The 57,671-nt window shown below is 70.3% G+C and carries 53 protein-coding genes and 2 tRNA genes (1 of these 55 running past the window's edge); 26 read left to right on the top strand and 29 right to left on the bottom strand.

Annotated features, from left to right (window positions below):
* The 3 genes from E1202_RS02790 to E1202_RS02780 all read right to left on the bottom strand — a co-directional run.
* A protein-coding gene (locus E1202_RS02790; protein WP_132680729.1) for a TIGR03960 family B12-binding radical SAM protein crosses the window boundary here: on the bottom strand, positions 1–1,072 show its 5' portion. Its footprint begins 893 nt before the window's first position; 1,072 of the gene's 1,965 nt are visible here — the first part of the coding sequence; its start codon is at positions 1,070–1,072; its stop codon lies beyond the left edge, outside the window.
* Between the two features lie 273 nt (positions 1,073–1,345).
* Positions 1,346–1,756: a nucleoside-diphosphate kinase gene (gene ndk / locus E1202_RS02785; RefSeq protein ID WP_132621025.1), complete on the bottom strand. Its 411-nt coding sequence runs from the start codon at positions 1,754–1,756 to the stop codon at positions 1,346–1,348.
* Positions 1,757–1,941: 185 nt separating this feature from the next.
* Complete coding sequence (locus E1202_RS02780; protein ID WP_132680727.1) at positions 1,942–3,474, bottom strand: alkaline phosphatase D family protein; 1,533 nt, start codon at positions 3,472–3,474, stop codon at positions 1,942–1,944.
* A 165-nt stretch (positions 3,475–3,639) separates the two neighbouring features.
* Here E1202_RS02780 and E1202_RS02775 point away from each other — a divergent pair, with 165 nt between their 5' ends.
* Entirely contained in the window at positions 3,640–4,740 is a 1,101-nt protein-coding gene (locus E1202_RS02775; RefSeq protein ID WP_132680725.1) for a zinc-binding dehydrogenase, read from the top strand.
* 100 nt (positions 4,741–4,840) lie between these two features.
* Here the strand turns inward: E1202_RS02775 and E1202_RS02770 are convergent, their stop codons facing one another.
* The 5 genes from E1202_RS02770 to E1202_RS02755 form a co-directional block, all read right to left on the bottom strand.
* On the bottom strand, positions 4,841–5,305 hold the full coding sequence (locus E1202_RS02770) for a DUF4233 domain-containing protein (RefSeq protein WP_235877602.1): 465 nt from the start codon (positions 5,303–5,305) through the stop codon (positions 4,841–4,843).
* Positions 5,302–6,660 carry a bifunctional tetrahydrofolate synthase/dihydrofolate synthase gene (gene folC, locus E1202_RS02765; protein ID WP_132680992.1) on the bottom strand — a complete coding sequence of 453 codons (1,359 nt, stop codon included), beginning with the start codon at positions 6,658–6,660 and terminating at the stop codon, positions 5,302–5,304. The genes E1202_RS02770 and folC overlap by 4 nt, the downstream gene beginning before the upstream one ends.
* 136 nt (positions 6,661–6,796) lie before the next feature.
* Positions 6,797–9,445 (bottom strand): valine--tRNA ligase, encoded by a 2,649-nt coding sequence (locus E1202_RS02760; protein WP_132680723.1) that lies wholly within the window; start codon positions 9,443–9,445, stop codon positions 6,797–6,799.
* A 141-nt stretch (positions 9,446–9,586) separates the two neighbouring features.
* A complete protein-coding gene (locus E1202_RS33095) occupies positions 9,587–9,703 on the bottom strand; it encodes an MFS transporter small subunit (protein WP_456238804.1) in 117 nt (38 codons plus the stop codon).
* Positions 9,700–11,037, bottom strand: coding sequence for an L-lactate MFS transporter (locus E1202_RS02755; protein WP_132680721.1), 1,338 nt, complete (start codon positions 11,035–11,037; stop codon positions 9,700–9,702). Before E1202_RS02755 ends, E1202_RS33095 begins: the two co-directional genes overlap by 4 nt.
* A 106-nt stretch (positions 11,038–11,143) precedes the next feature.
* On the opposite strand from E1202_RS02755, the gene fdhD reads away from it, so the two are divergent.
* Together fdhD and E1202_RS02745 are read left to right on the top strand one after the other, a co-directional pair.
* Positions 11,144–11,980: a formate dehydrogenase accessory sulfurtransferase FdhD gene (gene fdhD, locus E1202_RS02750; protein WP_132680719.1), complete on the top strand. Its 837-nt coding sequence runs from the start codon at positions 11,144–11,146 to the stop codon at positions 11,978–11,980.
* A 53-nt stretch (positions 11,981–12,033) separates the two neighbouring features.
* Complete coding sequence (locus E1202_RS02745; protein WP_235877600.1) at positions 12,034–12,888, top strand: alpha/beta hydrolase; 855 nt, start codon at positions 12,034–12,036, stop codon at positions 12,886–12,888.
* A gap of 173 nt (positions 12,889–13,061) precedes the next feature.
* Here the strand turns inward: E1202_RS02745 and E1202_RS02740 are convergent, their stop codons facing one another.
* From E1202_RS02740 to E1202_RS02710, 7 genes are all read right to left on the bottom strand, one after another.
* Complete coding sequence (locus E1202_RS02740) at positions 13,062–13,700, bottom strand: RBBP9/YdeN family alpha/beta hydrolase (RefSeq protein WP_132680717.1); 639 nt, start codon at positions 13,698–13,700, stop codon at positions 13,062–13,064.
* A gap of 173 nt (positions 13,701–13,873) precedes the next feature.
* Entirely contained in the window at positions 13,874–15,154 is a 1,281-nt protein-coding gene (gene clpX, locus E1202_RS02735) for an ATP-dependent Clp protease ATP-binding subunit ClpX (RefSeq protein WP_132621009.1), read from the bottom strand.
* A 261-nt stretch (positions 15,155–15,415) separates the two neighbouring features.
* Positions 15,416–16,048, bottom strand: a complete 633-nt coding sequence (locus E1202_RS02730) for an ATP-dependent Clp protease proteolytic subunit (RefSeq protein WP_132680715.1) — start codon at positions 16,046–16,048, stop codon at positions 15,416–15,418.
* 44 nt (positions 16,049–16,092) lie between these two features.
* Entirely contained in the window at positions 16,093–16,719 is a 627-nt protein-coding gene (locus E1202_RS02725; protein WP_132680714.1) for a ClpP family protease, read from the bottom strand.
* 252 nt (positions 16,720–16,971) lie between these two features.
* Positions 16,972–18,378 (bottom strand): trigger factor, encoded by a 1,407-nt coding sequence (gene tig, locus E1202_RS02720; RefSeq protein ID WP_132680712.1) that lies wholly within the window; start codon positions 18,376–18,378, stop codon positions 16,972–16,974.
* Between the two features lie 160 nt (positions 18,379–18,538).
* A complete protein-coding gene (locus tag E1202_RS02715; protein WP_132621001.1) occupies positions 18,539–18,739 on the bottom strand; it encodes a hypothetical protein in 201 nt (66 codons plus the stop codon).
* Positions 18,740–18,874: 135 nt separating this feature from the next.
* Positions 18,875–18,948: transfer RNA gene (locus tag E1202_RS02710), tRNA-Pro, on the bottom strand.
* Between the two features lie 127 nt (positions 18,949–19,075).
* Here E1202_RS02710 and E1202_RS02705 point away from each other — a divergent pair.
* The 5 genes from E1202_RS02705 to E1202_RS02685 all read left to right on the top strand — a co-directional run bounded on the left by E1202_RS02705 (position 19,076) and on the right by E1202_RS02685 (position 23,492).
* A tRNA-Gly gene (locus E1202_RS02705) sits at positions 19,076–19,146 on the top strand.
* A gap of 181 nt (positions 19,147–19,327) precedes the next feature.
* Entirely contained in the window at positions 19,328–20,791 is a 1,464-nt protein-coding gene (locus E1202_RS02700) for an MDR family MFS transporter (RefSeq protein WP_132680710.1), read from the top strand.
* 60 nt (positions 20,792–20,851) lie between these two features.
* Complete coding sequence (locus E1202_RS02695; protein WP_132680708.1) at positions 20,852–21,478, top strand: 2'-5' RNA ligase family protein; 627 nt, start codon at positions 20,852–20,854, stop codon at positions 21,476–21,478.
* A 42-nt stretch (positions 21,479–21,520) separates the two neighbouring features.
* Positions 21,521–22,699 carry a GNAT family N-acetyltransferase gene (locus E1202_RS02690; RefSeq protein WP_132680706.1) on the top strand — a complete coding sequence of 393 codons (1,179 nt, stop codon included), beginning with the start codon at positions 21,521–21,523 and terminating at the stop codon, positions 22,697–22,699.
* Between the two features lie 52 nt (positions 22,700–22,751).
* Positions 22,752–23,492, top strand: coding sequence for a hypothetical protein (locus tag E1202_RS02685; protein WP_132680705.1), 741 nt, complete (start codon positions 22,752–22,754; stop codon positions 23,490–23,492).
* 5 nt (positions 23,493–23,497) lie between these two features.
* On the opposite strand, the gene E1202_RS02680 is transcribed toward E1202_RS02685, so the two are convergent.
* The 4 genes from E1202_RS02680 to E1202_RS02665 all read right to left on the bottom strand — a co-directional run bounded on the left by E1202_RS02680 (position 23,498) and on the right by E1202_RS02665 (position 25,736).
* The gene (locus tag E1202_RS02680; protein ID WP_132680703.1) at positions 23,498–23,767 is read right to left on the bottom strand and encodes a hypothetical protein; all 270 of its coding nucleotides are present in this window, start codon (positions 23,765–23,767) and stop codon (positions 23,498–23,500) included.
* A gap of 80 nt (positions 23,768–23,847) precedes the next feature.
* Positions 23,848–24,450, bottom strand: a complete 603-nt coding sequence (locus E1202_RS31670; protein ID WP_207918433.1) for a helix-turn-helix domain-containing protein — start codon at positions 24,448–24,450, stop codon at positions 23,848–23,850.
* Positions 24,451–24,544: 94 nt separating this feature from the next.
* Complete coding sequence (locus E1202_RS02670; protein ID WP_132680701.1) at positions 24,545–25,354, bottom strand: Fpg/Nei family DNA glycosylase; 810 nt, start codon at positions 25,352–25,354, stop codon at positions 24,545–24,547.
* A gap of 76 nt (positions 25,355–25,430) precedes the next feature.
* Positions 25,431–25,736 (bottom strand): hypothetical protein, encoded by a 306-nt coding sequence (locus E1202_RS02665; RefSeq protein ID WP_132680700.1) that lies wholly within the window; start codon positions 25,734–25,736, stop codon positions 25,431–25,433.
* Between the two features lie 49 nt (positions 25,737–25,785).
* On the opposite strand from E1202_RS02665, the gene E1202_RS02660 reads away from it, so the two are divergent.
* The 6 genes from E1202_RS02660 to E1202_RS02635 all read left to right on the top strand — a co-directional run bounded on the left by E1202_RS02660 (position 25,786) and on the right by E1202_RS02635 (position 32,565).
* A complete protein-coding gene (locus tag E1202_RS02660; protein ID WP_132680698.1) occupies positions 25,786–26,562 on the top strand; it encodes an MBL fold metallo-hydrolase in 777 nt (258 codons plus the stop codon).
* A 120-nt stretch (positions 26,563–26,682) separates the two neighbouring features.
* On the top strand, positions 26,683–27,243 hold the full coding sequence (locus tag E1202_RS02655) for a YbaB/EbfC family nucleoid-associated protein (protein ID WP_132680696.1): 561 nt from the start codon (positions 26,683–26,685) through the stop codon (positions 27,241–27,243).
* Positions 27,240–27,569, top strand: a complete 330-nt coding sequence (locus E1202_RS02650) for a WXG100 family type VII secretion target (RefSeq protein ID WP_235877597.1) — start codon at positions 27,240–27,242, stop codon at positions 27,567–27,569. Before E1202_RS02655 ends, E1202_RS02650 begins: the two co-directional genes overlap by 4 nt.
* Positions 27,570–27,583: 14 nt before the next feature.
* Positions 27,584–31,546, top strand: a complete 3,963-nt coding sequence (locus tag E1202_RS02645) for a WXG100-like domain-containing protein (RefSeq protein ID WP_132680695.1) — start codon at positions 27,584–27,586, stop codon at positions 31,544–31,546.
* Positions 31,547–31,600: 54 nt separating this feature from the next.
* The gene (locus E1202_RS02640; protein WP_132680693.1) at positions 31,601–32,065 is read left to right on the top strand and encodes a hypothetical protein; all 465 of its coding nucleotides are present in this window, start codon (positions 31,601–31,603) and stop codon (positions 32,063–32,065) included.
* Positions 32,066–32,088: 23 nt separating this feature from the next.
* Positions 32,089–32,565, top strand: coding sequence for a toxin-antitoxin system YwqK family antitoxin (locus E1202_RS02635; RefSeq protein ID WP_132680691.1), 477 nt, complete (start codon positions 32,089–32,091; stop codon positions 32,563–32,565).
* Positions 32,566–32,888: 323 nt separating this feature from the next.
* Here the strand turns inward: E1202_RS02635 and E1202_RS02630 are convergent, their stop codons facing one another.
* Genes E1202_RS02630 through E1202_RS02605 form a run of 6 tightly spaced genes read right to left on the bottom strand, consistent with a single transcriptional unit; the run spans position 32,889 to position 39,796 of the window.
* Entirely contained in the window at positions 32,889–33,551 is a 663-nt protein-coding gene (locus tag E1202_RS02630; RefSeq protein WP_207918440.1) for an endonuclease V, read from the bottom strand.
* A gap of 38 nt (positions 33,552–33,589) precedes the next feature.
* On the bottom strand, positions 33,590–34,225 hold the full coding sequence (locus E1202_RS02625) for an aspartate/glutamate racemase family protein (protein ID WP_132680687.1): 636 nt from the start codon (positions 34,223–34,225) through the stop codon (positions 33,590–33,592).
* Between the two features lie 11 nt (positions 34,226–34,236).
* On the bottom strand, positions 34,237–35,601 hold the full coding sequence (locus E1202_RS02620) for an MmgE/PrpD family protein (protein ID WP_235877595.1): 1,365 nt from the start codon (positions 35,599–35,601) through the stop codon (positions 34,237–34,239).
* Positions 35,598–36,878 (bottom strand): MFS transporter, encoded by a 1,281-nt coding sequence (locus E1202_RS02615; protein ID WP_132680686.1) that lies wholly within the window; start codon positions 36,876–36,878, stop codon positions 35,598–35,600. The genes E1202_RS02620 and E1202_RS02615 overlap by 4 nt, the downstream gene beginning before the upstream one ends.
* A 60-nt stretch (positions 36,879–36,938) precedes the next feature.
* Positions 36,939–38,405, bottom strand: a complete 1,467-nt coding sequence (locus E1202_RS02610; protein ID WP_132680684.1) for a dihydroorotase — start codon at positions 38,403–38,405, stop codon at positions 36,939–36,941.
* A complete protein-coding gene (locus E1202_RS02605; RefSeq protein WP_207918432.1) occupies positions 38,402–39,796 on the bottom strand; it encodes an FAD-dependent oxidoreductase in 1,395 nt (464 codons plus the stop codon). The genes E1202_RS02610 and E1202_RS02605 overlap by 4 nt, the downstream gene beginning before the upstream one ends.
* 192 nt (positions 39,797–39,988) lie before the next feature.
* Here E1202_RS02605 and E1202_RS02600 point away from each other — a divergent pair, with 192 nt between their 5' ends.
* The 5 genes from E1202_RS02600 (at position 39,989) to E1202_RS02580 (ending at position 45,215) form a co-directional block, all read left to right on the top strand.
* On the top strand, positions 39,989–40,792 hold the full coding sequence (locus E1202_RS02600) for an IclR family transcriptional regulator (RefSeq protein WP_132680682.1): 804 nt from the start codon (positions 39,989–39,991) through the stop codon (positions 40,790–40,792).
* Complete coding sequence (locus E1202_RS02595) at positions 40,789–41,985, top strand: CaiB/BaiF CoA transferase family protein (RefSeq protein ID WP_132680680.1); 1,197 nt, start codon at positions 40,789–40,791, stop codon at positions 41,983–41,985. The genes E1202_RS02600 and E1202_RS02595 overlap by 4 nt, the downstream gene beginning before the upstream one ends.
* Positions 41,986–42,112: 127 nt before the next feature.
* Positions 42,113–42,991 (top strand): HpcH/HpaI aldolase/citrate lyase family protein, encoded by an 879-nt coding sequence (locus tag E1202_RS02590; protein ID WP_235877593.1) that lies wholly within the window; start codon positions 42,113–42,115, stop codon positions 42,989–42,991.
* Entirely contained in the window at positions 42,988–43,815 is an 828-nt protein-coding gene (locus E1202_RS02585; RefSeq protein WP_235877591.1) for a cyclase family protein, read from the top strand. Before E1202_RS02590 ends, E1202_RS02585 begins: the two co-directional genes overlap by 4 nt.
* Positions 43,812–45,215 (top strand): MmgE/PrpD family protein, encoded by a 1,404-nt coding sequence (locus E1202_RS02580; RefSeq protein WP_132680676.1) that lies wholly within the window; start codon positions 43,812–43,814, stop codon positions 45,213–45,215. Before E1202_RS02585 ends, E1202_RS02580 begins: the two co-directional genes overlap by 4 nt.
* Positions 45,216–45,376: 161 nt before the next feature.
* Here E1202_RS02580 and E1202_RS02575 read toward each other — a convergent pair whose 3' ends face one another.
* Positions 45,377–45,994, bottom strand: a complete 618-nt coding sequence (locus E1202_RS02575) for a mycothiol-dependent nitroreductase Rv2466c family protein (protein ID WP_132680675.1) — start codon at positions 45,992–45,994, stop codon at positions 45,377–45,379.
* Between the two features lie 219 nt (positions 45,995–46,213).
* Here E1202_RS02575 and pepN point away from each other — a divergent pair, with 219 nt between their 5' ends.
* Positions 46,214–48,787, top strand: coding sequence for an aminopeptidase N (gene pepN / locus E1202_RS02570; RefSeq protein ID WP_132680673.1), 2,574 nt, complete (start codon positions 46,214–46,216; stop codon positions 48,785–48,787).
* A gap of 257 nt (positions 48,788–49,044) precedes the next feature.
* Here pepN and E1202_RS02565 read toward each other — a convergent pair whose 3' ends face one another.
* Positions 49,045–49,545 carry a DUF5130 family protein gene (locus E1202_RS02565; RefSeq protein WP_132680671.1) on the bottom strand — a complete coding sequence of 167 codons (501 nt, stop codon included), beginning with the start codon at positions 49,543–49,545 and terminating at the stop codon, positions 49,045–49,047.
* A complete protein-coding gene (gene ctaJ / locus E1202_RS02560) occupies positions 49,532–49,789 on the bottom strand; it encodes an aa3-type cytochrome oxidase subunit CtaJ (RefSeq protein ID WP_132680670.1) in 258 nt (85 codons plus the stop codon). The genes E1202_RS02565 and ctaJ overlap by 14 nt, the downstream gene beginning before the upstream one ends.
* 398 nt (positions 49,790–50,187) lie before the next feature.
* On the opposite strand from ctaJ, the gene E1202_RS02555 reads away from it, so the two are divergent.
* Positions 50,188–50,499: a hypothetical protein gene (locus E1202_RS02555; RefSeq protein WP_132680668.1), complete on the top strand. Its 312-nt coding sequence runs from the start codon at positions 50,188–50,190 to the stop codon at positions 50,497–50,499.
* Positions 50,500–50,532: 33 nt separating this feature from the next.
* Here E1202_RS02555 and E1202_RS02550 read toward each other — a convergent pair whose 3' ends face one another.
* Positions 50,533–51,180: an HNH endonuclease gene (locus E1202_RS02550; RefSeq protein ID WP_235877590.1), complete on the bottom strand. Its 648-nt coding sequence runs from the start codon at positions 51,178–51,180 to the stop codon at positions 50,533–50,535.
* 278 nt (positions 51,181–51,458) lie between these two features.
* On the opposite strand from E1202_RS02550, the gene E1202_RS02545 reads away from it, so the two are divergent.
* The 5 genes from E1202_RS02545 to E1202_RS02525 all read left to right on the top strand — a co-directional run.
* Positions 51,459–53,567, top strand: a complete 2,109-nt coding sequence (locus E1202_RS02545; protein WP_132680666.1) for a prolyl oligopeptidase family serine peptidase — start codon at positions 51,459–51,461, stop codon at positions 53,565–53,567.
* 137 nt (positions 53,568–53,704) lie between these two features.
* Complete coding sequence (locus E1202_RS02540; RefSeq protein ID WP_132680664.1) at positions 53,705–54,688, top strand: mechanosensitive ion channel family protein; 984 nt, start codon at positions 53,705–53,707, stop codon at positions 54,686–54,688.
* Positions 54,689–54,829: 141 nt separating this feature from the next.
* Positions 54,830–55,213, top strand: a complete 384-nt coding sequence (locus E1202_RS02535; RefSeq protein ID WP_132680663.1) for a globin — start codon at positions 54,830–54,832, stop codon at positions 55,211–55,213.
* Positions 55,214–55,248: 35 nt separating this feature from the next.
* Positions 55,249–56,310, top strand: a complete 1,062-nt coding sequence (locus tag E1202_RS02530; RefSeq protein WP_132680661.1) for an alpha-amylase family glycosyl hydrolase — start codon at positions 55,249–55,251, stop codon at positions 56,308–56,310.
* A gap of 125 nt (positions 56,311–56,435) precedes the next feature.
* On the top strand, positions 56,436–57,671 hold a 1,236-nt coding region (locus E1202_RS02525), incomplete at its 3' end, for a heparan-alpha-glucosaminide N-acetyltransferase domain-containing protein (protein ID WP_235877588.1).

Genomic DNA, 57,671 nt, shown 5'->3' with positions numbered 1-57,671 from the left:
CGATGTTGAACGCGTCGACCCGGGTCGACGGCAGCGACAGACCGGTGTTGGTGCCCTCGTAGCGGTCGGCCAGGCCCTTGGTGACCTCGGCGATCTCGGAGTGGTCGGCCGAGGACAACGACAGCAGGCCGACCTCCTCGAACCCGGTGTTCTCCAGGCCGCGCTGCACCATCTCGCCGATGCCCTCGATCGAGCGCTCGCGCACCGGACGGGTGATCATCCCGGCCTGGCAGAAGCGGCAGCCCCGGGTGCAGCCGCGGAAGATCTCCACGCTCATCCGCTCGTGGACGCTCTCCGCGAGCGGGACCAGCGGCTGCTTCGGGTACGGCCAGTCGTCGAGCTCCATCGTGGTGCGCTTGAACACCCGGTAGGGCGCGCGCTCCTGGTTGGGCACGACCTCGGCGATCGCGCCGTCCTCGCCGTAGGAGACGTCGTAGAACTTCGGGACGTAGACGCCGCCGGACTCGGCCAGCCGCAGCAGCAGCTCGTCGCGTCCACCCGGGCGGCCCTCGCCCTTCCAGCGCCGGACGGCCTCGGTGATCTCCAGGACGGCTTCCTCGCCGTCACCCAGCACCGCCGCGTCGACGAAGTCGGCGATCGGCTCCGGGTTGAACGCGGCGTGACCACCTGCCAGCACGATCGGGTGGTCGTCGGTGCGGTCCACCGCGTGCAACGGGATTCCGGCCAGGTCGAGCGCACCGAGGAGGTTCGTGTAGCCGAGCTCGGTGGCGAAGCTGACGCCGAAGACGTCGAACTCGCCCACCGGGCGGTGCGCGTCCACGGTGAACTGCGGGATCTCGTGCTCGCGCATGAGCTCTTCGAGGTCCGGCCACACCGCGTAGGTGCGCTCGGCGAGCACGTCAGGCTGCTCGTTGAGGACCTCGTAGAGGATCTGAACACCCTGGTTGGGCAACCCGACCTCGTAGGCGTCGGGGTACATCAGGCACCACCGAACGGTGGCGTCCTCCCACGCCTTCACGGTCGAGTTGAGCTCGCCGCCCACGTACTGCACGGGCTTGGAAACCCGCGGCAGCAAGGGTTCCAACCTGTCGAAAACGGACTCCACAGCCACGCGACCAGGGTAGAGGTCCCTCGACCGAGCGCCGAGCGGGGGCGTTTCAGCCGAGCGAGGCCCGGCTGAAACCACCCCACAGCCATCTCAAGTCGCCGGTCGGAGCGAGTGCGAGCGGCGCAGCCGCGAGGCGTGGGAACCACCCTCGCGACCTGCACCGCCGCGGGTTCTGACACGTCTCCTGGCGAGTACGCCGTGGCGCACGGAGTCCAGGAGACCTGTCAGGTTCCGCTACCCGCACCACAACGCACAACGCACAACGACCACCGATGATCAAAGCTCGGGGAACCAGAGCTTGAGCTCGCGGGCTGCGGACTCGGTGGAGTCCGAGCCGTGGACCAGGTTGTACTGGACCTCGAGGCCGAAGTCGCCGCGGATGGAACCCGGGGCGGCCTTGTCGACCGGGTCGGTGCCGCCGGCCAGCTGGCGGAAGGCCGCGATGGCCTTCGGGCCCTCGACGCAGGCCGCCACGACCGGGCCACCGGTGATGAACTCGATCAGGCTCTCGAAGAACGGCTTGCCGTCGTGCTCGGCGTAGTGCTGCTCGGCGAGCTGGCGGTCGACGTTCTTGAGCTCCAGCGCGACCAGCTTCAGGCCCTTGCGCTCGATCCGGCTGATCACCTCGCCGACGAGGCCACGCTCGACGCCGTCGGGCTTGACCAGCACCAGAGTGCGCTCGCTCACGTTCTCTCTCCTCACATCACGGTTGCGCCAGGCGCGACATCCCAGCGCCCGATTTGACCGTCAGCGTATCGACGCAGGTGAACCCACCTCTCCCGGGGCCCGAAACGATCACACCTCCGGAGGTGGACCCCCGATTTCAGTGGAATGCAGGTCCCGACTTCCGCTGAAATCCGGGTTGGGTCGCCTCAGCGCCGGGGGTCGAGGGTTTTGGTCCAGAGGGCTTTGCCCTGCTGGTCGCGGATGTCGACGGTGAGCCGGCCGGTCTCGCCGTCGATGTTGACCTCGCCGAAGTGCTGGAAGCCCTCCATCGGGGACGCGCCCTGGCGGGAGGGGGCGCTGACGAAGGCGACCTCCGGGCCGAAGGTCGGGTCCATGTCGCTGGGGCCGAAGGCGCCCGCGTTGAGCGGTCCCGCGACGAACTCCCAGAACTCGTCGAAGCCGTCGAACGCCGCGCGCTCCGGCGAGTAGTTGATCGCCGCCGAGTAGTGCACGTCAGCGGTCAGCCAGACGACGTTGCGCACCTCGCGGCGGCTGATCTCCTGCAGCACCCGCGCCAGCTCGGCCTCGCGGCCGTTGGGGGCTCCCGGCAGTCCGTTGGCGACGCCCTCGATCTTGTCGCCATCGGGGACGATGATGCCGATCGGCATGTCCGAGGCGATGACCTTCCAGGTCGCGCGCGATTTCGTCAGCTCGCGGACGAGCCAGCGGGCCTGCTCCTCGCCGAGGATGCTCTCCGGCTCGGTTCCGGTGGAGTTCGCGTCGCGATACGTGCGCATGTCCAGCACGAACACGTCCAGCAGCGGGCCGTGCGAGACCTTCCGGTACACGCGGCCGTCGACGGCGTCCTGCCTGCGGATCGGCTGCCACTCGTGGAACGCCTGGAACGCGCGCTGGGCCAGCACGTCCACGCGCTTCTCGGTGTAGGCGTCGTTGTCCAGGATCTCGCCCGGGTACCAGTTGTTGGTGACCTCGTGGTCGTCCCACTGGATCAGCTGCGGGACGTCGGCGGCGAACGCGCGCACGTTCTCGTCGAGCAGGTTGTAGGCGAACTGGCCCCGGTACTCGGCGAGGGTTTCGGCGACCTTCGACTTCTCCGGGGTGACGACGTTGCGCCAGACCCGGCCGTCGGGCAGCGTCACCGACTCCTCCACCGGCCCGTCGGCGTAGACCGTGTCACCGCTGTGCAGGAAGAAGTCGGGGCGGCGGTCGGCCATCGCGCGGTAGATCGTCATGCCGCCGATGTCGGGGTTGATGCCCCAGCCCTGACCCACCACGTCACCCGACCACAGGAACCGCACGTCGCTGCGGTCCTGCGGCACCGTGCGGAAGGTGCCGGTCAGGCCCTCACTGGCCACCCGGCCGTCGAGGTCCTCGGCGGTGACCCGGTAGTGCACCTCGCGGCCCGCCGGGATTCCGGTGAGCCGCAGCTCACCAGTGCCGTCGGTGTCGGGTGTCAGGTCCGGTCCGGGGACGCGCAGCGCGTCGCGGAAGTCCTCGCGCGCGGAGATCTCGACGAACATGCGGGACGGGCGGTCGGCCCGGGTCCACACCACGGCGCCGTCCGGGCGCGGGTCGCCGAGCTGCACGCCGTGGGTCAGCACCGGACGGCCGGACCGCGCGAAGGCGGCGCCCGGGAGCAGCGCGCCGGCCGCGAGCAGACCGGCACCGGTGGCACCGCGGCGCAGCAGCTCGCGGCGAGTCAGGTTCTCGGGGGTCATGGTCCCGGTTCTAATCCGGCGAAGCCGCGCCCCGATCACCACAGGTGAACGGGCAGGTGAAACTTCGGTGTTCAATCGCCGCACCGCGCGGACCCTGGTGCGAGACCGGTCGGACCGCTAGCTTCACGGCCGAACCGACTGGCCGCTGGAGACGAGGAGGTCCCGATGCGCGCCGCCGTGCACACCGCCGCCAACGAGCCGCTGCGGATCGAGCAGCTGGACGATCCGACGCCGAGGGCCGGTGAGGTCGCCATCGACGTGCGTTCCTGCGGTGCCTGCCACAGCGACCTGCACGTGATCAAGGGCGAGCTGCCGTTCCCCACCCCCGCCGTGCTCGGCCACGAGGTGGCCGGTGTGGTCTCCGAACTCGGTTCCGGCGTCAGCGGGCTGTCGGTGGGCGACCCGGTCGTGACCAGCTTCATCATGCCGTGCGGGCAGTGCGGGCAGTGCTCGCGCGGCAACGAGGAGATCTGCGAGCGGTTCTTCCGGTTCAACCGGGGCCAGGGCAAGCTCTACGACGACGACACCCGGCTGCACCGTCCCGGCGGCGAGCCCGTCTGGATGTACTCCCAGGGCGGGATGGCCGAGCGCTGCGTGACCCCGGCGACCTCGGTGTACCGGGTTCCGGACGGGGTCGAGCTGTCGGACGTGGCCTCGGTCGGGTGCTCGACGATGACGGCCTACGGGGCGCTGCGGCACGCAGCGAACGTGCAGGTCGGCGACACCGTGGCGGTGGTCGCGGCGGGCGGGGTCGGCTCGGCGCTGATCCAGCTGGCCTCGATCTTCGGCGCGTCGACGATCATCGCGGTCGACATCAACGAGGACAAGCTCGAAGGCTCTCGCCGGCTGGGCGCCACGCACACGGTGAACTCGTCCGAGGTGGACGCTCCCGCGGTGATCCGCGAGCTGACCGGTGGGCGCGGTGTGGACGTGGCCTTCGAAGCGCTGGGCGCGGTCCCGACGTTCAACGTCGCCAGGGACTCGGTCGTCGAAGGCGGCCAGGTCGTGGTCGTCGGCATCGCCGCCCGGGGCACGACCGGTGAGTTCGACCTCGCCACGATCGCCCGGCGCAAGCTCCAGATCAAGGGCTCCTACGGCGCCAAGCCCCGCCGGGACATGCCGGTCCTGCTCGACCTGGTGGCCCGGGGCCAGCTCCGCCCGCAGGACGCCATCAGCCGCCGCTACCCCTTCGAGAAGGTCCAGGACGCCTTCGACGCCCTCAACCGCGGCGAGATCCTGGGCCGAGCCGTCGTCGACCTCGCCTGACCGAGGGAAGAATTCGAATCTCGCGCGAAGTTCGAGTGCGGAAGTCTCGGCTCAAACTTCGCGCGAATTTCGAATGGTCCCGGATTTCCGCAGGTGAGGGCTAGTCGGTGCCTTCGGGGTGGCCCGGAGGGTGGCCGAGCTGGTCGTAGAGCTGGCCTTCGCGCATGCGCTTGGCGATGTCCTTGCGCAGGTGCAGGATGTAAGCCCAGATCAGGGCGAAGATCGCGCCCATGATGCCGATCGACGGGTGGATGAAGGCGCACAGGACCATCGCGGCCTGAAGCGCCAGCGCGAATCCCAGGCCCCACGGGCGGCGCTGCACGAAGGCGGCCACCAGCATCAGCACCGACAGCACGATGACGATCACGAAGCCGGCGCTGGAGACCCCACCGCCGAACTTCCACACCACCGGCAGCGCCAGCAGGAACGTGATGAACTCCAGCGCCAGCGTGGCCGCCATGATGCCGCGCAGACCCTTCCACGGGTCGCGCACGCCTTCCGGCGGCTCCGGCAAGCCCTTCTCGGGCTGGGACTCCTCGGCCACGACCGCTCCCGTCTCGCTCACGCGGGCTCCTTGCCGAACAGGGCGCGGGCCTCTCCCGCGGTCACCACGGACCCGGTGATCACCACACCGCCGCCGGACACCGACTCACCGGGATCGTCGGTCTCCTCGGCCAGCTGGATCGCCTGCTCGACCGCGTTGTCCAACCGGGGCTCGACCATGATCCGGTCCTGCCCGAAGATGTCCAGCGCGATCCCGGCCAGCTCGTCCGGGTCCAGCGAGCGCGGCGAGGAGTTGCGGGTCAGCACCAGCTCCTCCACCACCGGCTCCAGCTCGGCCAGGATGCCGCGCGCGTCCTTGTCGCCCAGCACGCCCACCACCGCGACCAGCTTGCGGAAGGAGAACTCCGAGCTCAGCGCGTCGGCCAGGGCGCGGGTGCCGTGCGGGTTGTGGGCGGCGTCGACCAGCACCGTCGGTGCGGCGCGCACGCGCTCCAGCCTGCCGGGCACGATGACGGAGGCGAACGCCGAGCGGATCCGCTCCACGTCCAGCTGCCGTTCCGCGCCCGCGCCGAAGAACGCCTCGACGGCCGCCAGCGCCAGCGCCGCGTTGCGGGCCTGGTGCTCGCCGTGCAGCGGCAGGAAGATCTCGTCGTAGACGCCGCCGAGGCCCTGCAGCTTCAGCAGCTGGCCGCCGACCGCGACGGTCCGCTCCAGCACGCCGAACTCCTGGCCTTCGCGCGCCACGGTCGCGTCCACCTCGGCGATGCGGTTCATGATCTCCTGCTGCGCCTCGGCGGGCTGGGAGGCCATGACCACGATGGAGTCGGGCTTGATGATCCCGGCCTTCTCGCGGGCGATCCCGGCGAGGTCGGTGCCGAGGTACTCGGCGTGGTCCAGCGCGACGGGGCAGATCACCGCGACCTTGGCGTCGGCGACGTTGGTGGCGTCCCAGCTGCCGCCGAGCCCGACCTCGACGACCCCGGCGTCGACCGGGGCGTCGGCGAACGCGGCGAACGCCATGCCGGTGAGCACCTCGAACTTGCTCATCTTGACGTCGCTTTGGGAGTCCACGATGGACACGTACGGCGCCACGTCGCGGTAGGCCTCGACGTAGCCGGCCGGGCTGATCGGAGCGCCGTCGACGCCGATGCGCTCGGTGGCCAGCTGCAGGTGCGGGCTCGTGTAGCGGCCGGTGCGCAGTTCGAGCCCGGTCAGCAGGGCGTCGACGATGCGCGTCGTGGACGACTTGCCGTTGGTGCCCGCGATGTGCACGACCGGATAGCTGCGCTGCGGCTCGGCGAGCAGATCGGTGAGCGCGCGGATGCGATCCAGCGACGGCTCGATCTTGGTCTCCGGCCAGCGTTCGTTGAGCTCGGCCTCCACCACGCGCAGCTCGTGCAACGCGGCAGGATCCATGCCGGTCAAGTGCCCACTCCCCTACCAACGACGAAAATGCCGAGGTTGAAGTCTACGTCTTCCCTGGTGGACGCCCGCCCAGGCCCGCTGGACGCGAAAAGGGGCCCTCACCAGGAGGGCCCCTTCCCGATGCGCGTCAGCCCTGCGGGAGGGCTTCCAGGCGAGCGGTGATGCGGGCGATGTCGCCTTCGGCGACCTCGCGGCGGGCCTTGATCTTGTCGACCACCTCGGCCGGGGCCTTGTCCAGGAACGCCTGGTTGCCGAGCTTCTTGTCTGCTCCGGACAGCTCCTTCTCGGCGGCGGCGAGGTCCTTGGCCAGGCGCTTGCGCTCGGCCTCGACGTCGATCGCCCCGGAGAGGTCCAGCTCGACGTCGACGTTGCCGCCGGCCAGGCCGACCTCGATGGAGGCCGACGAGGTGAAGCCGTCCTCCGGCTCGGTGACCTTGGCCAGCGAGCGCACCGCGGGCACGTGCTCGGCCAGCCCCAGCTCCTCGACCCCGCTGAGCCGCGCCGCGACCTTCTGACCGGGTTTGAGGCCCTGGTCGGAGCGGAACCGGCGGATCTCGGTGATCAGCTTCTGGGTCGCTGCGATCCGGTCGGCCGCACCGCTGTCGGCCTCGGCGCCGGTGGCCTTCGGCCAGTCGGCGATCACCACGGACTCGCGGCCGGTCAGCGCCGTCCACAGGGTCTCGGTGAGGAACGGGATCGTCGGGTGCAGCAGCCGCAGCAGCGTGTCGAGCACCTGGCCCAGCACCTGCCGGGTCAGCTCGGCGCGCTCCTCGGTGCCGTCGAACTGGACCTTGGACAGCTCCAGGTACCAGTCGCAGAACTCGTCCCACGTGAAGTGGTAGAGCGCCTCGGTGGCCTTGGCGAACTGGAAGTCCTCCATCATCTCGTCCACGTAGGACACCAGCGCGTCGGCGCGGTCGAGGATCCAGCGGTCGGCGTCGGTCAGCGATTCCCGCGCCAGCGGCTCCGACGGCACGCGGGCGCCGTTCATCAGCGCGAACTTGGTGGCGTTGAACAGCTTCGTGCCGAAGCTGCGCGACGCCGAGACCCACTCCTCGCTGATCGGCGAGTCGGTGCCCGGGTTCGCGCCGCGCGCCAGGGTGAACCGCAGCGCGTCGGTGCCGTAGGTGTCCATCCACTCCAGCGGATCGACGGTGTTGCCCGCGGACTTCGACATCTTCTTGCCGTGCGCGTCGCGGACCATGCCGTGCAGCGCGATGGTCTTGAACGGGATGGCCTCGGCCGGGTCCCGGTCCTTCATCGCGTACAGGCCCATCATCATCATCCGGACGACCCAGAAGAAGAGGATGTCGTAGCCGGTGACGAGCACGGACGTCGGGTAGAACTTCTCCAGCTCCGGCGTCTGCTCCGGCCAGCCCATCGTCGAGAACGGCCAGAGGCCGGAGGAGAACCAGGTGTCGAGGACGTCCTCGTCCTGGCGCCAACCGTCTCCCGACGGCGGTTCCTCGTCCGGCCCGACGCACACGACCTCGCCGTTGGGGCCGTACCAGATCGGGATCCGGTGGCCCCACCACAGCTGTCGCGAGATGGCCCAGTCGTGCAGGTTGTCGACCCAGTCGAAGTAGCGCTTGGCCATCTCCGGCGGGTGCACGGCGACGCGGCCGTCGCGGACGGCGTCACCCGCGGCCTGCGCCAGCGGGCCCACCTTGACGAACCACTGCAGGGACAGCCGGGGCTCGATCGGCTCCTTGGAGCGCGAGCTGTGCCCGACGCTGTGCACGTACGGGCGCTTCTCGGCGACGATGCGGTCCTGCTCGCGCAGCGCCTCGCGCACCGCCACCCGGGCCTCGAAGCGGTCCATGCCGTCGAAGCGGGTTCCGGTGTGGGCGATGCGGCCCTGCTCGTCCATGATCGTGAGCATCGGCAGGTCGTGCCGCTTGCCGATCTCGAAGTCGTTCGGGTCGTGCGCCGGGGTCACCTTGACCGCACCCGTGCCGAACTCCGGATCGACGTGCTCGTCCGGGACGACCGGGATCTTGCGGCCGGTCAGCGGCAGCTCGACCTCGGTGCCGACCATGTGCCGGTAGCGCTCGTCGTTCGGGTGCACCGCGATGGCGGTGTCGCCGAGCATCGTCTCGACCCGCGTGGTGGCCACCACGATCGCGTCGTCACCGTCGCCGTAGCGCATGGAGACGAGCTCGCCCTCGACCTCCTTGTGCTCCACCTCGATGTCGGAGATCGCGGTGCGCATCTCCGGCGACCAGTTGACGAGCCGCTCGGCGCGGTAGATCAGGCCGTCGTCGTAGAGGTTCTTGAAGATCGTCTGGACGGCGCGGGACAGGCCGTCGTCCATGGTGAAGCGCTCGCGGGACCAGTCGACGCTGTCGCCGAGGCGACGCATCTGCGACAGGATCGCCCCGCCGTGCTTCTCCTTCCAGCCCCAGACGCGCTCCAGGAACTTCTCGCGGCCGAGCTCGCGGTGGTCGATGCCCTCCTCGCGCAGCTGCTTCTCGACCAGCGCCTGCACCGCGATGCTGGCGTGGTCCATGCCCGGCAGCCACAGCGCCTCGTAGCCCTGCATCCGGCGACGCCGGGTGAGGATGTCCATCAGCGTGTGCTCGAAGGCGTGGCCGATGTGCAGGCTGCCGGTGACGTTCGGCGGCGGGATGACGATCGAGAACGGCGGCTTGTCGCTGTTCGGGTCGGCGGTGAAGTACTCGGCGGCTACCCAGCGCTCGTACAGCTCGGCCTCTACGTCGGCCGGATTCCAGGTCGACGGGAGTTCACGGGTTGCGGCTGCATGGGTCTGTGTCACACGTCGAATTCTACGAGTGCCCGAACGGCGGTTTCCCCGGGCATACCACCGGCCACGACCAGCGGGCGTGTGACGCGCGGCACGCGCACGCGAGAGGGGCGCGACTCGTCGAGCCGCGCCCCTCTCGCGATGGCCACCAGGTCAGCCGGTGAAGAGCTTGGTGACCTTGGTGATGAGTTCGTAGAGGCCGTAGAGGAACGGGACGCCTACCCAGAGCCAGGCGATGACCAGGAGGACTTGGCGGTTCGCGGTCGTCACTTGTCTCCTCCCTTCGCCGGTTCGTGGAACTTGGGGGCGACCGGGCGGATCAGCTCGTTGGCGATGAAGCCGACGACCAGCAGCCCGATCATGATGTAGAGCGAGACCGCGTACAGGTCAGGCCCCTTCGCGCCGCTCGCCTCCTGCGCGTCGGCGACGGCGTTGACGATCAGCGGTCCGAGCACACCGGCCACCGACCACGCGGTGAGCAGCCGGCCGTGGATCGCGCCGACCTGCAGGTTGCCGAAGAGGTCCTTCAAGTACGCGGGCGCGGTGGAGAAACCCCCGCCGTAGAACGACAGGATCAGGATCGCGCACAGCACGAACACCGGGACGCCGGTCGCGCCGAACAGCAGGATTCCCAGGTACAGCAGCGTTCCGCCGCCCAGGTAGAGCCGGTAGATGTTCTTGCGCCCCACCACGTCCGATGCCGACGACCACACGAACCGACCGGCCATGTTGGTCAGCGACAGCAGCGCCACGAACCCGGCCGCCGCTCCGGTGGCCACCGGGGTCGCGCTGTTGGAGAAGAAGCCCACGATCATCGGCGACGCCTTCTCCAGGATGCCGATGCCCGCGGTGACGTTGCAGCACAGGATCACCCACAGCAGCCAGAACTGCGGGGTGCGCAAGGCGTTGTTGGCCGTCACGTCGGCCGTGGTGATCATCGGCTTGACGACCTGCTTCGGCATCGACTTGGGCCGCCAGCCCGGCGCGGGAACCCGCACCAGCAGCGCGCCCAGCGACATGAACACCGCGTAGACCACGCCGTGCACCAGGAACGTCTGCGCGATGCCGGAGCGGTCCTCGCCGAAGGTGTCCAGCATCTGCGTCGACCACGGCGAGGCGATCAGCGCACCACCGCCGAAACCCATGATGGCGATGCCGGTCGCCATGCCCGGCCGGTCCGGGAACCACTTCATCAGCGTCGACACCGGCGAGATGTAGCCGATGCCCAGACCGATGCCGCCCACGAAGCCGTAACCGAGCACCACCAACCAGTACTGGCCCAGCGCGACGCCCAGCGACGAGATGAGGAACCCGAGCGAGAAGCACACCGCCGAAACCGTCATGGCCCAGCGCGGACCGCGCCTCTCCACCAGCGTGCCGCCCACCGCGGCCGACAGCCCGAGCATGACGATGCCCAGCTGGAACGGCAGCGCGCTCAAGGTGCCCGACAGCCCCAGGGCCTCCTCCAGCGGCGGCTTGAACACGCTCCACGCGTAGACCTGCCCGATCGACAGGTGCACCGCCAGCGCTGCCGGTGGGATCAGCCAGCGGCTCCAATCCGGTGGAGCGACGATTCGACTGGGTGACAGCAGCCCTGAAACCATTGGGCCTCCCGGCTTCGCGACGTTGATCAGCGCGCCGAGCATACTGTTGGGAACGGCCGGAAAAGTCGTCCAATTTCAAACTGAAACAAAGTTCCGAGGAGGCGCAATGGGACGGGTCACGGTGCGGCGGCCGGTGCTCCGGATCGCCGAGAACGGCAATCGGACCAGGCCGGACACCCTCGCTGCCGAGGAACCTCTGGAGGTCCGGGTCAACGGCAAGCCGCTGTCGGTGACGATGCGCACACCCGGTCACGACGTCGAGCTGGCGCACGGATTCCTCCTCACGGAAGGCGTCATCGCCGACCGCGACGATCTGGCCACCGCCCGCTACTGCGACAGCCCCGGGCCCGACGGGCGCAACACCTACAACGTGCTCGACATCGCGCTGTCCCCCGGCGTCCCGATGCCGGACGCCTCCGTGGAGCGCAACTTCTACACCACCTCCTCGTGCGGGGTGTGCGGAAAGGCGGCGCTGGACGCGGTGAAGCTGCGGACCCGCCACTCCCCCGCCGCCGACCCGCTGAGCATCGCTCCAGAAACCCTCATCGGACTGCCCGACGCCCTGCGCTCGGCTCAGCGCGTCTTCGACTCCACCGGCGGCCTGCACGCGGCCGGCCTGTTCGACGCGCGCGGCGAGCTGCTCGTGGTGCGCGAGGACGTCGGCAGGCACAACGCGGTCGACAAGGTCATGGGCTGGGCCCTGATGGAACGTCGCGTGCCGCTCTCCGGCTGCGTGCTGATGGTGTCCGGCCGGGCGTCGTTCGAACTGGTGCAGAAGGCCGCGATGGCCGGAGTGCCGATGCTCTCAGCGGTGTCGGCGCCGTCCTCGCTGGCCGTGGACCTGGCCGAGGAGCAGGGCATGACGCTCATCGGCTTCCTCCGCGGGTCCTCGATGAACGTCTACACGGGAGCGGAGCGCGTGGCGATCACCGAATCCGCGTGACGGACCCCTGATGCGGTTGGGATGATGTCCGGAGGTGTTCGAGGAGGACTGGTTTGCCCAACCGACGATCGATCGGCACCCCGCTGCCCCGGCGCACGCTGCTGACCTCGGGCGCCGCCGGTCTGGCGGCAGTCGGGCTCGGGCTGAGCACCGACAGCGCGGGCCATCCGGTCGAGCAGCGCGTGTCGCTGGCCAAGAACGTCTCCGTCGAGCGGCTGTACTCCCGGGCCCGCAAGCAGAACGTGGACGTGGTGGCGATCCGCCCCAGGGACGTTCCGGCCGAGGGGCTTCCGGTGTGCCTGATGCTGCACGGGCGGTTCGGCGACGCGATGGACTCGGTCAGCGGTCTGCCGGTGTGGCTGTCGAACTCCGTCGCGGCCGGGAAGATTCCGCCGTTCATGCTGCTCTCGGTGGACGGTGGTCCGAACAACTACTGGCACCGCCGCCCCGATGACGACGCGATGAGCATGCTGCTCGACGAGGTCCCGCAGTGGCTGAACGAGCGCGGGCTCAGCGCCCCGGTCGCGGCCGCGGGCATCTCGATGGGCGGGTTCGGAGCGCTGGTGTACGCGCGGCGGCGCCGCGAGCTCGGCGACCCGCTGCAGGCGGCCGGCGCGATCGCCCCGGCGCTGCACACCAACTGGCGCGAGATGCGCAAGCGACGAGCGTTCACCAACGAGGCGGAGTGGAAGGCGATCGACCCGCTGCGCCACATCGGCAGCCTCGGTGACCTGCCGATCGGCGTCTGGTGCGGCAACGGCGACCGCTTCATCGAGGGCACCCGCCGCTTCATCCGCCTCGCCAGGCCCACCTACGCCTCGACGACCCCGGGCCGCCACAACAAGACCTACTTCCGCAAAGCCCTCCCCGAACTGGTCGACTTCATCGGCGACCACCTCCACAACTGACCCCTTCCCCGGCGGCGATCAGCCCCCGGTCACGGCCAACACGGAATACCGCCGTCATCAGACCTCCGAATACCGTCGTAATCGGGCCGCTCCCGGCGAAATCCGGACGGCGGCAGCACGGGATACCGCCGTCATCGTGGTGCTGAGCGCGGCGGTGGTCGTGGGGTGGGTGGTCAGACGAGGCGGAGCTCTTCTTGGGAGCGGCCTGCCGTGTAGGCATCGGTGTTGAAGCGGTCGTTCAGGGGTGCTGTGCCGTAGAGGGTCCAGCGCAGGATCGCGGGCCAGGGGCCGTAGCCGGAGTCGGTGTTGAGGTGACCGCCGTCGAGGATGACGTCCATCTCGACCTGCAGGTCCTCGGCCAGGGCGTGGGCGCGGCGCATCGGCAGGTAGGCGTCCCCGGTGCCGACGACCAGGCGGGTCATGCCCGCCGCGCGGCGCAGCGACGTCGCATCAGCCGGGTACGGGGTGATGTCGCGGGAGTCCGGGTGGTCCCACTCGGTGTCCGGCGGGGCCACCAGCAGGACGCGGTCCGCGCTGCGGTGCTCGGGACCCACGCCGGCGGCGTGGTGCAGCCACAGCGCCGCTCCGCACGAGTGCGCGGCCACCACCAGCTCCGCCTCCGGCGGCACCGCGGCGAGCTCCTCCCGCAGCGCGGGCAGCCAGCGCCGCAGGTCGGGGCGGTCGGGGTCCGGCAGCAGCGGCGCGTGGACCTCGACGTCGTGGTCCCGGAGCTGCCCGGCCAGCCACTGCTGCCAGTGCCACGGACCAGCACCGGTCATCCCGTGGACCAGCAGAACGTGCATCTCGCTCATGGCAGGCACTCCCGGACTCGTCGTCGCCACCCCATCCAATATCAACTATTCACCGCGGCACCGCAGAACGCGGCATCGGGTGCCCGCGAACTGACCGGAATGACCGGGTCGGGTGACGGGCCGCTAAAACGCCCCGTGCCGAGACCGGCACGGGGCGTTCGCGAAATGACGGATCAGGCGGACTTCTCGCGGCGCTCCCGGCGCGATGCCTGACGGGCCACGATCGTCGGGTTGACGTTCTCCCGCACGGTCTGCTCGGTGATCACGACCTTCGCCACGTCCGAGCGGCTCGGGATGTCGTACATGACCGGCAGCAGGACCTCCTCCAGGATCGCGCGCAGACCGCGCGCCCCGGTGCCCCGCAGGATCGCCTGGTCGGCGATGGCCTCCAGCGCGGTCTTGGTGAACTCCAGCTCCACGTTGTCCATCTCGAACAACCGCTTGTACTGCTTCACCAGCGCGTTGCGCGGCTCGGTGAGGATCTGCACCAGCGACGCCTTGTCGAGGTTCGTCACGCTGGCCACCGTGGGCAGCCGGCCGATGAACTCCGGGATCAGGCCGTACTTGATCAGGTCCTCGGGCATCACGTCGGAGAAGTGGTCCGCGGTGTCGATCTCGGACTTCGAGCGCAGCTCCGCACCGAACCCGACGCTGTGCTTGCCGACGCGCTCCTCGACGATCTTCTCCAGCCCGGCGAACGCGCCGGCCACGATGAACAGCACGTTCGTCGTGTCGATCTGGATGAACTCCTGGTGAGGGTGCTTGCGACCGCCCTGCGGCGGCACGCTCGCGGTGGTGCCCTCCAGGATCTTCAGCAGCGCCTGCTGCACGCCCTCACCGGAGACGTCGCGCGTGATCGACGGGTTCTCGCTCTTGCGAGCGATCTTGTCGACCTCGTCGATGTAGATGATGCCGGTCTCGGCGCGCTTGACGTCGTAGTCGGCGGCCTGGATCAGCTTGAGCAGGATGTTCTCGACATCCTCGCCCACGTACCCGGCTTCGGTCAGCGCCGTGGCGTCGGCGATCGCGAAGGGCACGTTGAGCATCTTGGCCAGCGTCTGCGCCAGGTAGGTCTTGCCGCAGCCGGTCGGACCGAGCATCAGAATGTTGGACTTGGCCAGCTCGACGGCCTCTTCACCACGCGCCTCACGCCGCTCACCGGCCTGGATGCGCTTGTAGTGGTTGTAGACCGCGACCGAGAGGTTGCGCTTCGCCGGGTCCTGCCCGATGACGTACTGGTCGAGGAACTCGTGGATCTCCGCCGGCTTGGGCAGCTCGTCGAGCTTGACCTCGCCGGCCTCGGCCAGCTCCTCTTCGATGATCTCGTTGCAGAGATCGATGCACTCATCGCAGATGTACACGCCGGGGCCGGCGATGAGCTTCTTCACCTGCTTTTGGCTCTTCCCGCAGAAGGAGCACTTCAGCAGGTCGCCGCCGTCACCGATACGTGCCATGACCGCTGACCCCGTCCCCTCCGGCGCGCCCTCCGAGTAGCGCGCCTGACCGTATGTGCCTCCGACGGTACCTGTCGTTCCCCGAGTTCGGGGAGACTCACAGTGTCCGCCATCGCCGAGCGTGCTGTGACCAGCCTCGCGTTCGGCGTGTCGCGGTCCCGGCGGCCGGGCGCGGCGCCCGGTCCGCCTCAGGACCACCGACCGGAACTCACCCAGCCGGAACGTTTCCCGGGGACCCGGAGGCCCCCGGGAAACGCCTCGTCAGGACTGCTGAGCAGAGAGCTTCCGGTACGGAACCACCTCGTCGATGATGCCGTACTCCTTGGCCTGGTCGGCGGTGAGGATCTTGTCGCGGTCGACGTCCTCGTGCACCTGCTCCTTGGAGCGCTTGGTGTGCTTGGCCAGCGAGGACTCCATCAGATCGCGCATCCGCTGGACCTCGGCCGCCTGGATCTCCAGGTCGGAGACCTGACCGTAGATGCCCTCCACGGACGGCTGGTGGATCAGCACGCGGGAGTTCGGCAGCGCCTGGCGCTTGCCCTCGGTGCCCGCGGCCAGCAGCACCGCCGCCGCCGAGGCCGCCTGGCCCAGGCAGATGGTGCGCACGTCGGGACGCACGTACTGGATGGTGTCGTAGATGGCCATCATCGCGGTGAACGAGCCACCGGGGGAGTTGATGTACATCTGGATCTCGCGGTCCGGGTCGTCGGACTCCAGGAAGAGCAGCTGCGCCATGACGTCGTTGGCCGACGCGTCGTCGACCTGGACGCCGAGGAACACGATGCGCTCCTCGAACAGCTTGTTGTACGGGTTGGACTCCTTGACCCCGTACGCGGTGCGCTCGACGAACGACGGCAGCACGTACCGGGACTGAAGAGACTGGTAAGGGTTCACGACGGGTGACTCCTCGTAACTAGGTCCGGGTGCGGGAGGGGTGATCAGCTGGTCGGCAGGTTCGCCGCGCTCGCCACGTAGTCCACGAGTCCGTAGTCGCGGGCTTCCTCGGCGGTGAACCACCGGTCCCGGTCGAAGTCGGTCATGATCGTCTCGACGGACTTGCCCGTCTGACCGGCGATCAGGCCCGCCATCTCTTCCTTGTGCTTGGTGAACATCTTCGCCTGGATGGCGATGTCCGCCGCCGTACCACCGAGGCCCGCCGAGGGCTGGTGCATCATGATCCGCGCGTGCGGCAGCGCGAAGCGCTTGCCCTTGGCGCCCGCGGACAGCAGGAACTGGCCCATCGAGGCCGCCATGCCCATCGCGACCGTGGCCACGTCCGGCTTGATCAGTTCCATGGTGTCGTAGATCGCCATGCCCGCGGTGACCGAACCGCCCGGCGAGTTGATGTACAGCGAAATGTCGCGGTCCGGGTCCTCGGCCGCCAGCAGCAGCAGCTGCGAGCAGATCTGGTTCGAGATGTTCTCCTCGACCTGGGAGCCGAGGACGATGATCCGCTCCCGCAGCAGCCGCTCGTAAACCGAGTCGTTGAGCGAGAGTCCGTTCGTGCCCGTCCGCATGGACGGCGCCTGCGCGTCGGACGCCGGAACAGTCAGGTGCTGCGTCACGTCTCCCCTGCCTTCTCCCACAATGGGCCCTTGTCCACCCTGGTCAGTCGGGTCTTGCCGGAGCTCGTCGCGGTCCTTCCAAAGTGGACCCGACGAACCACCGGGTGTCCTCGGTGACCGCAGGTGATGTCCTGCTTCCCTACTCGGGTGATCCGCTACAACCGACCCTAACGAACGTGGACGGCACCAGCTTCCCAGTACCGCCCACGTTCGCTTAGAGCATGCATATCAAGTTGTTCGGCGAGAGCCGGGTCACTCCTTGGCGGACTCCGCCTTCGCGTCGGTGGCCTCGGCCTCAGCGGCCTCGCCCTCGACGACCTCGGGGGTCTCCTCGCCCTCCTGCGGGCCGAACAGCTCGTCCATGTCCAGCTCGTTGCCGGCCGAGTCGGTCACGGTGGCCTGGCGGACCACCGAGAACAGGGCCTTGCTGCGGCGGACGTCGGCGAACAGCGCGCCGATCTGGCCCGACTCCTGGGCCTGCTGGACGAACTGGTCCGGGCTCATGCCGAAGCGCTGCGCCTGGTAGATGATCCGCTGAGTCAGCTCCTCGTCGGAAACCGACACGCCCTCTTCATCGGCGATGGTGTCCAGCACCAGCTGGGTGCGGACGGCCTTCTCAGCCTCTTCGCGGGTCTCGGTGTCGAACTGCTCGCGGTTCTTGTCCTGCGTCTCGAGCCAAGCCTCGAAGGCCTTCTCGTCGTGGTCGAACGGGTGCACCGCGTCGTGCTGGCGCACCTCGATCTCCTGCTCGACGACCTTCTCCGGCAGCGGGACCTCGATGGTCTCCAGCAGCACGTCCAGGACCTTGTCCCGGGCCTGCATGCCCTGCTCCATCTTCTTGACCCGGCCCAGGCGCTCGCGCAGGTCGGCGATCAGCTCGTCGATCGTGTCGAACTCGCTGGCCATCTGCGCGAACTCGTCGTCGGCCTCCGGCAGCTGGCGCTCCTTGATGGAGTTCACCTTCACCGAGACCTCGGCGTCCTTGCCCGCGTACTCGCCCGCCACCAGCTTCGTGGTGAAGGTCTTGGTCTCGCCCTCGGTCGCGCCGATCACCGCGTCGTCGATGCCCTCGACGAGCTGACCCGAGCCGATCTCGTAGGACAAGCCGGAGGTCTGAGCGTCCTCGACCTCTTCACCGTCGACGGTGGCCGACAGGTCGATGCTGAGGAAGTCGCCCTCCTGCGCCGGGCGCTCGACGCCGGCCAGGGTGCCGAAACGAGCGCGCAGCGAGTCCAGCTGCTCGTTGACGTCCTCTTCCGCGACCTCGACGTCGTCAACGCTCACCGACAGCTCGCCGAAGGCGGGCACGGTGATCTCGGGGCGGACGTCGACCTCGGCGGTGAACGCGATCTCCGCGCCGTCCTCGATCTTGGTCACCTCGATGTCCGGGCGACCGAGGGTGCGCAGCTCGTCGCTGTTGACAGCCTCCAGGTACTTGGCCGGAACCGCCTCGTTGACGACCTCGTCGAGCACGGGCCCACGACCGATGCGGCTCTCCAGCACCCGCGCCGGGACCTTGCCCGGCCGGAAACCGGGGATGCGGACCTGCTGGGCGAGTGCCTTGTACGCGCGGTCGAAGTTCGGCTTGAGCTCGTCGAACGGCACCTCGACGTTGATCCGGACGCGCGTCGGGCTCAGGTGCTCGACGGTGCTCTTCACGTGGTCTCCTAGTGCGAACGTGCTTGATTCCCCGGCGCTGGCTTCAGGGCGCGGCCAAACACCACGTCCAATGCCGGGCTGACCACCGAGTCTATTGCTTCCCACCCGGGGACGGGGTCCGGGGTTGCGACAAAGGGGTCGGGCTGGGCCGCCGAGCCGCTCAGCGAACCGGCGGACCACCGAGATCCGTCGGCGTCGACGCCGTCACGATGCCCGCCGCCGGAGACGACGCGGGAGCGGAGGGCGGGCCGGGAACCCACAGGGAGATGGCGATCAGCGCCACCACGGCGGCGCACAGCACCGCGCACACCACGGCTGCCGACCGCTGAACGCCGGGCCCGGCCAGAATCGCATCACGCACGCAGGGGAAATCGGCCCGGTTCACCAGGTCGTTACCGGACCCGGTCACCCGTTGCGGTGTGAATCACTCCCGCGCGGGCTCGGCCGATGGGCGAAACCGGCCACTCGCGAAAGCTGCGAGCGGCCGGCCGACACGTCGGGGTGGCGGGATTTGAACCCACGACCCCTCGCACCCAAAGCGAGTGCGCTACCAACCTGCGCCACACCCCGTCCGACGTGCGACGCACCCGGGACGACCGGGTGCGTTGCGAAGAGCCTATCGCGACCGGTTAAGCTAGGGCACGCAAGGTCACCAACGGATCGCGGCAACCCCGCGAGGACCAGGTGAAACCGGCACGCGGGCGTAGCTCAATGGTAGAGCCCCAGTCTTCCAAACTGGCTACGCGGGTTCGATTCCCGTCGCCCGCTCCGAACAGGGCGGAGATCCCGGTGAGCCCACCGGGATCTCCGCCCTTCGTCTTGCCCGCGCCCGGACGCGTGAGGCGGCTGTGGGCCTCCGAGGCCCCTGTGACCAGCCGGAAAAACCCGTTGGGCGTGGGCCGCCGGGTGGGGGATGCTGGAAGCGAATCCGATTCGAGCAGGGGGTTGCGTGCGGCGGCTCGAGTACAAGTGGCTGGTCGGCATCACATTCGTGCTGGCGCTGATCATGCAGATCCTGGACGTCACGATCCTCAACGTGGCGCTGGCCACGCTGGGGCGTGAGTTCCAGGCCGAGCCCGCCCAGCTCCAGTGGGTGCTGACCGGTTACATGATCAGCCTCGCGGTCTTCATCCCCTCGTCCGGCTGGATCGCCGACCGCTTCGGCAGCAAGAAGACCTTCCAGGCCGCGGTGATCATCTTCACCCTCGCCTCGATGCTGTGCGGGATGGCGATGTCGATGGAGATGCTGGTCGGCTCCCGCATCCTCCAGGGCGTCGGCGGCGGCATGCTCGTCCCGGTCGGGCAGGCGATGATGTTCCGCGCCTTCCCCGCCCACGAGCGCGCGAAGGCCGGAGCGGTGCTGGCCATCCCGATCACCGTCGCGCCGATGCTCGGCCCGCTGCTCGGCGGCGTGCTCGTCGAGTACGCGAGCTGGCGGTGGATCTTCTTCATCAACCTGCCGGTCGGGGCGCTCGCGCTGCTGTTCACGATCCTGTTCCTCGAGGAGGAGTCGACCCGCGACCCCGGCCGCTTCGACGTGCCCGGCTTCGTGCTCGCGGGCGCGGGCCTGGCCACGCTGCTCGTCGGGCTTGACCAGGGTTCGCAGATCGGCTGGACCTCGCCCGCGGTGTGGCTGAGCCTCGCCGCGTCGGTGCTGCTCATCGGCGGTCTCGTGTGGCGGGAGCTCACCGCGACCTCGCCGATGCTGGACCTGCGACTGCTCGCCAACCGCCTGTTCGGCACCGGCAACCTGCTGCTGCTGTGCATGACCGGCGCGATGTTCGGCGTGCTGTTCCTCATCCCGCTCTACCTGCAGACGCTGCGCGGCGTGTCGCCGATGTTCACGGGGCTGACGCTGATGCCCCAGGCCATCGCGATGCTGGCCACGACGCAGGTGGTCAGCCGGGCTTACGGGCGCATCGGCCCGAAGCGGCTGGTCATCGCCGGGTTCGTCGTCCAGCTGTTCATCGGCGGCCTGCTGCAGCTGCAGAACCTGAGCACCCCGCTGTGGGTCCTGGCCTTGATGCTGGCCACCCAGGGCGTGGCGATGGGCCTGCTCATGACACCGGTGCAGACGGCGACCTTCGCCGCCATCTCCGGCCCGGCGATGGGCATGGCCAGCTCGATGTTCAACGTCACCCGCCAGGTCGCCACGGCGCTGGGCACCGCGGTCGTGGCGACCGTGCTCACGGTGCTCATGCAGCACGGCGAATCCACTGTGGACCCCACCGTGCCTGCGATGGTGGCGGACGCTCAGATGAGCGCCTTCCACGGCGCGTTCCTGGTCTCGGTGGTCTTCGCGGTGCTGGGTATTGTGCTGGCATTGCGGGTGCGCGACGCCGATGCCGCGGCCACTCTCGACCGCCCGAAAGCCGCAGCACGGCAGGGTGAACCCGAGCCGTCGGAACCGTGAGATAGGTCAAGCGCGCCCCACTTCCGGACACGTCCGGGCACTATGTGAGGGGTGACCGACATGCCACATGCCGATCAGGTTCGCAATCACACGCGCTGGCGCACCGACTGGCACGCGGGCCGCACCGGATACGCCTGGGTGCTGCCGCTGGCCGATCAAGCCGGCCTGCGCAAACTGGTCAACGACTACCAGTACGCGCTGCGCGATCTGCCCGGTTTCGACCTGGTCCCGCTGGAATGGATGCACATCCTGGTGCAGGAGATCGGCTTCACCGACGAGGTGAACTCCTCCCGCATCGAACCGCTGCTGGAGGCCGCCCGCCCGAAGCTCGCCGGGGTCCTGCCGCTGACGCTGGCGTTCCACCACGCCGTCGTGCTGCCCGAGTCGCTGTCGCTGCCCGCCGAGCCGCAGTCCAGCGTGCTCGACCTGCGCGCGGCCGTCCGCGAGGCCACCTCCGAGGTGCTGGGCGCGGACGCCGTCCCGTCGGAACCCGAGGACATCGACAAGCACGTGAGCCTCGCCCACTCCACCACCGACGGCCCGGCGATCTTCGCCATCGCGACCCTGCAGGCCACCATCGTCGAGTCGGCCACCGCGAAGGTCTCGGCGTTGTCGCTGGTCAAGATGAGCCGCGACCACTCCAGCACCGAGTGGGAGACGATCGCCGAGGTCCCGCTCGGCGGCTGAAAACCGGTCGCTTCGCGATCGTCGGCGCTGTACCAATGCTTCATGGGGAATCTTGAAGCGAGGAAGCCGGACGCCGGCGAGCTGGACGAGTTCGTGGCGGTGTTCGCGGCCGCGTTCCTGGAGGACGCGGAGGAGGACCTGGCCCGGTTCCGGCCGGCGATGCCGTTCGTCACGGCTCTGGGGGCCTTCGACGGCTCGGAGATGATCGGGGCCGCCGGTCACTACAGCACCGCGATCACGCTTCCCGGCGGGCGCACGTCACCGCTGGGCGGGGTCACGCTCGTGGGCGTCAAGCCGGGGCACCGCCGCCGCGGCGTGCTGACCTCGCTGATGCGCGCGCAGCTCGACGACCTGCGCGGATCAGGCGTCGCGCTGGCCGCGCTGTACGCCTCCGAGGGTGGCATCTACGGCCGCTACGGCTACGGCGCGGCGACCTTCGAGAACCACCTCACCCTGCCCTCCGGCGCCCGGTTCCGCCCCGACGTCGAGGTCGACGAGCGCCCGGTGCGCGAGGTCGACCGCGACAGCGCGCTGCCGGTCATCCACGAGCAGCACGCGCGCATCGCCGCGAGCAGGATCGGGTGGATCGAGCGCGGCGACGGGGCGTGGGAGGCGCTGGAGCTGATGCGCCAATCCCGCGACGGAGGCGCCTCGTCCCGCTACGCGCTGCACCCCGAGGGACACGTGATCTACCGGCCACAGCGGAAGTGGACCGAACGCGGCCCGGACTACCAGCTGGAGATCACCCACCTGATGGCCGAGACCCCGCAGGCCTACGCCGCGCTGTGGCGGTACCTGCTGGAGTTCGCGCTGGTCCGCGAGGTGCGGTGGCGCAAGGCCGCAGCCGACGAGCCGATCGTTCGGATGCTGGCCGACCCCCGCGCCGCCGAGCAGAGCATCGTCGACGGGCTGTGGCTCCGGCTGGTCGACGTGCCCGCCGCGCTGGCAGCCCGCGAAACGGGCTCGGACGTCGTCGTGGAGGTCAACGACTCGTTCTGCGACTGGAACAACGGCCGCCGGCGGCTCGACGGCGGAACCACCACGGCCCCGGCTCAGCTGGCGCTGGACGTCGCCGACCTGGCCGCCGCGTACCTGGGCGGCAGCACGCTGCACCAGCTCGCCGCCGCGGGGCGGGTCCGCGAGCTGGAGCCGGGAGCGCTGAGCGCCGCGTCGCGCGCACTGGCCACCGACCACGCTCCGAGCTGCCCGGACGCCTTCTAGCGCCCTCCTCACGCGGGTACCGTCGGAGGTATCGGTCCCCGGGGAGGCAGGGATGACCAGTGCACTCGTAGTCCTGCTGATCGTGCTCGTCGTGCTGGGCGCCGCCGTGTGGTGGTCCCGGCAGAAGATCCTGACCCGCCAGCGCCAGCAGCTGGAGGACGACAAGGCCGAGGCCCGCCGCTGGGTCGAGCGGCTGGGCGGTCAGGTCCTCAACCTCGTCGGCACCAACGAGGCCGCCAAGCAGGCCCTCGCCGACGCGTCCGAGCGGCACGGCGCCGCGCTCTCCCAGCTCGACCAGACCACGACCTCCACGCAGGCCAAGCTGACCTCGGAATCGGCGATGGAGGGGCTCTACTACGTGCGCGCCGCGCGCGTGGCGATGGACATGGACCCGGGGCCCGAGCTGCCCGCGCTGTCCGGTCAGCGCTACGCCGGTCGCGTCAGCGAGAACCGCGAGGTCGAGGTCGACGGCCAGGTGCAGATGGCCTCACCGGAGCCGAGCGAACGCACCCCGCACTACTACCCGGGCGGCACGGTGGCCGGAAAACCCGTCCCGCAGGGCTGGTACAGCGACCCGTGGTGGAAGCCGGCGATGGCCGCGGGCATGTGGACCGCGGGCTCGTACGTGATGATGTCCGCGATGTTCGTGGGCATGACCAGCGTCCCGGCCGAGGCCGCCTACGCGGACGGTTTCGCCGACGGCTCAGCCGCAGGCCCCGGCGGGGACCCGGGCGCCGACAGCGGAGGCATGGACGGGTTCGACGGCTTCGACTTCGGCGGCTTCGGCTTCTGAACCCCTCACCCATGACGGCCCAGGTTCTCTTCCTTGAGAACATCGTTGCAGGTGAGGCAGGCGGGGGACAGAATCCAGTCGAGCTCGCTGGGCTGGGCGAGGGCGACGCGCTCACCACACGCTGAGAGATCGGCGCGCTTGCCGTCCCAACGAGCTCCTCGGAAGGCGTGACGTACTCCGCCGGTCCGCTCACGATTCGATACCGGCAGCCAGTAGTGCCGTTCCGATCGCGACCCGATTCGCGCTGAGCCGTCAGCAGGGTTGTCGCTGTTCATGGTCACCACGTCGTCATCGCCCTCCGTTGAGCGGAGGCCATGCACATCATGCGCATGGCACGCGCATGGTCCGCATGCGTTCAGCGGGCGGCGAGCGTGGTGAGCAGGTCTTCGAGGCTGTGGGGTGCGCGGAGCCTTCTCGCCGTGGTGGCGGCGTCGCTCTGCCTGGCCAGGTGAAGCGCCTCCAGGTTGAGCGCTCGGGCCTTCTCGTGCTGCATGGCGTCGAAGGCGAGCCATCCGGCGACTTCCCCGAGTTCCTCGATGGTGGCGGTGACGTCGGTTTCGAGCGCGGCCGGGTACTTCCCGGCTGCCAGCCGCGCGGACGCGATCCGGAACATGCGGTTCACCATCGGGACGAGTTCCGCAACCCCGTACCGCCCGTCCAGCTGCACCAGGTGCGCGATGCTCGCGCGCAGTTGATCAACGTAGTCACCGGTCACAGGATCGTCGCTGAGCGGAAGCAGTGCTGGTGCAGACGGGAAGGCATTGCGGACGAGGTCTCCGCCGACGTCCAACACCTCATCCAGGCGCTCGACCGCGTCCCGAGCGGGGACTGCGCGGTCGTTCTCCCAACGGGACACGGCCGATTGGTCGACGTGGACGCGCTCGGCGAGTTGCGGCTGCGTCAGGCCCGACGCCGCGCGGTGCCGCCGCAGCATCCGTCCGAACGACTCGTCGGTCATGGGTACCGCACCTCCCGCCGGAGAACTCGCCCTGTGCGGGCGCGTGATCCAGATTGCCGAGCGCGTGGGGCCGACGTTTCGGTTGAGCCGCTGGTCATCCGAGTTGGCAGGTGGGGCACCAGTAGAGCTTGCGGGCGGCGAGGTCGGTGGTGAGGACCTCGCCTCCGCAGATCAGGCAGGGCATTCCCGCGCGGCGGTAGACGTAGACCTCGCCGCCGTGGCGGTCCTGGCGCGGGGCCCGGCCGGTGGCTTCGGGGAGGTGCTCCGGTCGGACGGTGTCGATGCGGCCGACCTTGACACCGTCGGCCATGAGCTCCACCAGGTCGGCCCAGATGAGCTCCCAGCGCTGCCTGCCGAGGTCGCGGCCGGGGGTCATGGGCGGGATGCGGTGCCGGAACAGGACTTCGGCGCGGTAGACGTTGCCGACCCCGGCGAGGATCTTCTGATCCATCAGCAGGGCGGCGATGCTGGTGCGCGACTTCGAGATCCGAGCCCACGCCCGCTCCGGTTCCGCGTCGGTGCGCAGCGGGTCGGGTCCCAGCCGCTCGCGCACGGCGGCGACCTCGTCGGGGGTGAGCAGTTCGCACTTGGTGGGTCCGCGCAGGTCGGTGAAGTGCGTCGGGCCGACGATGCGCATCCGCACCTGTCCGCGCGGTTCGGCGATCGGGAGCTCGCTCTCGGTGAACGTGCCGTAGAGCCCGAGGTGGACGTGCACGACGCGGTCGCGGCCGTAGGAGTGGAACAGGTGCTTGCCGTGCGCCTCGGCCCGCTCGAACACGGCCCCGTCCAGCACCGACGCGCTGGAGGCGAAACGTCCCTGCGGACTGCTGACCCGAACCGCGGCGCCCGCGAACAGCTCGTGGTGCACCCCGGCGAGCCGGTGCAGCGTGTGGCCTTCCGGCAAAACCCGTCCTCCCGAACTCGTCGTGCGCGGGAGAAAAGTCAAGCACACGTCGTCGGAACGGCCTGCCAGGGGAGTCTCAGATGAGGACCCAGACCACGATCGATTCCAGCAGGTAGATCACCGTGCACCACAGGGCGATCCACAGACCCCGGCGGACCGGGCGCTCCACGTGGCGGAGGAAACCCGCGAGGAACGCGACCAGCACCACCGCGACCGCGCCGGCGATGAGCCACAGCCCCGCGCCCAACCCGCAGTCCGGCTCGGGGCAGGTCGAACCCGGGCCGCCGATCAGCACCGGGGACAGGGCGCTGTTGGCGAAGAACAGCACGCCGACTCCGAGGGCGGTCGCGAGCAGTGCTGTGAGGGCGGCGTAGAGACGCATCGTCGAAGTCTCCCAGAGATCATCCGGCGGTCGCACTAGGATCCACCCGGTGAGCAACGCGTGGATCGAGGTGGCGGAGCGGGTTTTCGCCCGCCGACACGCCGAACTCGACCTGACCACGGGTCTCGTCGTCGGCGACGAGGCCGCGCTGCTGATCGACACCCGGGGCGATCACCGCCAGGGCGCCGAACTCGCCGAGGCCGTCCGCCAGATCACTCGCGCACCTCTGCGCATCGCCCTCACCCACGGGCACTTCGACCACTGCTTCGGCACCGCGGCGTTCCTGCCCGCACCCGTCTGGGCCCACCACCGATGCCCGGAATTCCTCGGACGAACCGCCTCCGCTCAGCGCGAGCACTGGGTCGAGCACTACCGGGAGCAGGGCGACCCCGACACCGCCGACGCCCTCGCGGCCTCCACCCCGGCACCTCCTGACCACCTCGTCACGGCGACGGCGGAGCTGGACCTGGGCGGACGCGCGGTGCGCCTGCACCACCCCGGACTCGGACACACCGACCACGACCTGGTCGTCGAAGTCCCCGACACAGCGGTCGTCTTCGCCGGAGACCTCGTCGAGCAAGGCGCTCCCCCGGACTTCGAAGACGCCCACCCCCAGCACTGGCCCGCCGCGGTGGAAGCCCTGCTGGCCCTGAACCCCACCACCGTCGTCCCGGGCCACGGCACCCCCGTCACCCCGGACTTCGTGCGGGGCCAGCAGGCGGACCTGGCGCTCCTCGCCGAGGTGTGCCGAGGGCGGCTTCCGGCCGCGAGATCGCCCTTCCCGGACGACACCACCCGCATCGCACTAGGCCGTTCGGTTCAGTGAAATGCATCGTTCGGCCGCATTGTGCTGCACGGTGGCACCGATGCGCCGAGGCACACGTCAAACTGACCGGAGTTATCACATCCGCACTGCGCGTGCTGTTGAGCCGGGGGAAGGCTGGAGATGTCTGGACGGGACTTCGACGGGTCGAGCGAGGAGAAGGTCGCGCGGAACGCTGCGCTGCGGAACCAGATCGACGACATGCTCGACGATCTGCGCGAGCGCACCGCCGCTCTCCAGGAGAAGCAGGCCGCTGCCGCTCAGCAGACCTTCGAGGTTTCGTCCGATGACGGCATGGTCAACGTCCGGGTGGACGCGACGGGGACCGTGCAGGAAGTCCGCCTGTCGGACAAGGCGTTCGAGCGCACCAACCCGGAGAAGCTGGCGCGCAGCATCACCAGCGTGATCCGCGAAGCTTCCGGGACGGCGCAGCGACAGCTGCAGAGCACCTTCGCGGCGGAGGCCGATCTGTCGAACGTGCCGGAGGTTCCCGGGGTTCCGTCGTTGCAGGGCCTGCTCAACAGCGGACCGCTGGTCGAACCGCCGGATCCCGACGCCGAACGGGCGCGGCGTCGCAGCGAGGAGGCCCAATCCGGGCGGGCTGCAGCCGCGCCGCAGGTGCAGACCGGACCCGACGACTGGGACGACGACTGGGCGAGCAACCGCAGAGGGGGCCGCCGATGAGCGGGAAGATGCGGATGCAGCCCGAGGAGATCCGTTCGGGCGGCAAGAAGATCGGCGATTCCGGGGACGACCTGGATCAGGTCCTGAGCACCCTGAAGTCCTCTTTGGACGGTGAGGGTGAGTGCTGGGGCAACGATGAGGCCGGCCAGCAGTTCGGCGGCGACTACACCAAGGGCCGCGACAGCGTGCTGGACAGCCTGAAGAAGGTCGTCAAAGCGCTCGGCGACATCGACGACAACCTCAAAGCCACCGCCGACGACACCGAGTCCGGCGACGCCCAGTCCGCAGGCGGCATCGGCAAGGCCGGCTCGGACATGCCCCGGTAGGGAGTTGACTTCACTTGAGCATCGAGATGCCCGACGAGGTCAAATGGCTGCTGCCGATCGTCGTCGGACAATCCTGGCCCGAAGGTGACGAGGACGCCATGCGTCGGATGGCCGACGCGTGGCGCACCGCCGCCGAGGGCATCGACGGCGTCCGGAACTCCGCCAACGGTGGCGCGCAGCAGGTCAAGTCCGCGATGGAGGGCAAGACCGGCGAGGCCTTCACCAAGCTGTGGAAGGACATCGGCGACGGCGGCGAATCAGCGCTGCCGAAGCTCAAGGAGGCGTGCGAGAAGCTCGCCAAGTCGTGCGATGACGCGGCGCTGGACGTCGAGCACACCAAGCTGACCATCATCGCCTCGCTGATCGCGCTGGCGATCCAGATCGCCGCGATGCTCGCCGCCGCGCCGGTCACCTTCGGCGCCTCCACGGCCGGCATCGCCGCAGCTCAGGGCATCACCCGCGCGGTGGTGCTGCAGATCTTCAAGCAGCTTGTCTTCAGCATCCTCAAGAACGTCGCCATCGAGGTCGCCACCTCGGTCGCCATCGAGTTCGCGGTGCAGGGCACGCAGGTCGCCATGGGCAACCGCGACGGGCTCGACGGAGGCAAGTTCAAGGAAGCCGCGATCAGCGGGGCCATCGGCGGTGCCGTGGGCGGTGTCTTCGAGGGCGTCGGCAAGTCCGTCGGCAGGGGCGCCGGGGACGCCGTCGGCGACGCGGCCGGTGACGCAGCGGGCAACGCGGGCACCGCCGCCGGACGCGCGGCGGGCGACGCCGCGGGTGACGCCGCGGGTGACGCAGCGGGTGAGGCCGCTGAGAGCGCCGCGAAGTCCATCGGCAAGGAAGCGTTGAAGGAAGGCGCACTCGGGGCCGCCCAAGGAGCGGTCGGCAGCGTCGCCGAGCAGGCGATCATGGAAGGCAAGATCGACTGGGGTGACGTCGGCACCGGGGCGATGTCCGGCGGTGCCACCGGCGCCGGCATGGGCGGCCTCGGCGCGGGCAAGGAGCACTTCGGCGGAGGCGTCGACGTGCCCGACACCGACGGGGGTTCGTCGGGCACGGGTTCCTCGTCGGACTCCGGCGGGTCGTCTTCTTCCGACTCCGGGTCGTCCGCGTCCTCGTCCGATTCCGGCAGCTCCGGCTCGTCCTCGGACTCCGGCGGTTCGTCGTCGGATACGAGCAGTGCGTCTTCGTCGGATTCGGGGAGCTCGTCGTCCTCGGACTCCGGCTCGTCCGCGTCGTCCTCGGACACCTCGGGGTCGGGATCCTCCGATTCCGGCGCCTCGTCGGAGTCGAGTTCGCGCAGTTCGTCTCCGGGTTCGGGTTCTGACGGCTCTTCGTCCTCTGATTCGGGCACCTCCGCTTCCTCCTCGGACGGCGGGCCGTCGCGTTCCGACTCGTCGGACTCCAGCGGTTCGTCCGGCTCCTCCACCACGAGCACGTCGGATTCCTCGGACGGTTCCGGTTCCTCGGACCGCTCGTCCGGTGGCGCCGACTCGTCGTCCAGCGCGGCGGACAGCAACTCGTCGTCCGGTGGTTCGACGCCGGAGGCGCGTTCGGCATCTTCCGATTCACCGACCACGTCCGACAGCGGTTCTTCGAGCTCCGATGCCCGATCCACGTCGAGCGCGGACTCCCCGTCGTCCGGCGGCGATTCGGCCGCACCCTCCACTTCGGACACGAGCAGCTCGCCGTCCGGTGGCGACGGCGGTCCCGGCCGATCCGACGGTGGTGATTCGACGCCCTCTGCGGGGAGCAGCGACTCCGGTTCGCGCGAAGCCTCCGGCAGCGGAGGCACTTCCGGCGCGGGCATGGCGCATTCCGGCGGTGGCGGTGGCTCGTCACCGAGCTCGCAGTCGGGTGGTTCCGGCGGTTCTTTCAGCGGCACGCTGAACGGCGATCCCGACCGCTCGCCGAGCAGTCCGGCGAGCACGACCGCGTCGTCCAACGTGGACGCTCCGCCGGCTCCCGCGACCTCGGGCGCCCCGGCCGCGGCAGGCCCCGCACCTCGCGCCGACCAGCCTTCGGCGGGTGGCCCGGTGGGCGGCATGGCCGGTGGCGCTCCGGGCCCGACCGGCGGGGGCTCCACGCCTTCCGCAGGTGGTGGTCGTCCCGGTGGCAGCGGTGGCTGGACCGGCACCGCGGGCTCGCCGGGAGCCGCGGCACGCCCGACGGGCGGTGACGCAGGTCCGCGCCCGGACATCTCTCGCCCAACCCCCGCGCCCCGGGGACCGGCAACCCCGGACGCACCGTCGCGCCCGAACACCAGGCCGGACGGCGGTGTCCCGCAGCAGCGCACCCAGCAGGGCCCGAGCACCACTCCCCCACGCCCGGACTCCACGGCACCGCGCCCGGACACGCCGCAGCGTCCCGACGGCACGACACCACGCCCGGAAGGACCAGCTCAGCGGCCCAACGGGTCAACTCCGCAGGAGGCCGGCCGCTCCGACGGGACGAGCCCGGAGACCCAGCGCCCCGACGGCTCGGACCCGAACAGCCGCCGATCCGACGACTCCCACGGCAAGCCGGACGGCCCGGACCGCCACGACGGCGCCGATCAGCCCAAGGACGCCGACCCGGGCACGCCGGAGCGCCAGGAGCAGATCGACGCCGCCGAGGCCAACCGGCAGGAAACCCCGGCAGGCTCGTCGTTCCACGACGACCTCAACATGCGGGACCTGGCCAACCGCGTCCCGGACGACGGCGTCCACCACACCGTCGACGTCCACGCCTTACCCGACGGCCGCGTCCGCATCGGCGACAACACCTTCTCCGCGAAGGAGTTCGCCGACATGCTCCGCCGCGACCCCCACTTCGACGGCAGCAAGCCGGTCCGGCTCCTCTCCTGCGACGCGGGAACCAGCGGCCTGGCCCGAGACCTCGCCAACGAACTCGGCACCCCGGTCACCGCACCCCGCGGTCTCGCCTGGACCGACGGCAACGGCCGGGTCTTCGCCTCCGACATGGGCCCCGACGGCCGCCCGGGCTGGCCCCCGAACGGAGGCTGGGACACCCACAACCCCGACGGCACCACGACGTCAGCCAGCAACGACGGCTTCCACCCGACCAGGGACGGCGAAGACCCGGGCCAGAGGCCGGAGGACGCGGAGGCTCGTGGGAACGGCGACGGGGAGCGCACTCACGACGATGACGGCCGTCCGATCAAGAAGGTCGGAACGGACAGCCCGCTCGCTCCGAAGAAGGACGAGCAGTTCCCTGCAGATACGACAGACGCGAACGGCAACAGAGTCAAGCCCGATCTGGAACCCAACACCCGCTACGCGGTCACCGACAAAGATGGCAAGCATCGCGGGGAATTCATCACTGATAAAGACGGAAATATCAGAGAAGTGATCACGCACGCCGGCCGAAAGGGCGACTGGAACCCAGATCTACGCCGCCCAATCCATCCCGATGCCACGTACCGAATCGAATCGACGGTCGATGGCAAGAAGATGGAGTACACCTATCGCACCGATGACCGCGGGCGCACGGTCAGTGCTGAGGGAGAACTCCAGCACACCGGCTCCGACAAGAACCGTCGAATGGGAACGGACCAGAGCCAAACTGGCCACGAGGGACGCGATGAGTTCAAGGAGCACAACAAGAACGCGGTCGAGGAGTTCAAGGCCGAGCACGGCCGCGAGCCGAGTCAGGACGAAGTCGAGCTCTACCAGGAAGTCGGGTGGGACGGCGGCCACCTGATCGGGACGGAGTTCGGTGGCGCTGGCGAGTACGTGAACATGGTCCCGATGTTGCGCGACCTGAATCAGGCGCGCTCGGGAACAGATCACACGACAAACTACCGCAAGCTGGAAGAGCACCTGGGTGCACAGATTGAGGCGGGCAAAAAGGTAACCATGAATGTCGAGGTGAGCTACAAGGGCGACACCAAGACTCCACGCACCGTTGTCGTCAATTACACGGTCGACGGCATCCCGCAGCAGGCGGTTTTCCGAAACGTGCCCAATCCCAAGTAAGCGTGTTACCATCCCGCCAAAACCCACCCCGTCAACCCGGAACGGAAAGCAGCGATGACCAGCTCCGAAATGGGCCTTGAAGACCAGTCCGAGTTCATCCAGGAGGCTGTTCAAGGACTCGTCAGCAGAGCGCCGGAGGGATGGTCTGAGCTGACGTACACCTACCGTTCCACCGTCGGTTTCAGCAGTTCGGATCTCGAATTTCGCCTCGCGGACGGAAGCACGAAAGGTGGCACAGCTCCCGTCGCGGTTCTCGACGCGATGGACGATCTTCGGCGGGTGATGCACGAGCCGGGAAAGGGAACCTGGTTCACGGCGGTGGTTTCCGTCGACCGGTCGCTGAAGTACCGAACCAGTTTCGATTACGACTCAGAGCCGAAATTCGTCCCAGAGATCAACGCCGGCAGCTACCTCGACGACGTACGGCACTTCCCGCGCTCCGCTGAGAACACACCAGCTTGGCTAAAGCACAAGTTGGAAGAGGCGCAGAACGAATCTCACGAGGACGATCCTTCGTAACACCCCGCGATACGAAGGAGGGTGTGGAGTGGCGCGACTTCGACGTCGGCTGCTACGTGGCCCGGGTCAGCCGATCGCAGCAGCGGCAATCGAGAACGACAGCGGCTTGCGGCGGGACAGCGACGTCCCCGGTGGATAACATTCGCGTCGATCGGGCGGGAACGTCGAAGGACGATCGCATGATCACGACGTATCAGGAGCGTCCGTTCACCGGCGAAGTGGTCGACTTCGCCGAGGACGGGAGCACGGTCGAACTGACGAGCCTTGAGAACGGGATCGAGCACGGCCCCCAGTCAGAATGGTTCCCCGGCGGGCAGAAGCGGCTGGAAGGGCAGTGTGGTCACGGCAAAGCGGTCGGCGAATGGCGTGAACGGTTCTCGGCCGGCCAGCTCGCCAGGTACGAAGAAATCAACGAGTTCGGTGAGCTGGTGAAACGGCAGCGCTGGAGCGAGGCGGGCGAGCTGACCGAGGACTACGTCGGCTCACCACCCCGCCGCTAGGAGCGGACGCCGAGGCGGCGCTGCGAAGCCGAGGCGGCCGACTTCGACCAGTTGATCGGCCTGAACGAGGACGAGCTCGACAGCGAGCCGCACGGCCCGCCCGCGGCCGACTTGTGCACTTCCCCTCTCGCACGCCAACCGCCGTCCCACCTGGACCCTATTTCACCTCGGGAACGTCGTGGTGATCGGATTTCAGTGGAGATCGGGTACCTGGTTCCAGTGGAGATCGGGACTCTGAATCCCACTGAGATCCGGTCACCGCGTGCGCGGGGGCAAGGCCGTGCAGGGGGTGGGCTCTTCTCGGCCGGGGCTGCGGCTTGGGGTCAGGTGGACTGGCGGCCGAGGTGATCTGCGGTTCGGGTGGTTTCGGGGAGGCGGTAGTTCGGGGTCAGGCGGAGCACGAGGTCGCAGGCCGACTGGAGCGCGTAGCGATGGCCGATCGAGACGAAGACCGGTTTCACGCCTGTTCGGGTGCGCAGGGCTCTGCCCACCTCGTCGCCGTCCAAGTCGAGCGAGGTCCAGTCACCTCGCTGCTCGCCCGGTGGGTCGTAGTGGCCCATGGGGGTCTTGCCGACGCCGATCGCGGGCAGGTCGGTGAGGACGCCGAGGTGGCAGGCGAGGCCGAAGCGGCGGGGGTGGGCCAGGCCTTGGCCGTCGCAGACCAGGACGTCCGGGACGACCGCGAGATCCTGCAGCGCCCGGATCAGCGCGGGGGCCTCGCGGAAGGCGAACAGGCCTGGGACGTAGGGGAAATAGGCGCTGCCTCGGACCACAGCGCTGTCCACAACGGACAGATTGGACATGTCCAGGACCGTGACCGCGGCGACGATCTCGTCCGAGGACTCGCGGTAGTCCACGTCCAGCCCTGCGGCCGTGCGCACCTCGGCGGGCTCGCCGTCCGTGCGGACCAGAGGCCGCAGTCGCTCCTGGATGGCCACGGCTTCGGCCTCGGTCGTCGGCCAGTCGTGGAGGTCCCGCACCTCGATCACAACCGCGATCGTAGTCCTGTTGCAGGCGGTGAGGCTCAGCCGCCGAGGGCGGCGAGGACTCCGAGGCCGGTGCGGATCGGGTCGAGGACCAGCGGGAGGCCGGGGTCCTGGTCGGCGGTCTCGACCGCGGAGCAGCCGTTGACCACCGCGGTGACGCCGGCGTCGCGAGCCGCGATCAGGGCGGGGCGCATCGCGGCGGCCCAGCGGTCCGGGTCGGTGATGTCCTCCACGGCCAGGTCCAGGACGCTGACCTCGTGGAACGAGGAGTCCCAGCCGTAGGCGGTGACGCGGTCGCGGAGTTCGGCCGCGATCGCCTCGTTGCGGGTGATCGCGCCGATCCGGTGCCCGGCGGCGACCGCTGCTCCGATGGTCAGCCGCAGCAGGCCGAGGGCGGGCCTGCCGCCGAGCGTGCCGCCGTCAGCCGGGACGGCGGGGTCGAGCACGCAGTCCGGGAGGACCGCGTCGCCGTCCGGGGCTTCGGACAGGGCCTTCGCGACCAGGGCCTCCGACCGGCGGACGTCGCCGGCGGTGTTGAGGGCGCGGGGGCCGTCGGGGTGCAGGTCGGTCAGCACGACCTCGATCCCCACCGGGGAGAGCGCGTCGTACCTGGCCTGGCGGCGGGCCACCTCGGCCGGTCCGACGGTGATCGGGGTGACGGCGTGGATGAGCATGCGGTTCCTCCTCATCGGAAGCGGATCGCCGAACCGAGCGAGCGCAGCAGTTCTCCCGCGTCGGTCGCGCCCGGCAGCTCGGCGACGTGGTCCCGGATGGCCGCGACCGCCTCGTGGGCGCCGAGCAGGTCGCCCAGGACGCGGAGCCGGTCGTCGGCGGTGAAGGGCTGGAAATCCGCGTCGCCGACCGGGTTCGGGCGTTCCGCCACGACCCGGCCGCGAGCCGAGTCGACGGTGACCCGGACCGGGCGCTCGGCAGGCATCCGGGCGTCCAGGTCCGGCGCCGAGCGCACCACGACGCGGCGGGCGAGCTCCGCGGTGACCGGATCGGCCAGCGCTTCCTGCGACAGGTCGGCCGGGACGACGTGCCCTCGGCGCAACGCGGTCGCGACGACGAACGGCAGCGAGAACATCGCCGCCAGCGGCGTCGGCCACCTCGTGCGGTCCAGTTGCGCGCCGAGCGAGTGGATCTCGACCAGGACCTCCGCCGAGCCCTCGTCGACGTGGTCGCGCAACGACAGGGCCGCGTCGATGGCGGCGTGGGTGAACGAGCACGACGAGTGCTGCTTGAAGTAGCCGCCGAGGACCTCCCAGCGCTCCCCCAGGTCGCTGTCGAGCGCGGCCGGGTCGAGGGCGCCGAGCAGGTCCCCGAGCGAGTCCGCCGCGATGCCCGTCAGCTGCCCGGTCCTGGACGCCGCGAGCCGCGCTGCGGCCAGACCGGACTGGTTGGCCGCGCCGACCCAGGCGTCGCGCACCGGATTTCCGTCGAGCGCGGCCGAGAACGGCCCGGCGACGGGCAGGCCGCTGGCTGCGTCGATCGCCACCGCCGCGTCCTCGGGACGAAGCCCCAGGACGCGGGCGCAGCCCGCTCCAGCACCGGCGACGCCCCAGTTCCCGTGCGGGTGCGTGCCCGGCCGGAGCCGCGTCGCGCGGCCGAACCTGGCGGCGACTTCGTAGGCGGCGAGCAGCGCGCTGCACAGGTCCGCGCCCGTGGTCGTCGCTCGGGACGCCAGCGCGAGCACCGCCGGGAAGCCGTGCGCCGCCGGGTGACCGCCCGCGAGCCGGTGCCCGTCGTCGAGTTCGAGCCGGACCGATGCGGTGGCGTTCAGCCACGCGGCGGCGTCGACCGCCACCGCGCGGCCCGTCCCGAACAGCGGTGCCGTCCCGTCCGGTGCGTCCCACTGCTCGACCAGCGCCCGCTGCGCGGGTTCGCGCGAGCCGAGCGCGGTGACCGCGACCGCGTCGACGAGCACCGCCAGCACCCGTTCCCGGACCTCGGCCGGGACGTCGGACCAGCGCAGCTCGGCCACCCACTCGCCCAGCCGGCCGACCGCGCCCCGGACCGCGTCCTGCCGGGTTGCAGGCCCCGCGGTCACGCGCCCGCGACGGCGGTCGTGGTCTCGGGCGTGACCGCGCGTTCGCGCGGCACCAGCAGCATGAGCAGCGCACCGAGCACCGCCAGCCCGGCCATGACGAGGAAACCGCTGGTGAAGCTGCCCGTGCTGGACACGATGAAGCCCATCACCGAAGGTGCCACGATCCCGGACGCCGCGAAGGCCGCGTCGGCGAATCCCGCCGCGCTGCCCGGCTGGTCCGGAGCCGCGTCGATGGACGCGACCCACCAGATGCCGCCGGTGATGAACCCGAAGCCCACGCCCAGCGAGATCGAGATCAGGGCGACGGTCAGGGTCGGCGCGATCGCCAGCGGCACCAGCGAGCACCCGGCCAGCAGCAGCGCCACGCCCATCACCGCGAACCGGCTGCGGATCTTCGGACTGCGCCGGTAGACGCGGTCGACGACGACGCCACCGACCAGCGCGCCGACGATGCCGCACGCCCACGGAGCGATCGAGAACGCGCCCGCCTGCTTGACGCTGAGCCCGTACGCGCCGGACAGGAACGACGGCAGCCAGTACATGAAGCCCCAGAACATGAAGCCCCACGCGAAGTAGCCGCCCGCGACCACCCACAGGTTGCGGTTGGTCAGCAGCGGACGCCACCGCACCGACGCCCGGCCCGAACCGGCCTCCGCCTCCTGGTCCGAGGCGATCAGCGCCCGCTCGGCGGCGTTGACACGCGGCGACTCCTCCGGCAGGTCGCGCAGCAGCGCCATCGCCAGAACCGCCCACACCACGCCGAGGATCGCCAGCGTCCAGAACATGCCCTGCCAGCCGACGAGGTCCATCAGCCGGGTCAGCAGCGGCCCGGAGATCAGCAGGCTGCCCGAGACCGCGACGCCACCGCACAGGGCCAGGGCGACACCGCGTTCGCGGATCGGCAGCCAGCGGCTGACCGTCCTGGTCGCAGCCGGGAACGCCGGCGATTCACCGACGCCCAGCAGCAGGCGGATCACCAGCAGGCCCGCGAACGACCCGGCGACCGGGATCAGCGCCGTGGTCACCGAGAACAGCGCGACAGCGACCAGCAGCACCCGCTGGCAGCCGAAGCGGTCCACCAGCGGCCCCGACAGGAACGCCGCGACCATGTAGCCGACGGAGAAGACCGAGCTGATGATCCCGTACTGCGCGGTGGTGATCCCGAAGGCCTCCTCCAGCGGTTCTACCGCGTAGGACACCGCGCTCCGGTCGATGTAGTTGATGACGATGAGGCTGACGATCAGCCCCAGCGTCACGAAGCGGAACCGTGTTCTCATGTTGGTTTCCCTTGAATCGGCACTGCTTTCATGCGGGAGTTGGTCGTGGTGACGCGCACGTCAGCGGCCCGTCGGGCGGTGCAGGTAGGTGCCCCGCGGTTCGCCGAGGACCTCGCCGCCGTCGAAGATCCGCTGTCCTCGCAGGAACGTGGTCTCGACGGTCGAGCCGATCTCCATCCCGCGGAAGGGCGTGTACTCCTGGGTGGATTCCGAATCCGCCGGGTCCACCACGAAGGAGCGGTCCGGGTTCACCAGCGCGATGTCGGCGTCGAAGCCCGGCGCGATGTCGCCCTTGGTGGGCAGGCCGAGCCGCCGGGCGGGGTTGGTCGAGACGAGCTCGGCGACGGTCGACATCGACAGCCCGCGCTTGCGGCCCTCGCCGACGAGACCCGGCAGCAGGTACTCGGTCCCGCCGAAGCCGGACTTCGCCGCGAACACGTCGTCGTGGTCCTCGCCGAACTTCCTCTCCTCGCGGCAGCAGGCGTGGTCGGAGACGACCCAGCTGACGTCACCGGCGAGCAGGTGCTCCCACAGCTTCTCGACGTCGGCCCTCGGGCGCAGCGGCGGGTTGACCTTGCCGCCGACCCCGTCGGCGGTGGTCACGTCGGCGAGCAGGTGCCCGATGGTGACCTCGCGCCGGAAGTCCACGTGCGGGAAGGTCTTGGCCATCAGCATCGCGGCCTCCATCGCCTTGGCCGACGACAGGTGCAGCAGGTTGATGGTCGGCAGGCCCGTCTCGTGCGCGAGGTAGGAGGCGATGGCCACCGCCAGGCCCTCCGAGTGCGGCGGGCGCGAGGCGCTGTAGGCCTCCAGCCCGGACAGCTCGCCCTCCTCCTCGACCAGCCGCGTGTAGGCGGTCATGATCTCGGCGGTCTCGCAGTGCAGGGACAGCGAGATCTGGTCGGCGATGTCCGGATTCGCCTCGCGCGCGGCCTGGATGCCGCGCATGACGAACTCGAAGTGGGCGATGTCGTAGCGCTCGCCCTCGGGGATCATCAGGAAATCGCTCTGGTCGGTGGAGCGACCGTGCAGCCCGTGGCTCCCGTAGAACATGAAGATCTTGAACGAGGTCACGCCGTGATCGCGGACGAGAGCGGGGATCTCGTCGATGTGCGAGGCCTGCATGGGCGCGAGGTGGAAGGCGTAGTCCACGTAGGACCGCCCCTCGGCGGCGGCGAGCACCTCGGGGAACACCTCCGAGTACGGGCCGCCGCGGTTGAGGTAGTACTGACCGGTGCGCATGTAGGTCAGCGAGGTCGTCACCCCGCCCTGCGCGCACGCGCGGCTCTCGGTGGCCGTGTCGTCGGACAGCGGGTTGTAGATCCCCCAGTGCTGGTGGGCGTCGACGACGCCGGGGAACGCGAGCCGTCCGCGCCCCTCGTGCACCTCGGTGCCCTCCGGAACGGCCAGCCCGGGGCCGACCTCGGAGACGACGCCGCCGGTGACCGCGATGTCGGCGGCGACGGGCTCCCCGCCGCCGGGACGGACGACGCGCACGTCGCGGATGATCAGGTCGGGCTGGGTCATCTGGCACCTTCCGGAGTGAGGGAACGAGTGGTGGAGGCCGAGCGGGCGAGGTGCCCGGCCGCGAGGTAGGCGAGGCCCAGCGCGGGCAGCAGGCCGTTGCCGGCCAGGTAGCCGGCCGCGCCGTGGCCGGAGATGCCGGCGGCGGCACCGCCGGCGGCGTAGAGACCGGGGATCGGTTCCCCGGCGGTGTCGAGGACGCGCGCGTGCTCGTCGACGAGCACACCGCCCTGGGTGTGGAACAGGGCCGGGATGATCTCCACGGCTCGCAGCGGTGCGCGCAGCGGCGTCGCGGTGGTGCGGCCGAACCGGTCGGCCTGCTCCCCCGACGCGACCCGGGCCAGCGCGTCGAGCTCGGATCGCAGCGGCTCCGCCGGGACGCCGATCAGCTCCGCCAGCTCGGGCACCGAGTCCGCGCTGCGCACCGCGCCCGCCGCCAGGACGTCCTGGTAGTCGCCGAAGGATCGGCACAGCCCGTCGATGCGCTCGTCGAACACCAGCCATCCGCGCCCACCGGGACGGGCCGCGAGCGCGGCGGCGTATTCGGAGTAGCCGGTGGTCTCGTCGCCGAAGCGCCGTCCGCCGGTGTCGACGACGGCGCCGCCGTGCATCACCGCGGTCCAGGTCACGAGGGTCTGCGCGGACGCCGAGAGGGCGGCGTGACCCTGGTAGGCGTCCAGGAATCCGGTGGCCGCGCCGAGTTCACCGCCGATCCGCAGCGCGTCGCCGCGCGAGTGCTCGCCGCCGTGGTAGTGGGCACCGGCGATCTCGGGCAGGTGCGTCGCGACGAGCGCGGCGTCGGCGCCGTAGCCGTTGGTGGCCAGCAGCACCGCGCGAGTGCTGATCTCCTCGCGCCCGCCGTCCGGGGTTTCGACGACCGCGACCCCGCCGCCGTCATCTCCGGTGTCGACGGCGATCAGCCGGGCGGGAACCATCAGGTCGATCCGCTCGCTGCGGTCGACGGCCTCCAGCAGGTGGCGCAGCAGGGACGAGCCGTGCCTGCCGGGCAGGCTGTGCACCCTGCGCGCCGAGTGCCCGGGGTAGGCGAAGTCGGTGGGCAGCTCGATCGGCATCCCGACGTGGTCGGCGAGCCATTCGACGAGTTCGGCGCCGACGTGGGCCAGCGCCGAGGCGATCCGCACGTCGGCGGTCCCGCCGGTCTTGCGCTCGACGTCGGCGACGAAGAGCTCCGGCGAGTCGTCGATCCCCGCCGCGGCCTGGAACCGCGATCCGGGCCCGGGAATCATCGCGGTGGACATCGACGTGTTGTTGCCGCGGCGGAAGTTCGGGTCGGAGTCCACCACGAGCACGTCGAGACCGAGCTCGGCGGCCCGGATCGCGGCGGTCAGCCCGCCACCGGCACCCGCGACCACCAGGTCCACGTCGAACGTCATCGTTCCTCCTCATCCCAGCCGGGCAAATCGTTTCGCTAAGCGGAACAACGTGCCCGGCCGTTCGGTGAGGTCGATAACACCAGGTGGCCTGGATAAGTGCAATACTTGCGATGTAAATTCCTTGACACTCGCATCAGCGACCCACACTCTTGTTCCGTCCAGCGGTACAAGCATGAGCACGAGGAGGATCGCGTGTCGGAGTCGAGCGGCGGGACCGGGGCCACCGAGCGGGTGGCGGACGTCCTGCTGTTGTTCACCTACGGACCGCCCACCCTCGGCGTGAGCCGGGTGTCCCGGGAGCTGGGCCTGTCCAAGGCGGTCGTGCACCGCATTCTGCAGTCCCTGACCAGCCGGAACCTCATCGCCTACGACCCGGAGAGCCGCGAGTACCGGCTCGGGCCCGCGGCGGCGGCGCTGGGCAGCCGGGCGCTGCGCGACTCCGACCTGCGGGCGGCGGCCCTGCCGTTCCTGGCCGAGCTGCGCGACCGCCTGCACGAGACCGTCACGATCAGCGCGAAGGTGCACGGGGGCCGGGTCTACCTCGACCAGGTCGTCGGCAACCACGAGATCACCATGTCGGTGGAGCTCGGCAGGCGGTTCCCGCTGCACGCGGGCTCGTCCGGCAAGTGCATGCTCGCCCACTCCGACCCCGACGAGGTCGACCGGCTGCTGGCCGGCGAGCTCACCGCGCTCACCCCCGCCACCCCGACCGACCCGGACGCGCTGCGCGCCGAACTCGACCGGATCCGCGAGCGCGGCTACGCGGCCTCCGCCGGAGAGCGCCAGGGCGACGCCGGTTCGGTCGCCGTGCCCGTGTTCGGGCCCGGCGGGCTGGTCGGCGCGGTCTCGGTGTGCGGACCGCGCTTCCGGGTCACCGAGGAGTTCGTCGCCGCCACCGCGCCCGAACTGATCGAGACCGCCGACCGGATCACCGCTCGGCTCGGCGGCACCGCACCCGCGCGCGCCGTCCCCACTCCCACCGGAGGGATCCCATGACCCACGACCACCCGGCAGCGCTGGAAGGCCTGAAGGTCCTCGACGCCTCCACCCTGTTCGCGGGCCCTTTGGCCGCCACCCTGCTCGGCGACCACGGCGCCGAGGTGATCAAGATCGAGCACCCGCGCGGCGACCCCGCCCGCACCCACGGCGCGCAGAAGGACGGCGTCGGGCTCTGGTGGAAGATGCTGGCCCGCAACAAGCGGGCGATCACGCTGGTGCTGTCCACCCCGCGCGGGCGGGAGCTGTTCCTCGACCTCGCCGCCGACGCCGACGTGGTGATCGAGAACTTCCGTCCCGGAACGCTGGAGCGCTGGGGTCTCGGCTGGGAGGAGCTGTCCGCCCGCAACCCCCGGCTGGTGCTGGCGCGGGTGACCGGGTTCGGCCAGACCGGGCCGTACTCGAGCCGCCCCGGGTTCGGCACGCTCGCCGAGGCGATGAGCGGGTTCGCCGCCATGACCGGGGATCCCGACGGTCCGCCCACCCTGCCGCCGTTCGGGCTCGCCGACGGCGTCGCCGCGTTGACCACGGCGTTCGGCATCATGACCGCGCTGCGCGCCCGCGAGACCACCGGTCGCGGACAGGTCCTCGACACCGCGATCATCGAACCGCTGCTGCACCTGCTCGGACCGGGGCTGATCGCCTACGACCAGCTCGGCATCCTGCAGCCGCGCACCGGCAACCGCTCCACCAACAACGCCCCGCGCAACACCTACCAGTGCGCCGACGGCCAGTGGGTGGCCGTGTCCACCAGCGCCCACTCCATCGCCGAACGCGTGATGCGGCTGGTCGGGGCGCCCGAGCTGATCGACGAACCGTGGTTCGCCAGCGGCGCTAGCCGGGCCGAGCACGTCGAAGAGCTCGACGCGGCCGTCGGGTCCTGGATCGCCGCCCGCGACCGCGACGAGGTCGTCGAGGCCTTCGAGAAGGCCGAAGCGGCGGTGGCGCCGATCTACACCGCCGCCGACGTGCTCGCCGACCCGCACTTCAACGCCCTGGGCAGCATCGTGACGATCGACGACGACGAGCTGGGACCGGTCCGCTTCCAGAACACCCCGTTCCGGCTGTCGGAGACCCCCGGATCGGTCCGCACCACGGGCCCGAAGCTCGGCGCGCACACCGCCGAGGTCCTGGGCCGGCTCGGCGTCGACGCCGACGAACTGGAACAACTGCGGGCGCAGGGGGTCGTGTGACGCCCCTCGTGCCCTGGTCAACCGCACCTCAGGGGACCGTGATGCAACCCAGCCACCAGAAACCGCGAAACGCGGGTTCGCCCCCGGACGCAACCACCACCGAAGATCGCGGAGAGGCGGGCTGCGTGTGAGCGCCATCGGACTGGCCCGCAGCTGGCTCTACGTCCCCGGGCACCGCCCGGACCTCGTCGCCAAGGCCCTCGCGGGCCCAGCCGACGCGGTCGTCGTGGACCTGGAGGACTCGGTGCCGCCCGCGCACAAGCAGCGGGCGAGGGAGGTGGCCGTGGAGACCTGCGGTTCCCGGCCCGAGCAGGTCTGGGTCCGCGTCAACGGCGCGGGAACCGACTGGTCCGACGACGACGCCGCGGCGCTGGCCGGCAGCGGCGCCGCGGGCCTGCGGGTGCCCAAGGCCGAGGACCCCGCGGCCGTCGCCGCGCTGGCCGAGCGGACCGGTCTCGGGCTGCACCTGCTGATCGAGAGCGCCAGGGGGCTGCGCGAGGCGTTCGACCTCGCCGAATGCCACCCGCTGGTCGCCGGCGTCTCCCCCGGCGAAACGGATCTGGCCGCTGACCTGCGGATCCGCGACCGCCGTGAGCTGTCGTGGGCCCGCTCCCGCATCGTCGCCGCGAACCGCGCGGCCGGGCTGCCCAGCCCGATCGCCAGCGTCTGGACCGATCTGTCCGACCGCGCCGGGCTGGCCGAGGACAGCACCGCGATGCGCGACGCGGGGTTCTTCGGCCGCTCGGTGATCCACCCGGGCCAGATCGACCCGGTGCACCACGCCTTCACCCCGGACCGCGACGAGGTCGAGCAGGCCCGCGCTCTGCTCGACGCGCTCGACGTCGCGGGTGACTCCGCGGCCTGGGTCGACGACCGCGGTCGCTTCGTCGACCGTGCAGTCGTCGCCGGTGCCCGCTGGGTGATCGAGCTCGCCGACGCGCTCGACCACTCCTCGAACGATCACGACGAACCGGCCGGTGCGCGGCCGGGAAGGAGCAACTCGTGACCACCACCTCCGCAGGCCCCGACCTGCTCGACGCCGTCCGCGCCGGGACCCGGGTGATCGAGCTCGGACACCCGCTCTACACCGGGATGGCGGGCTCGCCGAACCACCCCGGGTTCCGGATGACGCTGGAGCGCCGGCACGGCGACGCGGTCCGCCCGGACGGCGGCTCGGCGTCCAACGAGGTCATCGTCACCGGCGGGCACACCGGCACCCACGTCGACGCGCTGGCCCACGTCAGCCACGACGGGCTGCTGCACGGCGGGGTCGACGCCGCCGAGGCCCAGCGCGGCGGCAAGCACACCGTGCACGGCGCGGAGACCATCCCGCCGATGGTCACCCGGGGCGTGTTCCTCGACGTCGCCGCCGCGCACGGGGTGGACGTCCTCGAACCCGGCTACGGCGTGACCGCCGACGACCTGGCGCGGGCCGCGGAACGAGCCGGGGCCGAGCCCGGTCCCGGCGACATCGCCGTGGTCCGCACCGGCTGGGGCCGCCTGTTCGGCGACCCGCAGGCCTACGTCGGCAAGGAGACCGGCGTTCCCGGCATGACCGTGGACGGCGCGCACTGGCTGGCCGAGCGGCGGATCGTCGCGACCGGCTCGGACACCACCGCCTACGAGCAGATCCCGGCGGGCGCCGGGCACCGGGTGCTGCCGGTGCACCGCGTGCTGCTGGTCGACAGCGGCATCCACATCGTCGAGCACATGGCCTGCGAAGACGCCTCCGAAGCCGACCTCGGCGAGTTCCTCGCGGTGTTCGCGCCGCTGCGGATCGTCGGCGCCACCGGAGCCCCGGTCCGCCCGCTGGCGGTGGTCCCGGCATGAGCACCCCCGCGCAGCGGATCGGCGAGGTCGGCGCGAAGTTGATCGCCGACGGCGTCGACGACCGGCTGGCCGACGACCTGGTCCGGCGGATCGTGGACGTCGTCGGCAACTCCCTCGCCGCCACCCGCGAGGAACCGGCTCGCATCGCTGGCGCGGTCGCCACCGAGTGGGGCGGCGCGCCGCAGGCGACCGGGATCGGCCTGGCACAACGACTTCCGGCACCGTCGGCGGCGCTGGTCAACGGCACGCTGGCGCACAGCCTGGACTTCGACGACACGCACCTGCCGTCGGTGCTGCATCCCTCGGCGGCCGTCGTCCCCGCGGCGCTGGCCACCGCCGAGCGCACCGGCGCCGGCGGGAAGGCGCTGCTGGCCGCGGCGGCGATGGGCATCGAGGTGACATGCCGGCTGGGCATGGCGGGGTACGACGAGGAGCTGGGCAACTCGGTGTTCTTCGAGCACGGCCAGCACGCGACCGCGATCTGCGGCGCCGTGGGCGCGGCCGTCGCCTCGGGGATGTTGCAGGGGCTCGACGCCGACCAGCTGACCTCGGTCATCGGCATCGCCGCGAGCATGGGAGCCGGGGTCATCGAGGCCAACCGCACCGGCGGCACGATCAAGCGGGTGCACTGCGGCTGGGCCGCGCACGCGGGCGTGGCCGCCGCCGACCTGGCGCGGCACGGCCTGACCGGGCCGCCGACGGTCGTGGAGGGCCGCTTCGGCTTCCTGCGCGCGTTCTGCGGTGAGCGGACGCACCCGGAGCGGGTCACCGACGGTCTCGGCGAGCGGTGGGAGACGCCCGGGGTGTTCTTCAAGCCCTACCCGTGCAACCACTTCACGCACGCGGGCGTGGACGCGGCGCTGCGGTTGCGCGAGCGCGGGGTGACGGCCGACCAGGTCCGCGAGCTGGTGCTCGGGGTTCCCGCCCCCGTGCTGCGCACGATCGCCGAGCCCGCCGAGGAGAAGCGGCGTCCCCGTTCCGGGTACCACGCGGCGTTCTCCGGGCCCTACACCGTGGCGGCGGCGCTGCTCGGTGGCGGCGGGCTGGGGGTGTTCCACGAGGACTTCACCGACGCCGCCGCGGCGGATCCCGCGCGGCTGGACCTCGCCGGGCGGGTGCGCGTCGTCGCCGACGAGGAGGCGACGGCCGGGTTCCCGCGCCAGTTCCCCGCGGTGCTCACCGCCGAGCTCGCCGACGGCACGACGGTGACCGAGCGCGTCCGGGAGAACCGGGGCGGGCCGCAGCGACCGCTGTCGGCCGACGAGCTCGCCGCCAAGTTCACCGGCAACGCCGAGCGGGCCGTGGGAGCGGACCGAGCCGCCGAGATCGTCTCGTCGCTGTGGGACCTGCGCGACGACCGCCCGGTCGCCGAGGTCATGTCCGGCTTGCAGCGGACCTGATCCGATCCCGGGGCCGAAGTCGTCTTGCGGACGGCTTCGGCCTCTGTGGACGGTCGTGAACCGTGATGACCGGGAAAAACCGGCCGCAACGCATCGCCGCAGGTCAGAGCACGCTCCCGGGAAATACTGGGGATGATCGGAATTTTCCCGGAAGTGGTGGATCAGTAGTCGAACTGCGGGCTTTCGGTGCGGCTGCGCTTGAGCTCGAAGAAGTACGGGTAGCTGGCCATCGCGACCGCGCCGTCGAAGATCTTCGCGGCCTCCTCGCCCTTGGGGACGCGGGTGATCACCGGGCCGAAGAAGGCGACGCCGTCGACGTGCAGGGTGGGCGTGCCCACCTCGTCACCGACCGGGTCCATGCCCGCGTGGTGGCTGGCGCGCAGCTCCTCGTCGTACTCGGTGCTGGTCGCGGCCTCGGCGAGCTCGGCGGGCAGGCCGACCTCGGCCAGGGCGCCCTCGATGGCCTCGGTGAAGTCCTTGATCCCCTGGTCGTGGATGCGGGTGCCCAGGGCCGTGTACAGCGGCGCCAGGACCTCGTCGCCGTGGTGCTTGGCCGCGGCGATGCAGACGCGCACCGGTCCCCAGCCGCGCTCCATCAGGTCGAGGTACTCCTCGGGCAGGTCACGCCCCTCGTTGAGCACCGACAGGCTCATGACCCGGAAGTTCAGGTCGATGTCGCGAACCTTGTCGACCTCCAGGATCCAGCGCGAGGAAACCCAGGCGAACGGGCACAGCGGGTCGAAGTAGAAGTCCACCCGTGGGCGGGCAGCGGTGGTCATCCGTGCCTCCATCAGTCGAAATCGTCCAGGTGCCTGCGCGCGGCACCACGTCTAGGAGTAGTAACCCCGGTACGGCCGTTTGTCTTCCCGATCAGACCGACACGCCGATGATCGCGGAGGTGCCTGCCCGGCAGCGCGCCTCCGCCCGGACGTGATTTGATGCCTGCGCCGGGCATCCAACCGGCCGTGATCCATCCCCTACGAACTACGAGGTGATCCGTGGCACCGCCGAACCTCACCCGCGAACAGGCCGAGCAGCGCGCCGCGTTGCTGGAGGTCCAGTCCTATGTGATCGAACTGGACCTCTCCGCCGGCGCGGGCGGTGTGGAAGTGGAGACCTTCGGCTCCACGACCACGGTTCGCTTCCGCAGCAACCAGACCGGCGCCGACGCCTGGATCGACCTGGTGGCCGACAAGGTGCACGGCGCGGTGCTCAACGGTGTCGAGCTCGACGTCTCCGACTACGACGAGTCCACCGGAATCCGCCTGCCGGATCTGGCCGCCGAGAACGAGCTCGTGGTGCGCGCCGACTGCGCCTACACCAACACCGGCGAAGGTCTGCACCGCTTCATCGACCCGGTCGACGGCGCGGTCTACCTCTACAGCCAGTTCGAAACCGCCGACGCGAAGCGGATGTTCACCTGCTTCGACCAGCCCGACCTGAAGGCCACCTACCAGATCACGGTGGACGCCCCGGGCGACTGGAAGGTCATCTCCAACGCCGCCGGCCAGATCACCGAGACCGGTGCGGGCAAGCGCCACACCTTCGACACCACCAAGCCGATGTCCACCTACCTGGTGGCGCTGGTGGCCGGTCCCTACGCCGAGTGGCGCGACACCTTCCCGGGCGAGGACGGGCAGGAGGCGATCCCGCTGGGCATCTACTGCCGCGCCTCGCTGGCCGAGCACCTCGACGCCGAGCGCCTGTTCACCGAGACCAAGCAGGGATTCGGCTTCTACCACAAGGCTTTCGGAGTCCCCTACCCGTTCGGCAAGTACGACCAGTGCTTCGTGCCGGAGTTCAACGCGGGCGCGATGGAGAACGCCGGCTGCGTGACCTTCCTCGAGGACTACGTGTTCCGGTCGAAGGTCACCGGCTACCTCTACGAGCGCCGCGCCGAGACCGTGCTGCACGAGATGGCGCACATGTGGTTCGGCGACCTGGTCACCATGCGCTGGTGGAACGACCTGTGGCTCAACGAGTCCTTCGCGACCTGGGCCAGCGTCCTCGCGCAGGTCGGCGCGACCGAGTACGACGCCGCCTGGACGACCTTCGCGAGCGTCGAGAAGTCCTGGGCCTACCGCCAGGACCAGCTGCCCTCCACCCACCCGGTGGCCGCCGACATCCCGGACCTGCAGGCCGTGGAGGTCAACTTCGACGGCATCACCTACGCCAAGGGCGCCTCGGTGCTCAAGCAGCTGGTGGCCTACGTCGGTCTGGACAACTTCCTGGCCGGGCTGCGGGTCTACTTCGACCGCCACGCGTGGAGCAACGCCACCCTCGACGACCTGCTCAAGGCGCTGGAGGGGGCGTCCGGCCGGGACCTGTCCTGGTGGAGCGCGCAGTGGCTGGAGACCACCGGCCTGAACATGCTGCGCCCGCGCTTCAGCACCGACGACGAGGGCCGGTTCACCCAGTTCTCCGTGGTGCAGAACGGCGCCCGGCCCGGTGCCGGTGAGCTGCGCACGCACCGCCTGGCGATCGGCGTCTACGACGACGAGGGCGGCAAGCTGGTGCGCAAGCACCGCGTCGAGCTCGACGTCACCGGCGAGGTCACCGAGGTCCCGGACCTGGTCGGCGTGCACCGCGGGAAGCTCGTGCTGGTCAACGACGACGACCTGACCTACTGCTCGCTGCGCTTCGACCCCGAGTCGCTGGCCACCCTGGTGGACCGGATCGGCGACATCGACGAGTCGCTGCCGCGCGCGCTGTGCTGGTCGACGGCGTGGGAGATGACCCGCGAGGCCGAGCTGAAGGCCCGCGACTTCGTGACCCTGGTGCTGGGCGCCTCGGCCGAAGGCGGCATCGGCGCGGAGAGCCAGATCGGCGTGGTCCAGCGGGTCCTGCTGCAGACGCAGACCGCGCTGAACTCCTACGTCGACCCGTCGTGGCAGGCCGAGGGCTGGCGGCGGTTCAGCTCGCGGCTGTTCGAGCTGGCCCGCGCGGCCAAGCCGGGCTCGGACCACCAGCTGGCGTTCGTCAACTCGCTGGCCGGTTCGGTGCTGGCCGACGAGCAGGTCGGCGAGCTGCGCGGCTGGCTCGACGGTTCGGCCCGGCTGGAGGGCCTGACGGTCGACACCGACCTGCGCTGGGGCCTGCTGCAGGCCCTGGTCGCGCACGGTGCGGCCGGTGAGGCGGAGATCGACGCGGAGCTGGAGTCCGACCAGACCGCGACCGGCCGCCGTCGCGCCGAGCGTGCCCGCGCCTTGATCCCCACCGCGGGATCGAAGGAGAAGGCGTGGCAGCGCGCGGTGCACGACGACCAGCTGCCGAACGCGGTCAGCGACGCGATCATCGCCGGCTTCCAGCACCCCGCCCAGCGCGAGCTGCTGGCGCCGTACGTGCAGCGGTACTTCGAGTCGATCGACGAGGTCTGGCAGCGCCGCTCCAGCGAGCGGGCTCAGCCGACGGTGATCGGGCTGTTCCCGTCCTGGGCGGTCACCGACGAGTCCGTCACCGCCGCCGACCAGTGGCTGGCCGGTGAGCGCCCGGCCGCTCTGCGCCGACTGGTCTCCGAGGGCCGCGCGGGCATCGTCCGCGCCCTCGCAGCCCGGGAGTTCGACCGCTCGTAACTCCTGACAGCACGACGAAGCCGCCCCGGTCGTTGTCGACCGGGGCGGCTTTTCCGTCGTGTGATCCGCAAGAGGCGTAGCCGCGAGCTGTGGAGCCGCCCTCGCAACCCGCACCGCCGCGGGTTCTGACACGTCTTCTGGCGAGGACGCCGCGACGCCGTGCATCGGCATGCATCAGGAGCGGCGCCCCGGAGCCAGGAGGCTGGTCAGGTTCCGCTACCCGCACCGCAACGAGCAACGACCACCGAACAAGGGTGTCAGTGGTGGTCGGGCTGCTTCTTGAAGGAGGTTCCGGCTGCGTCGGAGAGCATGCGGACGGCGCTGACGAGGCCTTCGATGAGCTCGTCCTCCTTGAAGGAGGCGACCATGCTCATCGCGGCCAGCTGGCAGGTGCGGTCCGGGATGCGGCGGTGGGCTTCTTCGCCGGTCACGATCTCGAACTTGCGCTGACCCGGCGACACCGCGATGAGCACGCCCTCGGGGGCCTGCGCACCGAGGTTGGCGTGCAGCTCCTCGGCCTGCTTGCGGGTGTCCTCACCGAGGTCACCGAGGTAGACGGCGAACTCCAGCCCGGTGCTGCGACTGGCCACGGCCATCGCTTCGTCGAGCCGGGCGAGCTCGCCGGCGCTGAAGGGAAGTCGCGGACGCTCGGGCTCGACGCGTCGCGCCACGGACATGCGGCCGGTCGACATGCGCGCCTCACCTGCGCCGAGCTCGTCGGCATCCGCGGTCCGACCCGCGATCTCACCAGTTGCCACGTGCGCCTCCCCGAGCCGTGACGGGCCGTGCGTCGTCCGGCACGACCTCTCCTTCGCCGTCCGCCGACACCGCGGTGTTCACGCCCTGCGGGTTGGCGGACCAGAACACCGGGGCGAAGTCCCAGTCCTGCCCGGCGCTGTAGCGCGCGCGGGACAGCTTGGGCCACATCGCGATGAGCACGATCACGCCATAGATGGCCGCTGGGACCACCGCCAGGTACAGCACACTCTCCACGACAGTCACGCCCAGTACGGTAGCCGATGACCAAGGTTTCGTGTGTGCGTCCTCGCGCGCGCCCGGGCCTCGAGTCGCGACCGGTGCGGTGATCACCCGGCATTTCGCCCGAAGCGGCGGGCTCGCTCCCGCCGCTCGCGAAGCCCCCATTCCACGATCGTCGAGGCGCTCAGCGCCCCGGAATTTCACCTGCCACCGAGACCGGGGCTACCATGTGACCCAAATCACCCGTCGTAACTCGTTCGGAGCAATGTTTGCGGCCGAACGGAGTCGGACCGGACGGGGGCAATGCGGGGCAGGTTGGCGGCTTGTTCTGAGCAGTTCCTGATCATAGCTTTTCACCTGTATGGGTCTTGCATATTTGATCACATGCGCCCGAACCACCCTATGTATGCGGGAGGCACACAATGTCGATCATCGAAGCCGCCACTCAGACCAACGAACTCACCCTTCCGATGAGCGGCCGGCCACTCGCTGATCACGGAGTGCGCATCAGCAACAACCGGCGCGACGGCGTCCGCATCAGCGGCCTCGACGACGGAGTCCGCATCAGCGGGCGGCGCGATGGCGTGCGCATCAGCGGACGCAAGGACGGTGTCCGCATCAGCGGTACGCACGACGGCGTGCGGATCAGCGGGCGCCGCGACGGAGTGCGCATCAGCGGCCGCAGGGACGGCGTGCGGATCAGCGGGCGCGCCCGCGGAGTTCGGATCAGCTGATCCGCGCCGCCGCGGACGCGCCCGGTGCGAGGATCACGCCGCCGACTCGCCCAGGTACGGCAACCACAGCGGGTCCGTCTCGGACAGGCCCGCCAGCAACCGCCAGTGGCGGCCTCGCGGAGCCTGCGGGGCCACCGGGAGCCGCCAGCCCAGCTCGCTCAGCGTCTTGTCGGCCTTGCGGTGGTTGCACTTGGTGCAGCAGGCGACGCAGTTCTCCCACGTGTGCGGCCCCCCGCGACTGCGCGGCAGAACATGATCTATCGTTTCCGCTCGTGCGCCGCAGTAGACGCACCGGTGGCTGTCCCGGAGCATCAACGCGGCACGGGTCAGCGGAACCCGGCCGCGGTACGGCACGCGCACGAAGTTGCTCAACCTGATCACCGACGGGATCTCGACCTCGGCGCTCGCCGAGTGCAGGGTCATCCCGGCCGAGTCGCCGTGGACCACCTCGGCCTTGCCGCAGACGACCATCACGATGGCTCGGCGCAGCGGGAGCGCGGTGAGGGGTTCGAAGGTCGTGTTGAGCAGCAGCACCCGGCGCTTGCGCCACGAGGTGGCGTGACCAGGAGGTCGATCCGCCTGCGGCGGCCCGGAGCCTCGGCTCATCGGGCACAACGGGGCCCGCGACGCGAGGCCCGTTGCCTTCAGCGCCGGTTGTCGGATCGGTTGTCGGTCTGGCACGCGACCACCTCCACCGGTGTCGGGCAAAGTTCAGCACAGAACCCGGCCCGAACGCACGTGTGATTCGACACGCCGCGCCGATGACCAAGATCCGCCGACCGTTTTCGCAGGTGACCGCCCCGTGGAGCGATCACCGTCGGCTCGTCTGCCGTCTCCGGCGCTTCCTCCACCATTGTCGATCAGCCGAGCGCAAAACGGTTGATCATCTCGGGTGAATCGGCTCCGCGGCGCCGCCGGAGCCCCTTCCACGCCCCTCCGCAGCACGTATTGTCGCGATCGTGACCGACGTTCGAACCCCCTTGAGCTATCCCGACACCGCTCGCGAGGACATCGCGGAGACCCTGCACGGCCACGAGGTCGCCGACCCGTACCGGTGGCTGGAGGACGCCTCCTCGCCGAGCACCGAGGCGTGGTCGGCGGCTCAGAACGAGCTCGCCCGCACCTGGCTGGACGCGCTCCCCGGCCACGAGTCGGTCGCCGAGCGGATGCGGTCGCTGCTGGCGGCCGGCGCGGTGGGCGCTCCCCTGTGGCGCGCGGGACGCGCGTTCTTCACGCGTCGCGAGCCCGGCCAGGAGTTCGGCGTGCTGCACGTGCGCGAGGCCGACGGCACCGAGCGGGTGCTGCTGGACGTCACCGAGCTCGACCCGTCGGGGCTGACGACGCTGGACAGCTGGGTGCCGAGCCTGGAGGGCGACCGGCTGGCCTACCAGATCTCGGTGGGCGGCGACGAGGAGTCGCTGCTGCACGTCATGGACGTGGCCACCGGCGAGCTGGTCGAGGGTCCGATCAACCGCTGCCGCTACTCGACGATCTCCTGGATGCCCGGCGGGGAGGAGTTCTTCTACGTCCGCCGGCTGCCGCCGGAGCTGGTGCCCGAGGGCGAGGAGCAGTTCCACCGCCGCGTGTGGCGGCACCGCGTGGGCACCGATCCCGAGCAGGACGTGCTCGTGCACGGCACGGGCCTGGACCACACCTTCTACTACGGCACTCACGTCTCCCGGGACGGCCGCTGGCTGATCATCGAGGGCAGCATGGGCACCGCTCGCCGCGACTCGGTGTGGATCGCGGACCTCTCCGACGGCGCCGAGGCCCCGAGCCTGCGGCAGATCGTGGACACCACCGACGGCTACCGGGTCGGTGCCTGGGTGGAGCGCGACGGCCGGCTGTACGTGATGACCACGAAGGACGCCCCGCGCTGGCGGCTGTGCGTGGCCGATCCCACGGCCCCGGAGCCGGAGAACTGGACCGAGCTGATCGGCGAGGAGCCCGATTCGGTGCTCGACGCGGTCCGCTACTTCGACGGCGACCAGCCGCGCCTGGTGCTGCTGCGCACCCGGCACGCGGTCTCCGAGCTGACCTTGCACGACCCGGCCACGGGTGCGCGCACAGGTGAGATCGCGCTGCCCGGAACGGGCCAGGTCACGGCCCTGACGACGGTCGACTCGGCCACCGAGCAGCACCGCGACCGGCTGTGGATCGGCTGGACCGACTTCGCGACGCCGCCGTGCGTGCATACCTACGACCGCAGCACCGGTGGGATGACCTTGGAGACGAGCGCTCCGGGTGCGGTCGAGCTGCCGGAGGTGCACACCCGCCAGGTCACCTACCGGTCGGCCGACGGCACCGAGGTGCGGATGTTCGTGCTGGCGCCGGTCGCCGAGCCCGATCGCCCGCGCCCGGTGTTCCTGACCGGCTACGGCGGGTTCTCGCTGTCCCGCGAGCCCGGCTACATGCCTTCGGCGCTGACCTGGGTTGCGGCCGGTGGAGTGTGGGCGCTGCCTTCGCTGCGCGGTGGCGGCGAGGAGGGCGAGGAGTGGCACGTCGCCGGTATGCGCGAGCAGAAGCAGCACACCTTCGACGACTTCCACGCCGCCGCCGAGCACCTCATCGACCAGGGCTGGACGACCTCGGACCAGGTGGCGATCTCGGGGGGTTCCAACGGCGGCCTGCTGGTCGGCGCGGCGCTGACGCAGCGGCCGGAGCTGTACCGGGCGGTGGTGTGCTCGGCTCCGCTGCTGGACATGGTGCGCTACGAGCGGTTCCTGCTCGGCCGGACCTGGAACGACGAGTACGGCACGGCCGATGATCCGGAGGAGCTGGGCTGGCTGCTGTCCTACTCGCCGTACCACAACGTGACCGAGCACACGGCCTATCCGTCGGTGCTGTTCACGGTCTTCGAGTCCGACTCGCGCGTGGACCCCAACCACGCCCGCAAGATGTGCGCGGCGCTGCAGCACGCGACCAGTTCGGACCCGGGCAAAAGGCCCATTTTGATCCGCCGCGAGACCGAGGTGGGGCACGCCGCCCGTTCGGTGTCACGTACCGTGGGGCTGACGACCGACCAGCTCACCTTCCTCGCGGAGGCAACCGGTCTCGTGTTGGACTGAGCCCCGAACTCGGTTCCGGCCGAACGGTTTTCGATCATCGTGCGCGGCGGGGCGTGCGCGACGCTCGGGCCGGTCGGTAGCCCGCGCCTCACGGCGTGACCCCATGAACGACAGCCCATGGAGAAACCCCCGTACCCATGAATCTGCCGCTTTTATCCCAGCCGCCGACGTGCGACCCGACCGAACGCTGGTGCCAGGCGGTCTTCGACTGGACCCAGAACGCGTGGCTGGCGTCCTACGCCGACCTGCTCATCGCCAAGCCCCTGCAGATCGTGATGGTGCTGGTCATAGCCTTCGTCGTGCGTTGGCTGCTGCACCGTACGATCAACCGCCTCACCCGCGGCAACGGCAAGCCCCCGAAGCTGCTCTCGCCGCTGCGCGAGCGCCGCGGTGACAGCCTCACCTACGAACTGCTCTCCGAGCGGCGCAGGCAGCGCGCCAAGACCATCGGGTCGGTGCTCAAGTCGCTGACCTCGTTCCTGATCTTCGGCCTGGCCGTCATCTACGTCCTTCAGGTGCTGGGCGTGCAGATCGCCCCGGTGCTGGCCTCGGCCGGTGTGCTGGGTGTGGCCGTCGCCTTCGGTGCCCAGAACCTCGTGCGGGACTTCCTGTCCGGCATGTTCATGATGGTCGAGGACCAGTACGGCGTCGGTGACGTCGTCGACCTGGGCGAGGCCACCGGTTCGGTCGAGGCGGTGGGTCTGCGGGTCACCACGCTGCGCGACATCAACGGCACCGTCTGGTACGTCCGCAACGGCGAGATCCTGCGCGTGGGCAACTCGTCGCAGGGCTTCGCGGTCGCGGTCGTGGACTTCCCGATCTCGCACAACTCCGACGTGCAGAAGGCCATCGAGGTCGCGGGCGAGGTCGCCACGGACGCGACGTCCAAGGAGCCGCTGTCCAACGACGTCCTGGAGCCGCCGGAGATGCTGGGCGTCGACCAGATCACCTCGGACACGGTCACCCTGCGGCTGACGGTGAAGGTCCGGCCCGGCCGCCAGTGGGCGGTCCAGCGCAGGCTCCGGGTGGAGGTCAAGCGGGCCTACGACGACTCGGCCATCGAGCCGCCGTACCCCAACGGCCGCCCGCTGCCCCCCGACACCCTCTCGACGACGAGCTGACCAGCAGGATCCCCCGTGCCGAACCAATCGGCCGGGGGATCCGCATCTGTTCAGGGCGTGCGGTTCCCGCCGCGCGGCAGCGACGGATCGCGTCCGACCGACCACTGAAACCGGCGAAGCACCACCTGAGAGGATGGAAGTGTGACTTCCGTGGAGAGTTTCTACGAGCAGGTCGGCGGCGAAGCCACCTTCCACCAGATCGTCGCCCGCTTCTACGAAGAGGTGGCCAAGGACGAGCTGCTGCGCCCGCTCTACCCCGAGGAAGACCTCGGGCCCGCCGAGGAGCGGCTGCGACTGTTCCTGATGCAGTACTGGGGCGGCCCGCACACCTACTCCGACCAGCGCGGGCATCCCCGCCTGCGGATGCGGCACGCGCCGTTCAAGATCGGTCCGGCCGAGCGCGACGCCTGGCTGCGCTGCATGCGCATCGCCGTGGACGAGGCCAGGCTGAAGCCCGAACACCGCGACCAGCTCTGGCAGTACCTGGAGATGGCCGCCAACAGCATGATCAACTCGTGGTTCTGACCGGCGGACCCGAACTAGGAGCGAAGGACCTGGTGATGCAGCAGGTGGGCACGCAGGATTACCTCGGTGAGCGACCGTGGTGGTTCGACGCGGTGTGCTACCAGATCGACGTCGGCGCGTTCGCCGACGCCGACGGTGACGGAGTCGGCGACCTCGACGGGATTCGCGGCAGGCTCGGTTACCTGGAGCTGCTGGGCGTGGACGTGATCGTGCTGGCCGGCATGGCCGGTTCGGATCCGGACTCCCCCGCTCTGGCCCGCCTGCTGGGCGAGGCGCGCGGCAACGGGTTGCGGGTGCTGCTGGCGATCGACGTCGATCCCGCGCGCACCGACCCCGGTCCGGTGCTGCGCCCGTGGCTGGACAACGGGATCGACGGCTTCCACCTGGCGCCGCGCAACGACCCGGCGGACGCGGTCGGCGCGGTGCTCGCCGACTACCCGGACCGGATCGTGATCGGCAGCGGCACCGGCAACTGGCAGCTGCTGTTCGGCCTCGGCCTGGCGGTGGCGGGGTTCTCCGCGGACCCGGTGCGCGAGGCGATCACGACGGTGCTGAACTCCCGCGGCCCGCGTCCCGCGTGGGCGATGGCCAGCCGGGACAGCACGCGCATCCGCGACCACGCGGCGTTGACGCCGGTGCGCGCGATGGCGCTGGTGCAGCTGGCGCTTCCGGGCGCGGTGTGCCTGCGGCACGGCGAGGAGCTGGGGCTGCCGGGAACCGAGCGGATCCGGATGCCCTGGGAGGGCCTGATGCGGCCCTTCGGGTTCTCCGCGGCGCGGGCCGACTGGTCGTCGATCCCGCACGAATGGGTCCACTTCACCGTCGAGGCGCAGCTGGAGGACGAGGAGTCCACGCTGTCGCTGTACCGGCACGCCTTGGAGATGCGCGCGACGCACCCGGCGTTCACCGGCGACGACGTGGAGTGGTTCGGTGCCCCGGAGGACTGCTTCGCGTTCCGCCGCGTCGGCAGCAGCCTGATCTGCGCGCTGAACACCTCGGCCGAACCCGTTCCGCTGCCGCCCGGTGAGGTGCTGCTGAGCTCTCGGCCGCTGGTCGCGGGCGAGCTGCCGCCGGGCAGCGCCGCCTGGCTGGTGTGAGCGGGACCTCGCCAACGCGGGCAGGTTCCAGGGGGCGTCGGAGCGGTGGGTAGATTTCCGCTCAACGTCCCCGACCTCAAGTGGATGTCATGACTGCTGTTGCGCCCGAACGAACTTCACCTCGGGTGCGGCGAGCTACCGGAAAACCGGGCCGCCTGGTCGGCGTGGACGTCGCCCGCTTCGTGGCGGTGTTCGGCATGTTCTGCATCCACTTCGGCGTGCCGTTCGCAGGCGGCTGGCCCGAGGTGTGGCTGGCGCAGTTCTTCTCCGGCCGGTCGACCGCGCTGTTCACGTTCCTGGCGGGGGTGTCGCTGGCCCTGATGACCGGGCGGTCGACGCCACCGGCGGGCCGGGCGCTGCGCGACGCGAGCCGGCGGGTGGCGGTGCGCGCGGCCGTGCTGCTGGTGCTCGGCCTGGCGCTGGCGAAGGCGACCGAGGCGACCGGCTTCCTGCTGACGGTGATCATCCCGTTCTACGGCTTGTACTTCCTGCTGGCGGTGCCGTTCCTGCGGTTGCGGGCGCGCGGGTTGATCATCGCGGCGTCGGTGAGCGCGGCGCTGGGGCCGCAGCTGTCGTTCGTGCTGCGCGGCTGGGGCGCCGCCGACACTCCCATGTCGGGTCTGGTGTCGCTGGTCAACAGCGTCGACCCCGGGCACCTGATCGCCGAAGAGGGCATCTTCGACCTGCTGCTGTTCGGGTTCTACCCCGCCGCGTCCTACCTGCCGCTGGTGCTGGCGGGACTGGCCGTCGGGCGGATGGACCTGACCTCCACCAGGGTCCGGCTGCGGGTCGGCCTGGCCGGGGTCGTGATGTCGCTGATCGGCTACCAGGTGTCGTTCCAGCTGGTGCCGGTCGGCCCGCCGAGCCCGGTGGAGGGGACGATCCCGGTCGGGCACCCGGAGTGGCTGCTGGCCGCCAACGCGCACAGCGGGACGACCTTCGAGCTGCTGGGGTCCGGCGGGATCGCCCTGGTCATCCTGGCCGTGTGCCTGGAGCTGGCGGACCGGACCGAGCGTGCGCTGACGCCGCTGGCCAAGGCCGGTTCGATGGCGCTGACCCTGTACGCGGCGCACGCGCTGGCGCTGGCCTGGCAGATCGTCACCGGTGGATGGCCGCTGAGCGGCGTCCCGGAGAACCTCGCCCACCTCGCCAGCATGGGCCCGGCGCTGCCGCTGGACGACCCGAACATGCCGTGGTTCCCGCGCGACGGTCAGCAGCCGACGGGGCTCGTGGCGTTCGTGAACACCTTCATGCCGGAGGTGTTCCTGGTCTTCACGTTCACCTTCACCTACACCTGGCTCCACTTCTTCCGCCGAGGCCCGCTGGAGGCCCTGGTCAGCGACATCGTCCGCTGGTCCACC

Origin of the sequence: Saccharopolyspora karakumensis, assembly GCF_004349225.1 — a bacterium.
GTDB classification, from domain to species: domain Bacteria; phylum Actinomycetota; class Actinomycetes; order Mycobacteriales; family Pseudonocardiaceae; genus Saccharopolyspora; species Saccharopolyspora endophytica.
This window is presented reverse-complemented; position numbering and strand designations above follow the sequence as displayed.

Coding starts and splice junctions, on each gene's coding strand:
- E1202_RS02780 (WP_132680727.1), bottom strand. CDS start 3,474: ATGACCCCCGAGAACCTGACTCGCCGCGAGCTGCTGCGCCGCGGTGCC.
- E1202_RS02775 (WP_132680725.1), top strand. CDS start 3,640: ATGCGCGCCGCCGTGCACACCGCCGCCAACGAGCCGCTGCGGATCGAG.
- folC (WP_132680992.1), bottom strand. CDS start 6,660: ATGGATCCTGCCGCGTTGCACGAGCTGCGCGTGGTGGAGGCCGAGCTC.
- E1202_RS02755 (WP_132680721.1), bottom strand. CDS start 11,037: ATGGTTTCAGGGCTGCTGTCACCCAGTCGAATCGTCGCTCCACCGGAT.
- fdhD (WP_132680719.1), top strand. CDS start 11,144: ATGGGACGGGTCACGGTGCGGCGGCCGGTGCTCCGGATCGCCGAGAAC.
- E1202_RS02740 (WP_132680717.1), bottom strand. CDS start 13,700: ATGAGCGAGATGCACGTTCTGCTGGTCCACGGGATGACCGGTGCTGGT.
- clpX (WP_132621009.1), bottom strand. CDS start 15,154: ATGGCACGTATCGGTGACGGCGGCGACCTGCTGAAGTGCTCCTTCTGC.
- E1202_RS02695 (WP_132680708.1), top strand. CDS start 20,852: ATGCCACATGCCGATCAGGTTCGCAATCACACGCGCTGGCGCACCGAC.
- E1202_RS02690 (WP_132680706.1), top strand. CDS start 21,521: ATGGGGAATCTTGAAGCGAGGAAGCCGGACGCCGGCGAGCTGGACGAG.
- E1202_RS02685 (WP_132680705.1), top strand. CDS start 22,752: ATGACCAGTGCACTCGTAGTCCTGCTGATCGTGCTCGTCGTGCTGGGC.
- E1202_RS02680 (WP_132680703.1), bottom strand. CDS start 23,767: ATGAACAGCGACAACCCTGCTGACGGCTCAGCGCGAATCGGGTCGCGA.
- E1202_RS31670 (WP_207918433.1), bottom strand. CDS start 24,450: ATGACCGACGAGTCGTTCGGACGGATGCTGCGGCGGCACCGCGCGGCG.
- E1202_RS02665 (WP_132680700.1), bottom strand. CDS start 25,736: ATGCGTCTCTACGCCGCCCTCACAGCACTGCTCGCGACCGCCCTCGGA.
- E1202_RS02655 (WP_132680696.1), top strand. CDS start 26,683: ATGTCTGGACGGGACTTCGACGGGTCGAGCGAGGAGAAGGTCGCGCGG.
- E1202_RS02650 (WP_235877597.1), top strand. CDS start 27,240: ATGAGCGGGAAGATGCGGATGCAGCCCGAGGAGATCCGTTCGGGCGGC.
- E1202_RS02640 (WP_132680693.1), top strand. CDS start 31,601: ATGACCAGCTCCGAAATGGGCCTTGAAGACCAGTCCGAGTTCATCCAG.
- E1202_RS02625 (WP_132680687.1), bottom strand. CDS start 34,225: ATGCTCATCCACGCCGTCACCCCGATCACCGTCGGACCGGCCGAGGTG.
- E1202_RS02615 (WP_132680686.1), bottom strand. CDS start 36,878: ATGAGAACACGGTTCCGCTTCGTGACGCTGGGGCTGATCGTCAGCCTC.
- E1202_RS02610 (WP_132680684.1), bottom strand. CDS start 38,405: ATGACCCAGCCCGACCTGATCATCCGCGACGTGCGCGTCGTCCGTCCC.
- E1202_RS02605 (WP_207918432.1), bottom strand. CDS start 39,796: ATGACGTTCGACGTGGACCTGGTGGTCGCGGGTGCCGGTGGCGGGCTG.
- E1202_RS02595 (WP_132680680.1), top strand. CDS start 40,789: ATGACCCACGACCACCCGGCAGCGCTGGAAGGCCTGAAGGTCCTCGAC.
- E1202_RS02580 (WP_132680676.1), top strand. CDS start 43,812: ATGAGCACCCCCGCGCAGCGGATCGGCGAGGTCGGCGCGAAGTTGATC.
- E1202_RS02575 (WP_132680675.1), bottom strand. CDS start 45,994: ATGACCACCGCTGCCCGCCCACGGGTGGACTTCTACTTCGACCCGCTG.
- E1202_RS02555 (WP_132680668.1), top strand. CDS start 50,188: ATGTCGATCATCGAAGCCGCCACTCAGACCAACGAACTCACCCTTCCG.
- E1202_RS02540 (WP_132680664.1), top strand. CDS start 53,705: ATGAATCTGCCGCTTTTATCCCAGCCGCCGACGTGCGACCCGACCGAA.
- E1202_RS02530 (WP_132680661.1), top strand. CDS start 55,249: ATGCAGCAGGTGGGCACGCAGGATTACCTCGGTGAGCGACCGTGGTGG.